At 39.6% G+C, this 57,671-nt stretch carries 54 protein-coding genes (1 of these 54 only partly in view); 38 read left to right on the top strand and 16 right to left on the bottom strand.

The features are described from left to right. A protein-coding gene (gene slmA / locus H2O73_RS10785; protein WP_182108849.1) for a nucleoid occlusion factor SlmA crosses the window boundary here: on the bottom strand, positions 1-53 show its 5' end (the start). Its footprint begins 538 nt before the window's first position; the window shows 53 of its 591 coding nt (coding positions 1-53); the start codon lies at positions 51-53; its stop codon lies beyond the left edge, outside the window. Positions 54-274: 221 nt separating this feature from the next. Next, the gene (gene coaBC, locus H2O73_RS10780) at positions 275-1,474 is read right to left on the bottom strand and encodes a bifunctional phosphopantothenoylcysteine decarboxylase/phosphopantothenate--cysteine ligase CoaBC (RefSeq protein WP_182108848.1); all 1,200 of its coding nucleotides are present in this window, start codon (positions 1,472-1,474) and stop codon (positions 275-277) included. A 340-nt stretch (positions 1,475-1,814) separates the two neighbouring features. On the opposite strand from coaBC, the gene radC reads away from it, so the two are divergent. The 6 genes from radC to H2O73_RS10750 all read left to right on the top strand — a co-directional run bounded on the left by radC (position 1,815) and on the right by H2O73_RS10750 (position 5,736). After that, positions 1,815-2,489 carry a RadC family protein gene (gene radC, locus H2O73_RS10775; RefSeq protein WP_182108847.1) on the top strand — a complete coding sequence of 225 codons (675 nt, stop codon included), beginning with the start codon at positions 1,815-1,817 and terminating at the stop codon, positions 2,487-2,489. Between the two features lie 280 nt (positions 2,490-2,769). Further along, positions 2,770-3,006: a 50S ribosomal protein L28 gene (gene rpmB / locus H2O73_RS10770; RefSeq protein WP_004728407.1), complete on the top strand. Its 237-nt coding sequence runs from the start codon at positions 2,770-2,772 to the stop codon at positions 3,004-3,006. Between the two features lie 14 nt (positions 3,007-3,020). Then, complete coding sequence (rpmG, locus tag H2O73_RS10765; protein WP_182108846.1) at positions 3,021-3,191, top strand: 50S ribosomal protein L33; 171 nt, start codon at positions 3,021-3,023, stop codon at positions 3,189-3,191. Positions 3,192-3,314: 123 nt separating this feature from the next. Further along, the gene (locus tag H2O73_RS10760) at positions 3,315-3,812 is read left to right on the top strand and encodes a hypothetical protein (protein WP_182108845.1); all 498 of its coding nucleotides are present in this window, start codon (positions 3,315-3,317) and stop codon (positions 3,810-3,812) included. 11 nt (positions 3,813-3,823) lie between these two features. Continuing rightward, positions 3,824-4,630, top strand: coding sequence for a bifunctional DNA-formamidopyrimidine glycosylase/DNA-(apurinic or apyrimidinic site) lyase (mutM, locus tag H2O73_RS10755; RefSeq protein WP_182108844.1), 807 nt, complete (start codon positions 3,824-3,826; stop codon positions 4,628-4,630). A gap of 101 nt (positions 4,631-4,731) precedes the next feature. Then, positions 4,732-5,736: an NAD-dependent epimerase gene (locus H2O73_RS10750; RefSeq protein ID WP_182108843.1), complete on the top strand. Its 1,005-nt coding sequence runs from the start codon at positions 4,732-4,734 to the stop codon at positions 5,734-5,736. 35 nt (positions 5,737-5,771) lie between these two features. On the opposite strand, the gene coaD is transcribed toward H2O73_RS10750, so the two are convergent. Then, the gene (coaD, locus tag H2O73_RS10745; RefSeq protein ID WP_182108842.1) at positions 5,772-6,266 is read right to left on the bottom strand and encodes a pantetheine-phosphate adenylyltransferase; all 495 of its coding nucleotides are present in this window, start codon (positions 6,264-6,266) and stop codon (positions 5,772-5,774) included. Positions 6,267-6,372: 106 nt separating this feature from the next. Between coaD and H2O73_RS10740 the strand changes: the two genes are divergently transcribed. Next, positions 6,373-7,407 (top strand): glycosyltransferase family 9 protein, encoded by a 1,035-nt coding sequence (locus tag H2O73_RS10740; RefSeq protein WP_182108841.1) that lies wholly within the window; start codon positions 6,373-6,375, stop codon positions 7,405-7,407. A 110-nt stretch (positions 7,408-7,517) separates the two neighbouring features. Here the strand turns inward: H2O73_RS10740 and H2O73_RS10735 are convergent, their stop codons facing one another. Then, positions 7,518-8,309: a glycosyltransferase family 2 protein gene (locus H2O73_RS10735; RefSeq protein ID WP_182108919.1), complete on the bottom strand. Its 792-nt coding sequence runs from the start codon at positions 8,307-8,309 to the stop codon at positions 7,518-7,520. Between the two features lie 65 nt (positions 8,310-8,374). Further along, positions 8,375-9,430 (bottom strand): glycosyltransferase family 9 protein, encoded by a 1,056-nt coding sequence (locus tag H2O73_RS10730; protein ID WP_182108840.1) that lies wholly within the window; start codon positions 9,428-9,430, stop codon positions 8,375-8,377. Positions 9,431-9,523: 93 nt separating this feature from the next. Here H2O73_RS10730 and H2O73_RS10725 point away from each other — a divergent pair, with 93 nt between their 5' ends. Further along, positions 9,524-10,222 (top strand): 3-deoxy-D-manno-octulosonic acid kinase, encoded by a 699-nt coding sequence (locus tag H2O73_RS10725; protein WP_182108839.1) that lies wholly within the window; start codon positions 9,524-9,526, stop codon positions 10,220-10,222. On the opposite strand, the gene waaA is transcribed toward H2O73_RS10725, so the two are convergent. The 6 genes from waaA to H2O73_RS10695 form a co-directional block, all read right to left on the bottom strand. Then, positions 10,219-11,490, bottom strand: coding sequence for a lipid IV(A) 3-deoxy-D-manno-octulosonic acid transferase (gene waaA, locus H2O73_RS10720; RefSeq protein WP_182108838.1), 1,272 nt, complete (start codon positions 11,488-11,490; stop codon positions 10,219-10,221). The two genes, H2O73_RS10725 and waaA, sit on opposite strands and share 4 nt — an antisense overlap. Positions 11,491-11,505: 15 nt before the next feature. Beyond that, positions 11,506-12,336, bottom strand: a complete 831-nt coding sequence (locus tag H2O73_RS10715) for a glycosyltransferase (RefSeq protein ID WP_182108837.1) — start codon at positions 12,334-12,336, stop codon at positions 11,506-11,508. After that, on the bottom strand, positions 12,326-13,579 hold the full coding sequence (locus H2O73_RS10710) for an O-antigen ligase family protein (protein WP_182108836.1): 1,254 nt from the start codon (positions 13,577-13,579) through the stop codon (positions 12,326-12,328). The genes H2O73_RS10715 and H2O73_RS10710 overlap by 11 nt, the downstream gene beginning before the upstream one ends. Position 13,580: 1 nt before the next feature. After that, positions 13,581-14,630, bottom strand: coding sequence for a glycosyltransferase (locus H2O73_RS10705; protein ID WP_182108835.1), 1,050 nt, complete (start codon positions 14,628-14,630; stop codon positions 13,581-13,583). A 121-nt stretch (positions 14,631-14,751) separates the two neighbouring features. Continuing rightward, a complete protein-coding gene (gene waaF / locus H2O73_RS10700; RefSeq protein ID WP_182108834.1) occupies positions 14,752-15,810 on the bottom strand; it encodes a lipopolysaccharide heptosyltransferase II in 1,059 nt (352 codons plus the stop codon). A 2-nt stretch (positions 15,811-15,812) separates the two neighbouring features. Next, positions 15,813-16,949 carry a glycosyltransferase gene (locus tag H2O73_RS10695; RefSeq protein WP_246335894.1) on the bottom strand — a complete coding sequence of 379 codons (1,137 nt, stop codon included), beginning with the start codon at positions 16,947-16,949 and terminating at the stop codon, positions 15,813-15,815. A 276-nt stretch (positions 16,950-17,225) separates the two neighbouring features. On the opposite strand from H2O73_RS10695, the gene rfbB reads away from it, so the two are divergent. The 4 genes from rfbB to rfbC all read left to right on the top strand — a co-directional run bounded on the left by rfbB (position 17,226) and on the right by rfbC (position 20,665). Next, positions 17,226-18,293 (top strand): dTDP-glucose 4,6-dehydratase, encoded by a 1,068-nt coding sequence (gene rfbB, locus H2O73_RS10690; protein ID WP_182108833.1) that lies wholly within the window; start codon positions 17,226-17,228, stop codon positions 18,291-18,293. A gap of 63 nt (positions 18,294-18,356) precedes the next feature. Continuing rightward, positions 18,357-19,220, top strand: a complete 864-nt coding sequence (gene rfbA, locus H2O73_RS10685; protein WP_182108832.1) for a glucose-1-phosphate thymidylyltransferase RfbA — start codon at positions 18,357-18,359, stop codon at positions 19,218-19,220. 12 nt (positions 19,221-19,232) lie between these two features. Then, positions 19,233-20,105 carry a dTDP-4-dehydrorhamnose reductase gene (gene rfbD / locus H2O73_RS10680; protein ID WP_182108831.1) on the top strand — a complete coding sequence of 291 codons (873 nt, stop codon included), beginning with the start codon at positions 19,233-19,235 and terminating at the stop codon, positions 20,103-20,105. Positions 20,106-20,110: 5 nt separating this feature from the next. Further along, the gene (gene rfbC / locus H2O73_RS10675) at positions 20,111-20,665 is read left to right on the top strand and encodes a dTDP-4-dehydrorhamnose 3,5-epimerase (RefSeq protein WP_182108830.1); all 555 of its coding nucleotides are present in this window, start codon (positions 20,111-20,113) and stop codon (positions 20,663-20,665) included. Between the two features lie 63 nt (positions 20,666-20,728). On the opposite strand, the gene H2O73_RS10670 is transcribed toward rfbC, so the two are convergent. Both H2O73_RS10670 and rfaD read right to left on the bottom strand, forming a co-directional pair. Continuing rightward, a complete protein-coding gene (locus H2O73_RS10670) occupies positions 20,729-21,895 on the bottom strand; it encodes a nucleotide sugar dehydrogenase (RefSeq protein WP_182108829.1) in 1,167 nt (388 codons plus the stop codon). Positions 21,896-21,945: 50 nt separating this feature from the next. After that, positions 21,946-22,887 (bottom strand): ADP-glyceromanno-heptose 6-epimerase, encoded by a 942-nt coding sequence (gene rfaD, locus H2O73_RS10665; protein WP_182108828.1) that lies wholly within the window; start codon positions 22,885-22,887, stop codon positions 21,946-21,948. Positions 22,888-23,856: 969 nt separating this feature from the next. On the opposite strand from rfaD, the gene wecB reads away from it, so the two are divergent. The 19 genes from wecB (at position 23,857) to H2O73_RS10570 (ending at position 47,151) form a co-directional block, all read left to right on the top strand. Next, the gene (wecB, locus tag H2O73_RS10660; protein ID WP_182108917.1) at positions 23,857-24,987 is read left to right on the top strand and encodes a non-hydrolyzing UDP-N-acetylglucosamine 2-epimerase; all 1,131 of its coding nucleotides are present in this window, start codon (positions 23,857-23,859) and stop codon (positions 24,985-24,987) included. Positions 24,988-25,002: 15 nt separating this feature from the next. Further along, a complete protein-coding gene (gene wecC, locus H2O73_RS10655; RefSeq protein WP_182108827.1) occupies positions 25,003-26,271 on the top strand; it encodes a UDP-N-acetyl-D-mannosamine dehydrogenase in 1,269 nt (422 codons plus the stop codon). Positions 26,272-26,545: 274 nt separating this feature from the next. Continuing rightward, positions 26,546-27,067 (top strand): class I SAM-dependent methyltransferase, encoded by a 522-nt coding sequence (locus H2O73_RS10650; protein ID WP_220457550.1) that lies wholly within the window; start codon positions 26,546-26,548, stop codon positions 27,065-27,067. Continuing rightward, the gene (locus H2O73_RS10645) at positions 27,064-28,188 is read left to right on the top strand and encodes a glycosyltransferase family protein (protein ID WP_182108825.1); all 1,125 of its coding nucleotides are present in this window, start codon (positions 27,064-27,066) and stop codon (positions 28,186-28,188) included. The genes H2O73_RS10650 and H2O73_RS10645 overlap by 4 nt, the downstream gene beginning before the upstream one ends. A 92-nt stretch (positions 28,189-28,280) precedes the next feature. Beyond that, entirely contained in the window at positions 28,281-29,681 is a 1,401-nt protein-coding gene (locus tag H2O73_RS10640) for a lipopolysaccharide biosynthesis protein (RefSeq protein ID WP_182108824.1), read from the top strand. A gap of 1 nt (position 29,682) precedes the next feature. Then, positions 29,683-30,588 (top strand): glycosyltransferase, encoded by a 906-nt coding sequence (locus tag H2O73_RS10635; RefSeq protein ID WP_182108823.1) that lies wholly within the window; start codon positions 29,683-29,685, stop codon positions 30,586-30,588. Continuing rightward, positions 30,560-32,218 (top strand): hypothetical protein, encoded by a 1,659-nt coding sequence (locus H2O73_RS10630; RefSeq protein ID WP_182108822.1) that lies wholly within the window; start codon positions 30,560-30,562, stop codon positions 32,216-32,218. Before H2O73_RS10635 ends, H2O73_RS10630 begins: the two co-directional genes overlap by 29 nt. Then, entirely contained in the window at positions 32,211-33,095 is an 885-nt protein-coding gene (locus H2O73_RS10625; RefSeq protein ID WP_182108821.1) for a nitroreductase family protein, read from the top strand. The genes H2O73_RS10630 and H2O73_RS10625 overlap by 8 nt, the downstream gene beginning before the upstream one ends. Further along, positions 33,082-33,951 (top strand): formyltransferase family protein, encoded by an 870-nt coding sequence (locus tag H2O73_RS10620; RefSeq protein ID WP_182108820.1) that lies wholly within the window; start codon positions 33,082-33,084, stop codon positions 33,949-33,951. Before H2O73_RS10625 ends, H2O73_RS10620 begins: the two co-directional genes overlap by 14 nt. A gap of 2 nt (positions 33,952-33,953) precedes the next feature. Continuing rightward, positions 33,954-34,970 carry a polysaccharide deacetylase family protein gene (locus H2O73_RS10615; RefSeq protein ID WP_182108819.1) on the top strand — a complete coding sequence of 339 codons (1,017 nt, stop codon included), beginning with the start codon at positions 33,954-33,956 and terminating at the stop codon, positions 34,968-34,970. Further along, entirely contained in the window at positions 34,970-36,139 is a 1,170-nt protein-coding gene (locus H2O73_RS10610) for a glycosyltransferase family protein (RefSeq protein WP_182108818.1), read from the top strand. Before H2O73_RS10615 ends, H2O73_RS10610 begins: the two co-directional genes overlap by 1 nt. 52 nt (positions 36,140-36,191) lie before the next feature. Further along, complete coding sequence (locus H2O73_RS10605; protein WP_182108817.1) at positions 36,192-37,322, top strand: glycosyltransferase; 1,131 nt, start codon at positions 36,192-36,194, stop codon at positions 37,320-37,322. Then, positions 37,319-38,344: a glycosyltransferase family 9 protein gene (locus H2O73_RS10600; protein WP_182108816.1), complete on the top strand. Its 1,026-nt coding sequence runs from the start codon at positions 37,319-37,321 to the stop codon at positions 38,342-38,344. The genes H2O73_RS10605 and H2O73_RS10600 overlap by 4 nt, the downstream gene beginning before the upstream one ends. Before the next feature lie 270 nt (positions 38,345-38,614). Then, positions 38,615-40,759 carry a bi-domain-containing oxidoreductase gene (locus H2O73_RS10595; RefSeq protein ID WP_182108815.1) on the top strand — a complete coding sequence of 715 codons (2,145 nt, stop codon included), beginning with the start codon at positions 38,615-38,617 and terminating at the stop codon, positions 40,757-40,759. Positions 40,760-40,842: 83 nt separating this feature from the next. Further along, positions 40,843-42,474: a heparinase II/III family protein gene (locus H2O73_RS10590; RefSeq protein WP_182108814.1), complete on the top strand. Its 1,632-nt coding sequence runs from the start codon at positions 40,843-40,845 to the stop codon at positions 42,472-42,474. A 6-nt stretch (positions 42,475-42,480) separates the two neighbouring features. After that, a complete protein-coding gene (locus H2O73_RS10585; protein WP_182108813.1) occupies positions 42,481-43,644 on the top strand; it encodes a glycosyltransferase family 4 protein in 1,164 nt (387 codons plus the stop codon). Further along, positions 43,644-44,603 (top strand): UDP-glucose 4-epimerase family protein, encoded by a 960-nt coding sequence (locus H2O73_RS10580; protein ID WP_182108812.1) that lies wholly within the window; start codon positions 43,644-43,646, stop codon positions 44,601-44,603. Before H2O73_RS10585 ends, H2O73_RS10580 begins: the two co-directional genes overlap by 1 nt. Before the next feature lie 3 nt (positions 44,604-44,606). Next, the gene (locus H2O73_RS10575; RefSeq protein ID WP_182108811.1) at positions 44,607-45,155 is read left to right on the top strand and encodes a sugar transferase; all 549 of its coding nucleotides are present in this window, start codon (positions 44,607-44,609) and stop codon (positions 45,153-45,155) included. 64 nt (positions 45,156-45,219) lie between these two features. Then, a complete protein-coding gene (locus H2O73_RS10570; RefSeq protein WP_182108810.1) occupies positions 45,220-47,151 on the top strand; it encodes a polysaccharide biosynthesis protein in 1,932 nt (643 codons plus the stop codon). Positions 47,152-47,217: 66 nt separating this feature from the next. Here the strand turns inward: H2O73_RS10570 and pssA are convergent, their stop codons facing one another. Together pssA and H2O73_RS10560 are read right to left on the bottom strand one after the other, a co-directional pair. Then, positions 47,218-48,558: a CDP-diacylglycerol--serine O-phosphatidyltransferase gene (pssA, locus tag H2O73_RS10565; RefSeq protein ID WP_182108809.1), complete on the bottom strand. Its 1,341-nt coding sequence runs from the start codon at positions 48,556-48,558 to the stop codon at positions 47,218-47,220. Positions 48,559-48,928: 370 nt separating this feature from the next. Then, complete coding sequence (locus H2O73_RS10560) at positions 48,929-49,363, bottom strand: GNAT family N-acetyltransferase (RefSeq protein WP_182108808.1); 435 nt, start codon at positions 49,361-49,363, stop codon at positions 48,929-48,931. A gap of 73 nt (positions 49,364-49,436) precedes the next feature. Between H2O73_RS10560 and murB the strand changes: the two genes are divergently transcribed. The 6 genes from murB (at position 49,437) to H2O73_RS10530 (ending at position 55,938) form a co-directional block, all read left to right on the top strand. Further along, the gene (gene murB / locus H2O73_RS10555; protein ID WP_182108807.1) at positions 49,437-50,483 is read left to right on the top strand and encodes a UDP-N-acetylmuramate dehydrogenase; all 1,047 of its coding nucleotides are present in this window, start codon (positions 49,437-49,439) and stop codon (positions 50,481-50,483) included. Next, entirely contained in the window at positions 50,480-51,448 is a 969-nt protein-coding gene (birA, locus tag H2O73_RS10550) for a bifunctional biotin--[acetyl-CoA-carboxylase] ligase/biotin operon repressor BirA (RefSeq protein ID WP_182108806.1), read from the top strand. The genes murB and birA overlap by 4 nt, the downstream gene beginning before the upstream one ends. Positions 51,449-51,523: 75 nt before the next feature. Then, positions 51,524-51,886: a DUF3135 domain-containing protein gene (locus H2O73_RS10545; protein WP_182108805.1), complete on the top strand. Its 363-nt coding sequence runs from the start codon at positions 51,524-51,526 to the stop codon at positions 51,884-51,886. Positions 51,887-52,063: 177 nt separating this feature from the next. Further along, entirely contained in the window at positions 52,064-52,354 is a 291-nt protein-coding gene (locus H2O73_RS10540) for a co-chaperone GroES (RefSeq protein WP_182108804.1), read from the top strand. Between the two features lie 192 nt (positions 52,355-52,546). Then, positions 52,547-54,193 carry a chaperonin GroEL gene (gene groL / locus H2O73_RS10535; protein WP_182108803.1) on the top strand — a complete coding sequence of 549 codons (1,647 nt, stop codon included), beginning with the start codon at positions 52,547-52,549 and terminating at the stop codon, positions 54,191-54,193. Between the two features lie 269 nt (positions 54,194-54,462). Continuing rightward, the gene (locus tag H2O73_RS10530; protein WP_182108802.1) at positions 54,463-55,938 is read left to right on the top strand and encodes a sensor domain-containing diguanylate cyclase; all 1,476 of its coding nucleotides are present in this window, start codon (positions 54,463-54,465) and stop codon (positions 55,936-55,938) included. Positions 55,939-56,001: 63 nt separating this feature from the next. Here the strand turns inward: H2O73_RS10530 and glpX are convergent, their stop codons facing one another. Beyond that, a complete protein-coding gene (gene glpX / locus H2O73_RS10525; protein WP_182108801.1) occupies positions 56,002-57,009 on the bottom strand; it encodes a class II fructose-bisphosphatase in 1,008 nt (335 codons plus the stop codon). A gap of 313 nt (positions 57,010-57,322) precedes the next feature. On the opposite strand from glpX, the gene zapB reads away from it, so the two are divergent. Continuing rightward, positions 57,323-57,565 (top strand): cell division protein ZapB, encoded by a 243-nt coding sequence (gene zapB, locus H2O73_RS10520; RefSeq protein WP_182108800.1) that lies wholly within the window; start codon positions 57,323-57,325, stop codon positions 57,563-57,565. Positions 57,566-57,671: the final 106 nt, after the last annotated feature.

Genomic DNA, 57,671 nt, shown 5'->3' with positions numbered 1-57,671 from the left:
GCCAGGGCTTGCAAGATTTCTTCTCGGCGATTGGTTTTTCGTGTTACAGCCATGAACGCTTCCTTTTGTTACCACTTTTTAGCAAAGAAATGTTTTCCCCACCTTATAAAAAAGGCAGGGTAATTATACCCAAACAACTTAGAGATGCAGGTAGGTGACAAGCGAACAAAGCCTCTGAGCATAGATGCGCTATGTGATGAGGTTTGAGAGTGCCGGTCAACACCGCTGCAACTTCAAGTAGGACGGGTATAGCTCAAAAAATAAGAACTCTAGATTACAGCTTGTCAGCAATAATCTGCAGAATTTGTTGTGCAATTTGTTGTTTTGAGGCAAGAGTGAGTGACTGCTCACCTTCTTGCCAGTATACGGTAATCGCATTATCGTTACTATTAAACCCTTGACCTTGCTGCGAGACATCATTCGCACAGATCATGTCGAGGTTTTTACGGGTTAACTTGCTCAGCGCATATTGTTTTACATTCTGTGTTTCTGCGGCAAAGCCAACGGTAAACGGTCGGTTTTCCGTCATTGCCGCGACAGATGCCACGATATCTGGGTTTTTGACCATGGTGACGGTCATCGCATCACTATCGTCGGTCTTTTTCAGTTTATTGTCGGCAACCGTCTCTGGGCGGTAGTCTGCCACTGCAGCGCAGCTGATAAAAACATCATGCTGACTGGCGTTATCCATCACCGCTTGGTGCATTTCGAGTGCGCTTTCTACATCGACTCGCTCACAACCTTGAGGCGTCGCCAGTGATACCGGACCACTGACTAACTTGACGTTAGCACCAAGTGAGTGAGCCGCTTGCGCAAGCGCGAAGCCCATTTTTCCTGAACTGTGATTGCTGATGTAGCGCACTGGATCAATCGCTTCACGAGTTGGACCTGCGCTGATTAAGATGGATTTACCTTGTAGCGGCTTTTCACCCCAAAACTGCTCACACAGCGCCACAAGCTGCATTGGTTCAAGCATGCGACCAGGACCAACATCACCACAGGCTTGCTCGCCTGCCGCGGGACCCCAAATGTGCATACCACGACGCTTAAGCGTGGCGATATTTTCTTGAGTTGCTTGGTTGCAATACATTTGCTGATTCATTGCTGGAGAAACTGCAATCGGTGCGTCGCTAGCAAGTACTAACGTAGAGAGTAAGTCATTACCCATGCCAGCTGCTACGCGTGCAATTAAATCGGCAGTCGCAGGTGCCAGTAAAACTAAATCTGCCCATTTAGCCAGTTCAATATGACCCATAGAAGCTTCTGCCGCAGGATCAAGCAAGCTATGGGAGACTGTGCGCCCGGAAACCGCTTGCATGGTGAGTGGGGTAATGAACTCTTTTGCTGCCTTGGTCATGACAACTTGAACCTGAGCGCCTCGTTCAATTAAACGACGAGTCAATTCAGCACATTTGTACGCGGCAATACCACCGCTAATGCCGAGTAAAATCTTTTTACCTGCGAGTGTTTGCATTGTTATTTCTCCAAAATATTGCGGCAGATAATATCACAACCCGTCTTTGTATTAACTTTGCTTGTCTCGCCAGATATGAATCTCAATCAAATAAGTGAAGATTAGTCGTAAAAATATTCAGGTCTTGATTGGTTGCTGCACAGGTTTGAGGCGAATTTAAGAAGCTTGGTTGCTTGAACTTGGTTTGTTCGAAATAGAGTGGTGCGATAGAAGATCCCAATCAATGATGAGTTTGACAGTTACATAGCATTGTTAAGTTGAGTGAGAAAAGTGAAAGTCGATTTCGGCTTCGCACTTTTATTTTGTCCAATAAGGGTGTCTTTTTTAACAGAGAGCTGCAATGGGGATAAAAAACTTACCAGATGCATTGATGCCAAGAGAAAAGTTACTTTCTCATGGACCTCATTCGTTGAATGATGTTGAACTGCTCGCGATATTTCTACGCACTGGCACGCAAGGGATGAATGTCTTGCAGCTAGCCGAGTTTTTAATTGCGGACTTTGGATCTCTGAGAAATCTTTTTGCGGCGTCTGAGATGGAGTTTTGTACCCATAAAGGTTTAGGCAAAGCAACTTATGTGCAATTGCAGGCATGTTTAGAGATGTCGCAGCGCTATTTAAGTGAAACTTTACAGCGTGGAGAGGCGTTAACCAGCCCACAGCAGACAAAATTATATCTCTCTAGTTTATTGCGTGATCGCCAGCGTGAAGCTTTCTATATTCTGTTTTTGGATAATCAACACCGAGTGATCAGTTCTGAAGTGATGTTTGAAGGCACGATTGATTCCGCGTCGGTCTACCCAAGAGAGGTAGTTAAGCGCGCTTTAGAGCACAATGCTGCCGCGTTAATACTGGCGCATAACCACCCTTCAGGCATTGCGGAGCCTAGCCAATCGGACCGACGCATAACACGACGATTATGTGATGCGCTGGCGTTGGTTGAGATACGAATTCTCGACCATTTTGTGGTGGGAGATGGAGAAGTAATTTCATTTGCCGAACGTGGTTGGATTTGAATCACAATTTTAGTTGTGAGTTTGGTGAATTCTGAGTACAATCCCCCGACATTTTTTAGACTAAATTCAGCTCTGCTTAAAAAAAGATCACTGAAATTTGTAAAAAGGATCTGTTCGGGTCTTGAGCAATGCTAATCAAGTTAGTATAATGCGCGACCTTTGATAGCCTTGTATAGACTTTCTATAGCGGATCTAAACCTCTATCCTTCTGTTTAGAAATAGAAGAGGTTCGGCCACCAAGGTTGATATCGAGCTGAAACGATTTTGGAGAAGACATTATATGTCACGAGTATGCCAAGTAACTGGTAAGCGTCCAGTAACGGGTAACAACCGTTCACACGCACGAAATGCTACTAAGCGTCGTTTTCTGCCGAACCTACAAACTCATCGTTTCTGGGTAGAGAGCGAAAAACGTTTTGTTAAACTACGCCTTACTGCAAAAGGTATGCGCATTATTGATAAGAAAGGCATCGATGCTGTTCTTGTTGACATTCGTGCACGTGGCGAAAACGTTTAAGAGGAAATAGGCAAATGGCAAAGAAAGGCGTTCGTGAGAAAATTCGTCTAGTATCTTCTGCAGATACTGGTCACTTCTACACAACTGACAAGAACAAACGTAACATGCCTGGCAAATTCGAGATCAAGAAATTTGATCCTGTAGTTCGTCAACACGTTATGTACAAAGAAGCTAAAATCAAGTAATTGATTTTTCTTTGTTGCTTCTTAATAGAAGTATGAATCGAAAAAACCCAACTTTTTAGTTGGGTTTTTTATTATCTAAAACTCCCATATACTTCAGCTAGATAGCTAATTTAGGATTGAAGTATGCAATCGACCTCCCGTCGCCGTCGTTGGAACAACCTCCTTATTCTTGGAGTAGTGGCTTTTATGCTGCTGCTTAACCTGCCAACGCTTATCAAAAATTATCTTATCGATGCGCCACCAGAGAGTGAACACTCTTATCTGCTCGACCCTAGTCAGCAATTAAAATCGCTCTATAGCAGTAAGTGGTCATTAACTTACCAGCAGCAAAATTGGATACTCAGTACACCTTCATCAATTGAGCCTAAAGATCTGGCACAGCGATGGATCTCGCTTGTTGGTACTGAAATTTCAGACGAGCAATACCAATCACTCAAAGCTAATTTGTCATCACCCAGTTCAATTGAGGCGTGGTATCTCGATCAGGAAGAGCCGCAAAGGATCACTTTTTATCAATTACCGCAGTTTTGGTTACTCAAAAATTGGCAAGATAAGTGGATCGCGGTGACGGTAGATAAGAGTTATCTATTCCCTGAAGTGTCTTCATCCCACAGCAATTAAAGGAGAGTCGTGTGCCTGAATTACCTGAAGTTGAAGTTAGTCGTATGGGCATTTCGCCTCATTTAGTCGGACAAACGATTCAAACGCTCACATTTCGCACCCCAAAACTGCGTTGGGACATTCCGCTTGAGTTAAAGCAGATGGAAGGGCTGGTGATTCGTAATATTCGTCGCCGCGCTAAATACTTAGTGATAGAAACGGATGTAGGGTGCGCCATTGTTCACTTAGGTATGTCGGGCTCTTTGCGAGTATTGGATGCGGAGATTGCTCCGGGCAAACATGATCACGTTGATCTAAAACTGAGTAATGGCAAGGTGTTGCGTTACAACGACCCGCGTCGATTTGGGGCTTGGCTATGGAGCGAAGATGGTACGCACGCAGTTTTAGGACGTATGGGACCAGAGCCTCTGACGGATGAGTTTAATTCGGAGTATATGCTAGAGAAAGCCGTCAATAAGCGAGTCACCATTAAGCAATTTGTTATGGATAACAAAATTGTTGTCGGCGTCGGTAATATTTACGCCAGTGAATCTTTGTTTGCTGCCAGAATTCACCCAACTCGCCCGGCAGGAAGTCTAACTCTAGATGAGTGGCGTAAGCTTGTTGCGGAAATTAAAACCGTATTGGCAACGGCGATTAAGCAAGGTGGCACCACTTTAAAAGACTTTTCTCAAGCAGATGGCAAACCGGGCTACTTTGCTCAAGAACTGCAAGTGTATGGTAAAGCTGGAGAAGCGTGCTTAAGCTGCGGTGAAGCGATTGAAGAGCAGAAAATAGCACAACGAAATACGTTTTTTTGCTCGGAGTGTCAGAAATAGCGTGTTAAAAATGAAAAGCTAGTTTTTTAGTAATAAAAAGTTCGATGGAACAAATATGTGTCCGCTACAATGGAGTGGAACAAATTTTTGAGAGTGTGACTATGAAATATTTGGTAACAGGGGCCGCTGGTTTTATTGGATCTGCAGTTTCTGAGCGTTTATGTGCTTTAGGGCATAAAGTAGTCGGTATCGATAATTTAAATGATTACTACCAAGTATCGCTTAAGCATGACCGATTAAAACGAATTGAACATGAGCACTTTACCTTTATTGAGTTGGATTTAGCTGATCGTGAAGGTATTGCAGGTCTTTTTGCAGAACAGAAATTTGATAGAGTTATCCATCTAGCAGCTCAGGCTGGTGTTCGTTATTCGATTGATAACCCAATGGCTTATGCTGATAGTAATCTTGTTGGACATTTAACCATCCTTGAAGGTTGCAGACACCATAAGATTCAACACCTAGTCTATGCATCGTCTAGCTCTGTCTATGGTTTGAATCAGAAGATGCCATTTGATACGGCTGATTCAGTTGATCACCCGATTTCATTATACGCAGCGACTAAGAAATCTAATGAGTTAATGGCACATACATACTCGCATCTTTATGGCGTTCCAACGACGGGATTACGTTTCTTTACTGTGTATGGTCCGTGGGGACGACCTGATATGGCATTGTTTAAATTCACTAATGCGATAATTAAAGGCGATTCAATCGATGTTTATAATAACGGTGATATGAGACGTGACTTTACCTACATCGACGATATTGTAGAAGGCATTGTTCGAATTCAAGATGTGATTCCTGAAAAGAATATTGATTGGACTGTCGAACAGGGTTCTCCAGCAACGAGCTCGGCACCTTATAAGGTCTATAACATTGGTAATGGTAGTCCCGTTAAGCTGATGGATTATATTGAATCTTTGGAATCCTCACTAGGTATTGAAGCCAAGAAAAACTTTATGCCAATGCAGCCTGGTGATGTTTATGCAACTTATGCAGATACGGCAGACTTATTTAAAGCAACAGGCTATAAGCCTCAAGTTAATGTTCGAGAAGGTGTGCAAGCATTCGTTGACTGGTATAAAGACTATTTTAAAGTTTAAACGTTAACGTTTTTGGCGAGCCTTTAGGCTCGCCATTACACTTTTGCCTTGTGCTTTAGTGCTTGAGCGACAACTTCTGGTACAAAACTCGTCACATCCCCACCATGAATGGCTACTTCACGAACGATGGTCGAAGAGATAAATGCGTGTTCTTCCGCTGGAGTGAGGAATACGCTTTCTAGCCCCGGCATTAAGCGGCGGTACATATTGGTCAATCCAAATTCGTACTCAAAATCGACGGTTGTTCTTAAACCACGGATTAGTACGTTCGCTTTTTCTTGTTTAGCAAAATCAACCATTAAGCCAGTGAAGCCTTTTGAACTAACGTTGTCTAGGTGGCGAGTGACTTGCTGGGCGAACTGAACTCGCTCTTCTAAGGTGAACATAGTGTTTTTGCTTGGGCTAGCAGCAACAGCAATAATCACTTCATCAAACATATCAGCGCAACGTTCGATTAAATCTAAGTGACCATTGGTGATAGGATCAAAGGTGCCTGGGTAAATGACACGAGATAAATGTTTTTTGCTCACTGCTCTACACTCAAAAAAGGTAACTCCTTATATAGTAACAAAAAGGCTGACGTTTACCCAACTAAGCCGTTATCATTGAGACAGCGCGTTAATTTAGGAAAAGGCAATGAAAAAAATATTGGTAGTTCGCAATGACAAAATTGGAGATTTTATGCTGGCTTGGCCCAGTTTCGCCATGTTGAAACAGTCGCTACCAGATTGTCATGTTACCGCCTTAGTGCCGAACTATACCGTAGCATTAGCGAAGTTTTGCCCATGGATTGATGACGTTATTCTTGATACAACCAAAAGCGCCGACAAACAAACGCAGCAAGAGTTAGTCGAAACGCTAAAACAGCAGCAGTTTGATGCCTCTATCAATTTATTCTCAACAACTTATAACGCTAAGTTGGTTTGGAAGGCAAAGATCCCTTATCGCCTTGCACCTGCCACCAAGTTTGCGCAGATTTTCTATAACCGACGCATTAAGCAAAAGCGCTCTCAATCAGCAAAACCTGAGTATCAATATAACCTCGATCTCATTCGCGCATTTTTAAATGAAACCAACGTTGAGGTGGTTGAACCCAATGCGCCTTATCTGACTTTCCCTGACAATGAGCTTATTCAGCAAAGAGAAAAACTCGCGCAGCAACTTAAGTTAGATGTTGAAAAACCATGGCTATTTGTTCATGCGGGGAGTGGTGGCTCGGCAAATAACCTCTCTTTAGCGCAATACACTGAACTTGTGAGTGGTATAGAGGGGCGCTTTGAAGTGGTACTCACCGCAGGTCCTGGCGAGGAAGAAAAAGCTGCTGAGTTAAAACAGTTACTTGCTGAAAAAGAGATTAACGCCGCGTTGTATGACAAGAATGATGGCTTAGTTGATTTCTCTCGCTCGATCGCGTGTGCGAGCTGCTTCATTGCCGGCTCAACCGGTCCTTTGCATATTGCTGCCGCAATTGATGTTCCTACTGTTGGCTTCTTCCCAAGTAAGCGCTCAGCAACACCATTGCGCTGGTTACCGATAAACTCAGAGGGTAATCATATTGCTTTTTGTCCACCTCAAGCGGATGACAAATCGAGCCAAGAAGATATGTCGAGAGTCGATATTACTTCAGTTTTATCCGAACTTCAGCCGTGGATTGCTCCATTGGTAAAGTAATGGGTTAAGTTAATAATGTCAGTGATTACTTAAGTTGCAATACAATGTAATGCATAGAGCGTGAGTGGAGCCGAAATGAAAAAGCAGCCAATTTGAGGCTGCTTTTTTGATCAGAATTTTTCTGGCATTTTTTCGGTTTCAGTTCGAATCCAAAGGTCTGCGTATTTAACAAAGGTGGAGTGCGCTGAAAGAATAGATAGCAAGAAGCCCTGTTTTCCATCTAAGAAGCCAGCTTTGACAATGTACATCTTAATAAAACAGCCTAAGGCGTGCAGGATGCCTTGAGAAATACTGCTCTTCTTACCTTTTTTCTCGCGCTGCTCTGCCCACGCTTTTGCGTAACCTGCTGATTTCACTAAGTAGTGGTTCATATCGTTATAGGTGAAATGAATCAGATCACCTTTTAAGTTCGCCACTTGCATCTCTTTGCTCACTTCCACTTTTTCATGAACTAGCGAGTCATTATATTGAGTTAGCTTAGTCGGGTATAAGCGCAGTACGCGATCTGGATACCAACCGCAGTGTTTAATGTAGCGCCCAAATACCCAGCTCAATCGCGCTGTTTGGTAAATGGTATTAGTAGAGTTGTTTGCTACAGCCTCTAAGATGCTTGCTTTTAATTCAGGAGTAACGCGTTCATCAGCATCTAGCCACAAAACATAGTCTGACTCGACATAAGATTGAGCCAATTGGCGCTGAGGACCAAAACCTGGCCATTGAGGGTTTACATAGAATTTGTCTGTGTAGCCGCGAGCAATCTCTTCGGTATTATCGCTACTGCCAGAGTCCAACACTACAATCTCATCGACCCAGTCGTGAACGGTATCTAGGCACGCTTTCAGATGTTGAGCTTCATTTTTGACAATAAGAGCAACGGCAATAGTTGGTTTACTCACTCCAATACCTCTAAGTTTAATTTGCTTGGTTATCTTGGCTCGCCACTATTTAGTTAGCGTGGTAGAGCTGCTTAGTTTAAGTGCAGTTCAGCAATCACTTTATCAAACATAGCAATGACTTGCTGCGCTTTAATACGTTGCATCGCGTTTTTATCTTTCACTCGCGCTCGCCAGTTTAGCTCGCTTGATGGCTTGCCAGTTTCAGCAACGATTGCTTCTTCATAAGCGGAGACGACGTACTGACAATATTGGTAAGGCCCCGTTCTTTGCGGGTTATGATGAGCATACAAACCAATTACAGGTGTATTAACCGCATTAGCCATGTGAGCAGGTCCGGTGTCTGGCGCGATCACCAAATCGGCTTTATCTAACAACGCTAACATCTGTTTGAGTGAGCTTTTGCCAACCAAGTTGCTTACCGGTTCGGATAAGTTATTTTCAATATCAGCCGCTAAATCAATCTCGATTTGGGCTGGGCTACCCGCTAATATCACGTTCCAATTCAAAGCGTGAGCATGGTTGATAACCTCAGTATAGCCTTCTGCTGTCCAGTTTTTGTAGGCTTTGCTTGCGGCAGGCACGATAACGATATTGCGCTTAGTGGCATCAAGTTGCTCTTGTGCCCATTGGGCATCTTGCTCGGTATAATCTATCTGCCAGCGTGGTGACATGTCTGATACGCCAAGCGTGTTACCAAAAGCAAGTAAGCCCTCAAGGACATGCATTGAATCTGGTGATGGCACTTTTACATTGGTAAATAGGGTTTGGAAATCTTGGCTACGAACGGCGTCAAAACCCAGTTTGTATTTGGCTTTAATACCCAATGTGGCAATGCTTGCTCTAAAGGCATATTGCATATGAAGTAGTGCATCAAAGCGATAGCTTTTTAATTCAGACCAAAGCGTTTTATAGCCAGCCCAACCCTGCTTTTTATCAAAAATAATCACCTTAATACCGTCAAGATCACCAATTAACTGCGCCTCCAACTTACCAGTGATCCATACAATCTCGGTTGTTGGCCACTGGCGCTGGATAGCCTGAACCGCGGCAACGGTATTACACACATCACCAATCGCAGATAAGCGCAGGATGCAGATGGACTTAGGGGGAGCAGTAAAAAGCGTCATAGTTTTTTCTTCTAGCAAGCAATAGCGAAGATTATGCAGAGAGGTTCAATAAATGTAAAATGACAACTTGCATTGATTGAGAGAAAGCCGAGCATGAAGACTTTGCCGTTAGATAACCAGACCATCTGGTATGATGAAGCATTGCTAGAAGAAGACCCTCAGCAGGTGTTTTACCCTGAATTCTGGCAAAAAACTGGTAAAGTCATTGGTAGCGCGCAAGGTCGTGGTACAACGTGGTTTGTACAGACGAAAACCATTGAAGCGGCGCTGCGCCATTATCGCCGCGGTGGATTATTTGGTAAATTGATTGAAGACAGTTACCGATTTTCTGGCTGGGAGCAGACGCGCAGTTACCAAGAATTTCAGTTACTTAATTTACTCATTCAAGCAGGGGTCAACGTCCCAAGACCTATTGCTGCGCGCGCAGTGAAGCAAGGCTTTAGCTATAAAGCCGATCTATTGAGTGAAAAAATCCCCAATGCACGTGATCTTGTCTCAATCTTAGTTGAGCAACCACTGCCTGCCGAAATGTATAAAAAAATTGGTCAAGAGATCAAGAAGATGCATGATGCGCAGGTTAACCACACTGACTTGAACATCCACAATATTTTGATTGATGAGAAAGAGAAAATTTGGATTATTGATTTTGATAAATGCTTCCAACAATCAGGTGATAGCTGGAAGCAAGGTAATCTCGATAGACTAAAGCGTTCATTTGAAAAAGAAGTAAAAAAACGTGCCATTCATTGGTCAGATGAAAGCTGGAACTTTTTGCTGAAGTGGTACTTCTAGTATCTATTTGAGTTGCCTAGGTAGCCCAGCGTTTTATCTAGCGCCCCACGATTCTTATCGACAACTCGTTTTGCTGCTAAGCCTTTCTGTTGGGATGCTTCTTTATCCAACAATAGGGTGTTTAACTCTGCAGCGAGTTCGTCTTTAGAGTTAACAATTTTACAAGCGCCAGCTGAAAGCAGTTGATTGGTAATATCAGTGAAGTTGAAAAAGCTAGCACCAGTAATGATCGGCTTAGCCAAAGCTGCAGGCTCTAGCATATTATGCCCACCTACTTTATCCCCGAGTAGGCTACCCCCCATAAAACATAAGTCAGCTGCAGCGATTAACGTCAACATCTCACCCATGGTATCAGCAAGATAAACCTGAGTATTCTCATCACACTCTGCGTTAGCTGTTCTTCTGTTAGTGTTAAACGACGAACGACACAACTGGTAGACACTTTCAAAGCGTTCTGGGTGTCGAGGAACCAAAATGAGTAGAGCGTTAGGGTACGCCTGAAGCAGACTGCTATGAGCCGCTAGCACTATTTCATCTTCGCCTTGGTGAGTGCTTGCCGCTATCCATACTGGTCTTTGGCTACCAAGCGCATGCCGTAGTTGTTCACCGTTGCTCTGCACCTCTTCATTGATGGTGATATCAAACTTAATTGAGCCAGTGACATATATTCTATCTGGTGGAATACCTAAGTTTGCAAATCTTTTTGCATCAGTATCGTATTGACATAATAGCTGCGTGAGAGAAGGAATCATCGTTTTGAAAAGTGGGAGAACTTTACAATAATTTTGGTATGACTTTTCAGACAATCTAGCATTGATTATTGTTACCGGAATCGATGCTTTGTGGACTTGTGATAAGGTATTTGGCCATAGCTCAGTCTCGATAATAAGTAGCTGAGATGGCTTAAATCGTTTGATGAAGCGTTTGACCGCAGAATTAAAATCAACCGGCATATAACGATGTTCAACTAGATCACTTAAAGCTTCAGCTTGTTTTGCGCCCGTTGCTGTCGTTGTTGTCAAAAGAACTAATAGATTAGGGTCCTGTTTCTTTAGACTACGGATTAGAGGTATTGAGGCAACAACTTCACCTACGGATACCGCATGGATCCATATTGGTTGATCACCATCCAATGGAGGAGAGAAGCCAAAATGCTCTTTCCAACGCCCTCCTACTGCTGGTTTTCCTTTTTTAGTTCTGTAGAGACCAAAAAATAAAAAAGGTGCAGCAAGTAGAAGTAGCAGAGTATATAAAAATCTAATAATCATTTTTATTCAATAAGGTCAGTCACGTTCATCTAAGCCTACACGAGCTATAAATAACCCTTCATCTCGGCGCTCTTTCATCTCAATCAAGAGTTCGGCTTCTTCAGGAATTACTCGACTGCGTTTCTCATGGTATAGGTGGAAAACGTTGGCAATATTTTTTACAGATTGTAGTTGTAGACCGTATGCACGGAAACGCCATTCAATGTCAGTATCATCCCCAATCGCTGTTTCGCCATAGGATTCATCGAATCCATTTATTGACATAATGTCTTTTTTAAAGCAGCCGAAATTACAACCGAGTAGGCTCGTTGTTCTTTTGATGTTCGTCAATAGATTACGATGTATGAATCCGTTTGGTTTGAAGGTAAAGCCACTTTCGGCATGACCCTCTTTTCCATCAGATAGGACTTTGAAAAAATAAGATAGATAGTTGTTTGCTAGTTTCTTGGAGTCAAGGAACTTTTCTCTAATTTCTGCAGATACCTTGGGTCCTAAATTAACCCTTCGACCTGAAGATACATAGCCTGCTTTTGCCATAGAGGCATGAGCCTCAAGGAATGTTGGGTAGGGTATACAATCGCCATCAATAAAAACCAGATAATCCCCTTCAGCAGCTAGAATTGCGTTATTTTGTGAACGCATTTTTCTGATGCCAAAATCATCTTGAGAGCAATGCTTTATCTTTAATTGAGCAAATTGTGTTATTAATAAAGGCACTTCTTCACTAATTGCATCTTCGGCAATTATGACTTCAAAATTTTGGTAAGTCTGATTACAGGCTTGTTCTAAGATAAGTTCTAACGCTTTAAAATCTTTGTAAACTGCAATGATAAGACTAACTTTCATTTTGACTGACCTCGATTATTTTACCTAGTATGAGAGAAAAGGAGAAGGTAATTGTGAGTGCGGAGTAATCCTGAAGAAGGCTGTAGAAGGGCATTAGAGTAAAAAGAGCGATAAAGTATGCATTTACTGATGAAATAACCGGATCGTTTTCCCGGATGTTATTTTTGAAACTAAGTGAAAATATCGTCATAACGCCAAAAAATAATAATGCTGAATATATTACCCCTGATTTTATAGTTAAATCTATAGCAGCATTATGAAAATCAGATCCTCCATTTATTTCATCTCCATTCACAAATGGCGAAGCATCTTCTTTACTTAAAGAATTTATAAAACCATGATAATTAGCGTCTGAAGATACCATTCCTGATCCGAAAAGAAATTTTGTTGTATCATGTTCTTTTTGAAATGTCAGATATTCTATGCCACCTCTCCACATTTTTATTCTTGCGGTGTTTGATGTGTTGGTGGTAGTGTTTGATATGGATAATATACGTTGATAAATTGCTTCTGATTGTATTGGGAATAATTGATTTAGACCGACTGCTATTATAAATACAGTTAAAATAAGGTGAGGGATGTATCGTCTTAAATATATTATCGATATAAAGGTGAACATTAGGGCAAATGCTAACCATCCGCCTCGAGTACCTGATAACATAAGACTAATGACGGATAAAACTAAGCTTAGTAGCAATATGTTTTTTTGTAATCTATTACCCAATCCTTGATTGAGCAAAAGAGTTATAAATGCAACGCCTAGCATCAAAGCATTAATGTGGCGAGAGAATTCAAGAAAGCCATGAACACGAATTGATGTGTTAAAATCATTGACTACGACTAGGTTATAAATGCTTGCTATAGAAGATATGGTGCAAGCGGCGATAAATAAATAGGAGGATATTTCTCGATTTGCTTTCTTTGAGAGTATAAGGCTAATGAATGGAAGGAATAGTAAAAAAATATTTTTTTGAGAAAATCGAGATAGATCAGATGAAGCATCCGTTAAGTAAGCGCCAGTTAGTCCAATTGAATATAAGCTAACACATGAAATGAAAATTATCTTAGCTATAGATGGTATCTCTTTCCAATAAATCACAAATGTAGATATCGAACATAAGGCTAAGATTGGACCCAATATGTTCATTCCAGCTTTAGATGTGACTAAGGATACAACAAAAACTAAGAAAAAATAGAGCCATGCTCTATGGTTAATTAAATTAATAGGTTTGAGTAAATTCATTTTATTTTATAATGTTCTTCCAGCGACTAATAAAGGTTTCTTCATTAAATTGCGCCTTGAATAAAGTAGTGTGCGGATTTATTTCGTTGTCTTGATCTTCGTTTATGGCAGATTCTATTTTTTTTGCTAGATCATAGGTGTTCATGTTGTCAGCAATGTAAAAGTTAGCAAAACCGATGCTTTTGAATTCAGGGAAAACAGTGTTGTTATAAGTAATACAGGTAAGCCCGTATTTTAAAGACTCTAATATTACATTTGGCAAGCCTTCTCCGTAGCTTGGGAATAGTAAAAATTTATTTTTACTATAATAGTCTTCAGTGTTTGATACAAAACCTGAAAAACTAACAGAGATGTGGTTTTTCTTGGCAATATCGACTAGTTTTGATTTGTCCTGTTCTGAAGCCCTACCTACAAATGTGATTTTTTTTAAGCTGTTAGGTATATTGGCTATAGAAAGAGCTTCTATTGCATCGTATACACCTTTTCCTCTCTCTACGCGACCTACATGTAAAAACGACATTTCTTTTGGACGTGTTTCTACAGGTGATGCAGAGCCTACGGTGTTATAGATTGTTAATACTTGTTCTTTATTACATGGGATAATATCTAAAACATTTTTCCGAAGGTGCTCACTTATAGCTACGTGCTTACTGACACAGCTATAAAAAATTTTATGTATGAAGTCTTTTTTTGATGATGATTTGGTCGTTCCGTGTCGAACAATAACCTTACAATCAATTCCTTTTACTGCAAAATATATAGATTTAATCTCTGAAGCGCCAAAGAATATAATTGTTGTAATATTATGCTCTTTAATTATATTACGGAGACCTTTGATCAATGCATAGCTAAGCTTAGATTTAAAGGCTATTGAATTTGGTTCTAAGCCCTCAAGCTGCGCTTTCTCTTCGAGGAACGTACTCTTCCGACAAATCAAAATGGTATCAATACCATTTTTTTTAAATAACTTTGTCTGCTTTATTGCATCTAGCTCCATTCCGCCCTCAAAGTGCGATAGACAAAGAATGGCTGTTTTCGCTTGTTTCACCATTGGAAGAGATACTCTAATTGAATTTACTTAACGCGTGCATAATATCAGAACAGTTAATCGGTAAACAGATTTAAAAATTGGAGTATCAATTCCGTTGTATAACTTATTGCTATCTCTATCACTATTGTTTTAGTAAGTTATTGTTTAATTTATGTAAACGATCGATGGCTGATAGCACAATCTTAGGGTTTAGTTCGGTTAAACACTTTAAATGACCAAATTGACAAGTTCTTTTGAAGCAAGGTCGGCACTCGATATTCGTAGCTACATATTCTACATGCTTTGCTAGTGGAGGCGTGTATTTAGGCGAGGTTGAGCCGTAGATAGCTACAACGTTGCAACCAACAGATGAAGCAATATGCATTAGACCTGAATCATTACTAACTACGGTTTGACAGCTTGCTAGCAGATCAACCGCTTCAACTAGAGTCGTTTTCCCTGCTAAAATAGAGATGTCTTTTTCTTTACAATGGACCAACCCTTCGATGCTTTGGCATGAATCTATGTCATTTTTTGAACCAAATAACCATACTTGAAAACCTTGTTTGTTTAAAGCTGAAGCAATATCTGCATAATATTCATTAGGCCATTTTTTTGCCGGACCAAATTCAGCTCCAGGGCATAAACCAATAATGGGTTTGTTTTGATTTAGACCTAGCTTTTCAAGAGTATGTGCCAATGCAAATTTGTCTACGGCTAATTTAGGTTTTGGTAAGGTACTTAATCCACCCAAAGAGTTTGAGTTAAGCATTTCCGTTTTAGGATAGGCTAGAGCGACATAGCGTTCGACCATGTACTGAAATGAACGTTTGTTAGCTCTCAAATCGTTAAGAAGTCCAAAGCGCATTTCTCCTTTCCACCCTATCCGTTGTGGGATACCAGCGAACCACGGAATCAATGCTGATTTGGCTGAGTTAGGTAAGATATAGGCTCGGTCATAATTTTGATTTTTAAGCTCTTTCCCTAATCGCCATCTAGCGAAAAGCTTAATATCACCGTGTCCAAGTGGCATTGGGATTGCTTTTTTAACTTCTGGCATTCTCTCTAAAATGGGTTTACACCAGTCAGGCGCCAGTACATCAATTTCTGCATGAGGGTATTTTTGCATTAATGTAATGTATAGCGACTGTGACATAACCATATCGCCGACCCATGATGGTCCAATAATGAGGATTTTCATCGTTATTTTACCTGAATTTGATTAATGTAATGCTCTAATCGTTTGATGTGGGTCTGCATTGAAAACTCACTTTGAGCCCGTTGGAATGCTTTACTAGCATTCGATTTAGATAGTTCTGGGTTTTCAATGTATTGTCTAATTGCTGTCGTGATGTCATTTGATGATAGAGGATTACAAAATAGTGCAGAGTTCCCAAGTACTTCAGGTAGTGCGCCTGTATTTGCGGCGATAATTGCCTTTTTTGCAGCCATAGCTTCGATAACGGTTAAACCAAATGCTTCATTGTGAGATGGAATACATACAATGTCCATAATGGCTAACATTCTATCGGTGTCACGTCGGAAACCAACAAAATGCACACGTTCTTTCAGGTGAAGCTCAGAGACTCTATGCTTAAGCATTGTTACAAATTCTCCGTCTGCCCCTTCGTTTGCATCTATACCTCCTACGAGCAATAAATGGGATTGAGGATAGGTAGGTGTTAGCTTTGCAAAAGCATTCAATAGCTCTAATTGACCTTTACCTAAGCAGAGTCTGCCTACATTGCCAATGATTGTCGCGGTTGGATCTAAACCTAGTTCTTCTTTGATTAAACGAATTGTTTCAATATCATCAATAGGGCTATTGGGTATATCTGTGCCTAACCAGAGTCTAGATATTTTGGAAGCAGCAACTGGTAGTGCTTTTAGGTTTCTTTGCAGGGTTTCGTTACTTATTGAGAAAACACTATTTACATGTGAATAGACCCACTTGTGATATAAGTCCTTTTTAGGCCTAGTTACCCCCATATGCTCAGTAAATAACGTTGTGCGTTTAGTTAGAATACTTAAGAGCGCTGAAACTAAGATGTCTCCGGATTTGTGACAATGAATAACGGTTACGTTTCGCTGTTTTAACCATTTGTTTAGCTGCAGAATTTGTAATATGAGTAGTTTTTTTTTGCTCGACACTTCGAAGGTTTCTATACCCGCTTCTCTCATACCTTTTGCAACTTGGGTTCCGGAAACGCAAAGACCGTATACATTATATTTTTGGTTAATAAATTCTTTGCCAATGCGGATTGGATACATCTCAAGCCCCCCCCAACCAGTAGAAAGGCAAATATGAAGGATTGCTGGAGTTTCAACGGTATGTGTCATTGCTCGTGTCATTTCAGTAAAGAGAATCAGTAGAGTTTGGGGCTGCGTTTTTTTCTACCATGTTGATAGTTTGCGCTTTCTTATTAGCTCACCGCGATTTCGGCTATGTAAGTGTATCATGCAATATTGCCGCGGGCTATGCGCACTGTGCTGGAGCGAAAATCTGCTTATCATTCGATTCATAGTGGTGTTTCTAGTAAACTTAGCCCAATAAAAAGATAAGAATTTATTATCTGTGGATAGTTTTAATTGGATTGCACCAGTTGTGGGGTGAAAATGAAGTTGTTGATTACAGGTGGAGCGGGATTTATTGGCTCAGCGGTGGTGCGTTACATTATTGATAACACTCAAGATGAAGTGATTAATGTTGATAAGTTGACATATGCTGGAAACTTAGAGTCTTTAACCGAAGTTGCAAAGAGTAAGCGCTATTTTTTTGAACAAGCAGACATTTGTGATGCCGCTGAAATGAAACGTTTTTTTGAGCACTATCAGCCAGATGCAGTAATGCACTTAGCTGCTGAGTCACATGTTGATCGTTCGATTGATGGACCGGCTGCTTTTATTGAAACCAATATTATTGGAACCTATACGTTGCTTGAAGCTGCGCGCAGCTATTGGAACCAACTGGACAATGAACGCAAATCGGCGTTTAGATTCCACCATATATCAACAGATGAAGTGTATGGAGATCTAGAAGGAACAGATGATCTTTTCACTGAAGAAACATCATATGAACCATCTAGCCCATACTCAGCATCTAAAGCATCTTCTGATCACCTTGTTAGAGCTTGGCAGCGAACTTATGGCTTGCCAACAATAGTAACCAATTGCTCTAATAATTATGGCCCGTATCACTTCCCCGAGAAGCTTATCCCTTTAATGATTTTAAATGCACTTGATGGAAAATCTTTGCCTGTCTATGGTGATGGAAAGCAGGTGCGCGATTGGCTGTATGTTGAAGACCATGCGAGAGCACTTTATAAAGTAGTAACTGAAGGTAAGGTTGGTGAAACGTATAACATTGGTGGTCATAATGAAAAAGCGAATATTGATGTCGTCCATATCATCTGTGAATTGCTAGAAGAGTTAGTACCAACTAAACCATGTGGTGTTAACAACTATCAAGATTTGATCACCTATGTAAAGGATAGACCGGGGCATGATGTGCGCTATGCAATCGATGCGACCAAAATTGAACGCGATCTAGGTTGGAAGCCAGAAGAAACGTTTGAGTCAGGCATTCGTAAAACAGTCGAATGGTACTTGAATAATCAACAGTGGTGGAAACGAGTATTAGACGGTTCTTACAATCGCGAGCGGTTAGGAAATCACTCAGGTTAGAGCGTTCATTAGTGAGCTTCTTTGTTTTGAAGAGGCTCTTAATTTGAGTACTAGGAATTTATAATGAAAGGTATTGTTTTGGCGGGAGGTTCCGGCACTCGCTTATACCCAATAACACGCGGTGTCTCAAAACAACTGCTACCAGTCTACGACAAGCCAATGATTTACTATCCGCTTTCAACATTAATGCTGGCGGGTATTCAAGATATTTTAATTATTACCACTCCCGAAGATAAAGATAGCTTTGTACGCTTGCTCGGAGACGGAAGCGATCTTGGTATTAATCTTCAGTATGCCGTTCAACCAACACCAGATGGACTCGCGCAAGCATTTATTATTGGAGAATCATTCATTGGTGATGACTCTGTCTGTTTGGTGCTTGGAGATAATATTTTTTACGGTCAATCATTTAGTCAAACTCTGCGTGATGCAGTAAAGCGTGAAAATGGTGCTACCGTATTTGGCTATCAAGTCAAAGATCCAGAGCGTTTTGGTGTGGTTGAATTTGATGAGAATATGAAAGCGATTTCCATCGAAGAAAAACCAATAAAACCAAAGTCAAATTATGCGGTAACGGGTTTGTACTTCTACGACAACCGTGTGGTTGAAATGGCAAAGCAGGTTAAACCATCTGCGCGAGGTGAATTGGAAATAACAGCTTTAAATGAAATGTATCTTCAAGCAGGAAATCTTAATGTTGAGCTGCTAGGTCGAGGCTTTGCATGGTTAGATACAGGCACGCATGAAAGCCTGCATCAAGCATCTTCATTTGTACAAACTATTGAAAATGTTCAAGGACTAAAGGTAGCGTGTTTAGAAGAAGTCGCTTGGCGCAATGGTTGGTTGAGTGATCAGCAGTTAGAGCAGCTTTCAGTACCGATGCTTAAAAATGATTATGGTCAGTACTTAATGACATTATTGAAATAGTTAGGAGCAACAGTGAGAGTATTGATTACTGGCTGTAAAGGGCAGGTTGGTTACTGTTTGACTGAAAAACTGGCAGGGCAAGTGGAGCTGCTAGCGTTAGATTCAGAACAACTAGATATTACCGATGCCGTTGCAGTTGACAAAACAGTGGCAGAGTTTAAGCCTGACTTTATTCTCAATGCTGCAGCCTATACAGCAGTAGACCGCGCAGAAGAAGAGAAAGAATTAGCCTACGCAGTGAACTGTGAAGGACCTCGTAACTTAGCGAGATCGGCTCATCTATATGATTCAGTGTTACTTCACCTTTCTACAGATTATGTGTTTGATGGTGAAGGGGGTACCGCCTACCATGAGAATCATACTCCTAACCCTCAAAGTGTCTATGGTGCAAGCAAGCTAGCTGGGGAAATCGCGGTTGCTGAAGAGTGCAATCAACACTTAATTATGCGTACAGCTTGGGTATTTGGTGAGCATGGCAATAACTTTGTTAAAACCATGCTGCGTTTAGGCTTGAGCCACAATCAATTAAGTATTGTCGGTGATCAGTACGGTTCTCCAACTTACGCTGGAGATATTGCCGATGCACTCATTGCGATGATGTTGCATGTGGCGAGTGGAAAACAAACAGCGTGGGGTGTTTTTCATTATTCAGGTGCGCCGTATGTTAGTTGGTTCCAGTTTGCGCAAAGAATATTTGATGCGGCGAAGAGTAATGTCGTTTTAGCCCAAACACCAAGTTTGAAATCTATAACAACAGCTGAGTATCCGACGCCTGCTAAGCGACCAGCTAACTCACGTTTAAATTGCGAAAAAATTCAGTCACAATTTGATATCAAACCAAGTGATTGGCAAAAAGCATTAACTAATATTTCTGCCTATAAGTGATCTGCATGAAAGTTATTGAAACTCATATCCCTGATGTGAAAATTATTGAACCAGCAGTGTTCGGAGACGAGCGTGGTTTTTTCATGGAAACTTGGCAGCAAGCTAAGTTTGAAGAGTTAGTGACTGGTAAAGTGACTCACTTTGTTCAAGATAACCACTCTAAAAGTAAAAAAGGGATTTTACGCGGGCTACATTACCAAACAGAGAATACTCAGGGTAAGTTAGTTCGTGTTGTATCTGGTGAAGTTTTTGATGTTGCCGTAGATGTTCGTAAAGGTTCATCAACATTTGGTCAGTGGGTTGGTGTATGGCTTTCATCGGAAAATAAACGCCAACTTTGGGTGCCTGAAGGTTTTGCTCACGGTTTCTATGTGACTAGCGAAGAAGCTGAATTTGTTTATAAGTGCACTGATTATTACAACCCAACCGCTGAGCATTCGATTATCTGGAATGATCCTGAGATTGGCATTGAATGGCCTTTAATTGAGGGTGAAGAAGTCTATCTATCAGACAAAGATGCGAAGGGACTTTTATTGAAACAATCTCGATGCTTTGATTGACTGCTATATAAGAGAGTAAGCAAAGTAACTGTACTTACTCTCTTGCCTCTGAAGTGAATAAACTTAGTCACAACCGAATAGATCTCGCGTGTAAACTTTTGCGGCAAAAGGCTTAAGTTCTTCGTTCATGCGGTTTGATACAATGATATCTGAGCCATAGATGAATTCATCAAAATCAGTAATCACTTTTGAATTGAAAAAGTATTCTTCTTCTAAAACTGGTTCATACACAATGACTTCAATACCTTTGGCTTTGAGGCGTTTCATTATGCCTTGAATAGAAGATGCTCTAAAGTTATCAGAGTCGGATTTCATGATTAAGCGATAGATACCAACTGTTTTCGGGTGTCGCTTTAATATGCTGTCGGCGATAAAATCTTTGCGTGTTCTATTTGCATCAACAATAGCTGCAACAATATTGTTTGGTACTGCTTGATAATTTGCTAGTAATTGCTTGGTGTCTTTTGGTAAGCAGTAACCACCATAACCAAAAGAGGGATTGTTATAATGGTTGCCAATACGCGGATCGAGTCCAACACCTTCAATGATTTGTCGAGAGTCTAGGCCGTGCGCTTCGGCGTATGAATCTAACTCATTAAAATAGGCCACGCGCATGGCTAGATAGGTGTTGGAAAACAGTTTGACTGCTTCTGCTTCCGTCGAGTTAGTAAAAAGAACAGAAATGTCTTCTTTTTGGGCACCTTCAATTAGTAAGTTGGCAAACGTTCGCGCACGTTCTCCTTGCTCACCAACAATAATACGTGATGGGTACAGGTTGTCGTACAGCGCTTTACCTTCACGAAGGAACTCTGGAGAGAAGATGATGTTTTGACTGCCAAATTCTTGCTTGATGCGTTCTGTGTAACCTACTGGTACCGTTGATTTGATGATCATTACGGCAGATGGATTGATCTGCATAACATCTTTAATTACCGTTTCAACCGACGAGGTATTAAAGTAGTTGGTTTGAGGATCGTAATCTGTTGGGGTTGCAATCACCACAAAATCGGCATTATTGTAGGCTTCTTGCTTATCAAGCGTTGCCTTGAAGTTCAGCGCTTTTGTTGATAAAAAATGATCAATTTCTGTATCAACAATGGGTGACTGCTTTTTGTTCAGTGAGGCTACTTTTTCTTCGATGATATCTAAAGCTACGACTTCGTTATTTTGAGCTAACAACATAGCGTTAGATAGACCAACATAGCCTATACCAGCAACGGCAATTTTCACGACAAGTTCCTCGAACATCTAGTGGTTATGATGTTAATCCTAAGACGATATTAACGATTGATGATCGCCATGTACTCAGCAACACCTTCTGCGATCGTCTTGAACTCATGATCACAACCAGCGCCACGTAGTTTAGTGAGATCCGCTTGAGTGTATTCTTGATAGGCGCCTTTAAGGTGTTCAGGGAATGGAATTGTTTCCACTTCCCCTTTATTGTGATGTTTAATCACCGCTTTAGCGACTTCTTCAAATGACTCTGAATTACCAGTACCCAAGTTGAAAATGCCAGATACACTGTTTTCCAAGAACCAAAGGTTAACTGCTGCAACATCACCAACATAAACAAAATCACGCTTAAACTGCTCACTACCTTCAAATAATTTAGGGTTTTCGCCAGCATTCATTTGGTTGTTAAGATGGAATGCTACCGATGCCATTGAGCCTTTATGCTGCTCACGAGGACCGTAAACGTTAAAGTAGCGGAATCCTGTGATTTGAGATAGCTTTTCACCGTGCTGCTCTGCATCTTGCCAAATGCGACGAACATAGTTGTCAAACTGTTGTTTGGAATAACCATAAACATTTAGCGCGCCTTCATATTGCTTTTCTTCAATGAAGGTATCTGTTTCACCGTAAGTCGCTGCTGATGATGCGTAAAGAAATGGAATTTCACGTTCCAAGCAGTAATGCAGAACCTCTTTAGAGTATTCGTAGTTATTGAGCATGACATACTTACCATCCCACTCAGTAGTGGCAGAGCATGCACCTTCGTGGAAGATAGCTTCAATGGGACCGAAATTCTCACCAGACATTATTTGAACAAGGAAATCATCACGATCCACGTAATCTGCGATATCTAAATCAACAAGGTTTTGAAACTTTCTACCATTCTTTAGGTTATCAACTACAAGAATGTCATTAATACCTTTCTCGTTTAATGCCTTAACAATGTTGCTGCCAATCATGCCAGCGCCACCAGTTACGATGATCATATAGAGAACCTACTTAGGGAGAGTTAAAAACGATATCAATATAGCATACAACGCTGTTGCTGGACAAAGTCAGAAGACTGCAATAACCAATAAAATTGCCCCAGTTTTTGTGTTGTATCAAAAATCGTTATTCATATTGATAAGTACCAGTTCTAAATTACCTTGAAGTGCCTGAATTGACGGTAAGATTATGTAATATATCGAGTGATTATTGTTTTTTGGCAAGTGATACTACTATCAATCAGGTTTTAAACTTCAGAAAAAACGTCTCTTTGGCTCTGTTTCTTACCCCGGGTTCAGTCTAAAAACCTCAATGCCATACTAACGAGAGTTATCATTTAGGTGTGCCTAATAGCGAGTACTAACAATGTTGTTATCATCGGGATGCATTTTTACTTTCCATCACCTAGATTTTCAGCCCAGTAACATAAATTGCTATATGAAAGGTTGCTCTATTTGCTATCTCTCAGCATTGACAGTTTTGTATGTGTAGATAGCGAAATTTGAGCTAACCTACAATCGAATGGGTTCCTCTTGAAAATGTTCATTTGACCATGAAGGCTGTCATGTTTTTAAGCAAGAGTTAGTAATCATGAAAACAGTGCACCTTACCAGCCTGTCAGGCGGAGTGCGCCTTTTGTTAAAGCGGAGTAAATCATTTGATTTCGCCGACGTAAGTAGCGAGTTTTAGTGAGTCTAGCTTCGTAGATACTTGTAGTGGTAAACAGAATCGGGTTAATAGCGTTTCATTTTTACTTCCTGTAGAATCCCACGATTGTGTGTAAAGTAAATACCAGAATTAGCCTATTCCTTAAAATTCCCTTTAGCTTACTAATGGGTTATTTTTATTGAAGTTAATTAAATAAAGAGTAAGCATTCTGTGATCGAGTTCGTGACGTTATTACACTTATAATTAATCAAGTGAAAAGCAAACGAAATATGCAATTTAAGATAGTTGTCGAGAAAGTTATGGCAAGGAAAAAAGTTCTGACCGTTTTTGGGACTCGTCCAGAAGCGATAAAAATGGCACCTTTAGTTCACATACTGGCGGTTGATGAACGGTTTGAGTCTAAATGTTGCGTTACCGCTCAGCACCGAGAGATGCTTGATCAAGTTCTTGAACTATTTGAAATTAAACCCGATTATGATCTTGATATAATGAAGGCAGGACAGTCACTTCATGACGTTACATGTCGGATTCTTCAAGATTTAAAACTCGTTTTACAAGACTTTAAACCTGACGTAATTTTAGTTCATGGAGATACAGCGACTACATTTGCTGCAAGTCTTGCTGCATACTATGAACAGATCCCTGTCGGTCATGTTGAAGCAGGATTGAGAACCGGGAATATTTATTCGCCTTGGCCAGAAGAGGCAAATAGAAAGTTAACGGGGACTCTTGCGCATTATCATTTTGCGCCGACAGAAACATCAAAAAGTAATTTACTAAAAGAAAACTATGAAGAGAATAAAATTGTAGTTACCGGAAATACCGTTATTGATGCACTGCTCATGGTAAAAAATAAGATTGATAATAATCATGAATTGAAACAGAAGTTAGCGACTCAATTTCCTTTCATTAGTACAGAAAAAAAACTAGTTCTTGTTACAGGTCATCGTCGTGAGAGTTTTGGCGGTGGATTTGAGCGTATCTGTCAAGCGTTGGCGATTACTGCTCAAAAGCATCCTGCAGTACAAATTATCTATCCTATGCATTTGAACCCGAATGTTCGCGAGCCAGTGAGTCGAATACTTGCAGGGATAGATAATGTTCACTTAATTGAACCGCAGCAATATTTACCTTTTATTTATCTTATGGATAACGCAGATATAATTCTGACGGATTCAGGTGGAATCCAAGAAGAAGCGCCTTCATTAGGCAAGCCAGTTCTAGTTATGCGAGATACAACTGAGCGTCCTGAGGCGGTAGACGCTGGAACTGTTAAATTGGTTGGTACAGACACTGACAGAATTGTTACAGAATTGACCTCTCTCTTGGAAGACGAACAAGCCTATAAAAAAATGAGTTTCGCCCATAACCCATATGGTGATGGACAAGCATGCCATCGAATTTTAGACGCTTTAGCAGATAATAATTAATTTAAAGAGAAGTATATGTCTTTTGAAACAATTTCAGTTATTGGCCTTGGTTATATCGGACTCCCAACTGCTGCAATGTTTGCATCACGTAAGAAAAAAGTTATTGGGGTGGATGTAAATCAGCATGCGATCGACACGATCAACCAAGGCAAAATCCACATTGTTGAGCCTGAGCTGGATATGATTGTGAGTGCAGCAGTTACCGAAGGTTACTTAAAAGCTGTGAGTAAGCCAGAGCCTGCTGATGCATTTCTTGTTGCTGTACCTACTCCTTTCTTGCCTTGTAGAGAAAACGAAATACCAGCCCCGGATCTTACGTATATTGAAGCCGCAAGCAAAGCTATAGCTCCAGTATTGAAAAAAGGTGATTTGGTTATTTTGGAATCGACATCTCCGGTTGGTGCAACTGAGCAAATGGCAGAGTGGCTTGCTCAGTCTCGTTCAGATTTGACATTCCCTCAAACGCATGGTGAAGAGGCTGACATTAACATCGCTCATTGTCCAGAGCGAGTTTTGCCTGGTCACGTGGTTCGTGAATTAGTTGAGAATGACCGTGTAATTGGGGGACTCACTTCTAAATGCTCGAAGCGCGCAGTTGAACTTTACAAAACGTTTGTGCAGGGCGAATGCGTGGTGACAAATGCACGAACAGCCGAGATGGCTAAATTAACCGAAAATAGTTCACGTGACGTACAAATAGCATTCGCTAATGAGCTTTCACTTATATGCGACAAGTTGGGCATCAATGTGTGGGAATTAATTGCATTAGCGAATAGACATCCTCGAGTCAATATCCTTCAGCCAGGAGCGGGTGTAGGCGGGCACTGCATAGCTGTTGATCCGTGGTTTATTGTATCTAAAACGCCTGATTTGGCGGGGTTAATTCATAAAGCCAGACAGGTAAACGACAACAAGCCATTATGGGTTTTAGAAAAGGTTAGCAGTTTGATTGGAAAATACCTTCAGGAAAACCCAACAAAGACAGCAATGGAGATATCTATAGCTTGCTACGGTCTGGCATTTAAACCTAACATTGATGATCTTCGAGAAAGCCCAGCAATGTATATTGTCCAGCAGCTTGCTAAAGCTCACCCAGGGAAAGTTATATCGGTAGAGCCGAATATTAAAGAACTGGTAGGAATGCCCAATAATGTTGAACTAGTTGAGCTTGACATCGCGCAGAATAGAGCAGATATACATTTATTATTGGTCGACCATAAAGAATTTTTAGAGTCCCCTTTACAAAAAAAAGAATGGTTAATTGATTGTAAGGGAATTTGGTAAAGAATCCTGGTAGACATGTAGTTGATTCAATGACAGTAAGTTTTAGTAAGTGAAAATTTAATTCAGGATAGTTAAAGTGACTAATATTATAGTTCCACAAAATGTCGTCAAATTCATTCTTTTTCAAAGAACAGCATACCTAAAGTTTTCAAACTCAAAATTATATAGGAGATTGAAAAAGAGAAATTTTTTACCTAAGTCACTCTATAATCACTTAGTGTCTCTTGAATCAGTACTATTCAGCAAAAGTATCAAAAATAGCTACATAGACGATATGTCACAAGAGTTCAAAATTATCAATGGCTATTTGCCTGAAAAGTGTGAAAGTATCTTAGATATCGGATGTGGTATGGCTGGTATTGATTTGTTTTTGAATCAATATTATAAAGATCGAAGCATTGATTTTTTCTTGCTTGATAAAAACGAAGTTAACAGCTCTGTATATTACGACTTTAATAATAAGGCTGCATTCTATAACTCATTAGATTTGGCAAAATCATTTTTAAACTTGAATGGAATATCTGAAAGTAAAATTAAGCTATTATTTGCCAATGATGAAAATGAAATAAATATTGAGCAAAGTGTTGATATGGTTATATCATTGATTAGTTGGGGGTTTCATTATCCAGTAGATATTTATTTGGAGAGAGTGTATGAAATTTTGAGTGACAAAGGAACTCTAATAATAGACGTCAGAAAAGGTAACAATGGCTTTGATATGGTGAAAAACAAGTTTTCGAATGTTGAAGTTATAGTAGAAACTAGTAAGTACTATAGGGTTAAAGCTATAAAATGATCGTTACAGTATCAGATGAAAGCAACTATCTATTAAATGTGACCAAATATATGATTTTGTCATTATCGAAATTTATGTCAGATGAAAAATTATTTGTAATTGTGGTAAATGGTAGTGGACGGTATGATGAAAAAATAGCAACATGGCATCCCAATTTAAGCATATTACACTATGAGGTCAAGCTAGAAAATAAAAGAGGTCTCTATTTTTCTTTCATGGCGTTACCACTATTTGATTTGATGTCTAAATATAATGAACCACTTATTTATATAGATGGTGATGTTGTTATAAGAAGTAGTCTGGCTCCTTTATTTGAACAGTTAAAAGAATATGACTTACTTGTAAGATATAGACCTTTTTGTAGTATTCAAGGTCCCATGGGTACAAAATACGGCGGAAGAGTTAATTCGGGAGTATTAGCTTTAGCTAATACTCCTCAAGTATTAGAACTTGTCTCGGAATTCAAAGAAAAGATCATGACTTTCATCGAAGAAGGTCATGATCTTATTTCATGGAATAAAGAAAAAACTGCGCTGACAGGAATAGATCAAGAGCTTCTTTGGGTTCTAATAATGGAGTATAAAGACAAATTAAACTTCTTTCCATTAAATGATAAGTATAATGATTCATACTTTAAATCAGATAGTGTAATTTGGCATGCAAAAGGTGTCGCAAGGAAAAAGTTAAAATACCTAATGGAATGTAACAGATTGGATGGGAGTTATATTAAGTACTTTTTCAGGAAAATGTTTTCCATATATGTAGATCTCAAGGCTTTTATCAAGAGCTATCTAATTGAGACAGGAGAGAGTTATCAAGTAAAAGAACTTGAAGATGTATTATTGAGAGGTTCAATTGACTCCGTTGTTATTATTAACAGTTCATTTTTTGTAGAAAATAGAGATACATTGTTAGGGAAGGGTGTTATTTGTTATGACGTTGATCCTGTTATTTACCATAATAATAAAGAATTTCTAGAAGGTATACCGCATCATTTTGTAGTCAAAGATAACGACATTCTTATTAGAGAAAGAGAAATTGATCTTCTTATATATGAAGAATCGAATGAGTATATGGTGTCGAATGCAAATGCGAAAGTTGTGGTAGTGAAACAGGTATAATAATATGTATTTTAAAAATTATTTGATTAGAAGCACATTACTAATTAGATTTTTGTTTCTTAATTATTCGCTTCTATCGAATAATAAAACTAATGTTTAAAATAATATTTAAACATGGAAGTGCTTACTTTCTAATTAGCCTAGTGACTAAATTTACAGGTTTTTTGTTACTACCTGTCATTACTAGATATCTTTCACTGGACGAGTATGGTTTGTATGCAAATATACAAATTGCTCAACAAGTTATTTACATTTTTGGGTCTTTATGTCTGGATACAGCATATGCAAGATTTGTGTATGATTATAACAGTTCAATCAAAAGGCTTAGACTACTTACAAGTACGATTGTAACGGCTTTTATCCTGTGGGCTTTTATTTATGTAAGTTTGTCTATAGGAACTATATATTTTATAACAAAGAGCTTTGGGTATGAAGCTATTATTATAGCATTATTAGTGCCATTTATCACGTTGTTTCAACAGTTTTCGGCACTTAATATATCTCTAATGCAGTCAAGGCATCACACGAAAAAGCTCTTAACTATAACTACTAGTGCCTACATTTGTACCCAAATTTTGATGTTACTGATGCTTGTATATCTAGATATGAAAATCAACGCATTTTTTATATCTCAGTTTTTAATAGGTTTTATAACCATGTGCATTCACTTAACTATTATGAATAATGAAGGCATTATCAAGTTGTTTTTGTTTAACAGGAAAACATTTATAAAAACTATTCGGTATGGGCTTGGTTATATGCCAGCATCCTTAAGTAGTTGGATATTTATGATGAGTGATAGGTATATCATTGTGTATTTTATTTCAATTGCTATGGCTGGAAAATATGCATTTATTGTCCAAATAACGATGATGATACAAGTCGTCATGCAATCACTTCAAACAGCATTAGCTCCTATTTTTATAACACAAATGGATACTGCTACGAAAGAGAGTTATCGCAAGATAGAAGATTATATTTTCGTCATGATTTTCTTTCTATTATTAATTTATGTTTTGATGGTAACATCATTACCATTCGTTATTGATTTAATCTTCCCCGAAAGCTATAGAGGAGACTATTTGTTAATACCTATACTTGCAATGGGTTCCATATTCCTAGCTATTCGAAAACTAATATCTATGTTTCTTGTTTATTATAAGAAATCTATGTGGATCAGTATTAGTGGCTATATGCCAGCATTGGTAAATGTAGGGCTTAATTTTTTGTTTGTTCCTATATACGGTATATATGCAGCAGCATGGACGACGCTATTTAGTATGTTTTTATATGCATGTGTGGTTTTTGTCATGGCGCAAAAATTACATAAGATTGACTACAATTATATGAAGATATTCTTTTTATTTATATCCGCCGTTGTACTTACAATGGTAAGTTTCTATTGTAATAATATAATTGTTAATGTGGCTATAATCATAGTATTTGCTTCCATGGGCCAAGTCCTAGGGATATATAAGTTGCTAAGGGGATAATATGATAAGAAAATTAGTTAAAAAATGGACGAAGAATAATGGTATATCTGTTCTTATTTCTGCTCAAAATGAAGAAAAAATCATACGAATGTGTGTCGAATCATTTTTAGAGTTTGGTGATGAAATAATTATTGTTACAAACGGGTCTACTGATGGAACAATAGGCATTTGCAAAGAACTAGAGAAAAAATACCCACAGATAGTAAGGCACTATGACAAACCTGCACTTCCTGACCTATATCAGAACAGGGCTTATGCTCTTAGTAAGGCAAAGTATAAATGGGTCATGAGAGGTGATGCTGACTATGTGGCATATAATGATGAAGATGGGAAACGCAGCATTCAAAGTTTACGGAAACGAATACTAAAAACAAATACTATATTCCCAACCGCTTTTTTTTTGGAGCAAGTAAATATTTATTATAGAATAAATATGACAGGGATATCTAAAAAATTTAGAGAGAAGCAACGTGACGGAAAGTTCACGGGTCACTTCGTACCTGAAACATATGCTGGATATATGTCTCGTATTTATCTCAATACACCATTACTAAAATTTATACGCCAAGGTCGAACGGAAGGGGTTAGATTTCCTAAATTATATAAACAAATATTTATTGATCAACCTTATTGGTTTCATGTCACATTAAAAGCTAAAAAAGATCTGTTTTACCGTTCAGAAAGAACAAACTGGAGAGAGCTTGGTGATTATAACACTTATCCATATTTGCAGGATTATATAGAGAAAAATACCCTAGTATACAAATATAGCACCTCAGAAAACGAAGCAATAGAGCAATACATGAAAGATGATGTTTTACCCTATTTAAAAGAGTATGACGAAAGCAAAAACTATCCATATCCACAAAGAATATTAAATGAGATTGAAAGTGGATATTTTAGCTAGGCAGTTCGAATATGTAAAATCATCTATTAACAATAAAGGTCAGATGGTTGATAATAAACTCGGTTCACCTCTCGAATTTCAATATCATTATGCGTCTTTTGTGCTCGCATCAGTGTTGCTAGGGGATAATGAGTGTTTAGGTAAAGTAATGGAACATTATATTGGAATTTCAAAGGAAAAAATGAAACCTTCAAATGATTTCAATGTGTTTTTACTTTTGTTAGCAATTTCTAATGATGACCATGGATTACTTAATAAATACAAAAATATAATTTTAAATAGCACCTATCATGTAACTGATGACGAACTGTATAAGTTAAATAACAACTTTCGAGCTTTAAGATTGGTAGGATTAGTACTAGAAGATAGAATTAAAGAATCGAGTGACAATGCTAAAAAAATAGTTGCAGAAATTGACTGGCTCCTCAATCTTCAGTTTGAGGATGGATTTTTTCCGGACTCAAATATGAATTATGGCTATGAGAAAAACAATGGGGTACCCCACCTTGTATATCACGCCAAGATAACGATGTGCTTAGGAATAGTCTATAGCTATATTCAGGAATCTAGAATTATTAAGGCATTTAACAAAGCAGTTGATGTCCTATTAGATATATCAGTAGACGAGTACTATTTTTTTTATGGAAGAAGTACAAACGCCATTTTTGGATACAGCTCTCTTTATGTAGCTTTGATCTTGTCCTACAAATTTAGTGGAAATGAAAAGTGTTTAGAGTTGTCTGAAAACATACTAAATTATTTGAAGGGATTTCAATATTCGGATGGTCACATTTCCATTAATCTGAATCGAGATGACAGGAAAAGGCTTGGCTTCGATTCATACATGTATGAATTAGTTTATAATTCATATTCTAATGCTATGTTCCTGTACGCTAATAGGATTAGTAAGAAATCGGGGAATTTATATTCAATAGAAAGTAACGGAATTAATCCTAGAGTTACTATATACAACAATAGCGGCTTTGTGACTTATAGAGATGAAAACGTTCAATATTGCTTTAATTATAAAGGGCATCAAAACAGTATAAAGCATAGGTTTGATAGCAGAGTCTCTCCTTTTTCACTGTTGTATTTTAAAAGAGGTGAGGAAAATATCTTACCAGCCTTAGCTTATAAACCTAGAGGAATATCTCATTTAGTTGAAGGTAGGTTCTATTTTAAAAATTTGCGAGCGAAACTCTATCAATTATTTCATTACGATTGGTTGCCAATTTTTGGCGGTAATAGTTTTTTCTATATAAAAGATGGAGTAAGATTTTATCCATTCAGATGTATTAAAACTTTAAGATTAAGAGATACTTTAATTATGAAATTTGAATCGAAGGCTCGAGGACTTTTTTATAAGAAGGAGCTTAAGGACCAATTTGTAATAAGCATAGATATTTCAAGTGAGCCGAAATATAAAGTTATATTTTATAGTCAGGTTGACTCTATTTTTTACTCATATAGAGAGATATATGGCAAAAAATCCTTTGAATATACTTTTTCAAAGGAACGGGAAAAATTATCATCTCTAAGAGTTGAAACTAGTTGTCAAATGGGGCTACTACATCGATGTAAATTCACAGGACTCAAGACTCTAGAAATAAAGGTGAAAGTAAGTGATTAATAAGCTAATAATTTATCTTAAAGCATTAAAAGTTTGTTTAATAACAAAATCAATTAAAAGAGCTGAATTCTACATCTATGAGCAAGGTATGGACGTATCAAAGTACGATGACGATATGCTTATTGCTCAATTGGGCTACTTTGGACACCATACAGAAAAAGCGCTTAAACATCATGATCGTGGTAATAGAGGCAAGCATAAAAGAGATAAGTTGGAGTTATTAATTAAGGAGTTTAAGAATAGGGAGATCAACGAATCAAGAGTAATTGAGTGGGCGCAGAATTTGGTGGACTATTATGATGAAAACCAGAAAATATACATCAAGCACACCGATAAAATCAGTATTCATCCTCAGAAAGAACAAATACTTCAATTCATTAAAGCTAGAACAACAACAAGGTTTTGGCAACCACGAGAAATTGATGATAACACTGTCAGAGATATATTAGAGACTGCTATTAGTTCGGCTTTATCATGCAATAGACAAACGATACGATTTTCAGTGGTTAAAAATGAAATCGAAAATATGGTTATTGGTGATAGTAATAATAAGAGTATGTTTAATAAAGCACCATTGACAATATACGTTTCTGACGATAGTAGATTTTTTGCAGAAAAATATGGGAACTCTTTAAATGTTGGTGGTGTGTGTAGTTTGATTCAGTTGGCTGCAAGTGCATATGGAATTTCAAGCACATGGATGTATTACGCTGATTTCTATGATCAGGATGAAATTAGGAAAAAACTGGGTTTAAATGACTATATGTTCGTGTACTCTGTAATTTCTCTAGGATACCCACTTGATGACCAAACAAAACCACCTCGCTGTGATGTTGATAGATTTATAATAAAGAGAAAAAATAATGAAAATAGATAGAATACTGATTAGTTGCAACATGGAGATACAGCACTTTTATTTCGTTAAATGCTTTATTGAAAAGTACAAAGATAATTTTGAAATAAAGGTTATATTTCAATCTCATTTAAAAAAGCGCGGTAAAGTAAACAATTTGATAAACCTCTTGAAAAAACAAAGTGTTGATAGATTAATTAAAAATATTATGTTGGAAAATAAGTATGGTAAGCTTTTGAAGGCTGAACAAACAACAACATACAATGACTTTTATGGAAATATAGAACTAGACTATTTCGTAAGGACGATTGGTGAAGAAAATATTCACATCACTTCTAATGTAAACTCAAATGAAATTGTTGATTTGGTTAATCAGTACGCCCCCGATATTTTTTTGTTGCAAGGGGGTAAACTATTAAATAATGCATTTATTAATGCTTTAGGTGATGCCTATATTTTGCATTTACATTTGGGGAATGTTCCTTTTTATCGCGGTGGTAATTCACAGTTTTGGGCAATATATAATAACGCTGTTAATGAAAATGGATTTACTATTCAATCAGTTGATTTAGGTATTGATACGGGGGCAATTTACATTAGAAGGTCAGTCGTAAACTTTGATCATAAAGATGGTCACCATTCTATGTATTGTAAAACACAACTAGCAGGGATTGAGGCTATTGAAAGTCTAATTGATTTTTATGTAAATAATGGCAAGTTACCCTCGCCTATTACTGTTTCAGAAAAAGGCTTCAACTATACGGGGAAGATGGTTACAGAATCGGCAAATGAATATGTTTTTTTAAATCGAGAGCGGGTGATGAGTAGACATTTAGAGTCAGATAAGCAACCAGCATTTGAGGATATAAGTGTCATTTGAAAATGAAAACTCTACTTACCTTTGATTATGAGGTTTTTTTTGGGGAAAATCATTCTAACGAGAATGATGTTTTATTTGAACCTACAAAAAAATTATTAACCATAGCCAATAAACATGATGTTAAATTGGTTTTCTTTATTGATATTTGCTCATTATTTGCCTACGAAAAATATCATCAATATGAATATGTAGAGCGTTTTATTCGACAAGTTGAAGAAATTAGAAATTTTGGTCATGATATCCAAATGCATTTTCATCCTCATTGGTTAGATAGTATATACGATGGTGTCGAAAACATGTGGCTACATGATTATAAGAATTGGTCTTATTCAGATTTAGTAGATAATTGTGATCAAGTTAAGGCAGATGCTATATTTGATTTGGCTCAGAATAAATTTATTGAAATAGTAAGGAAAGAACCAGTAGCATTTAGATCTGGTGGTTATACTATACAGCCAAATGAAAAGGAATTGATCAATACTCTTCAGTCCCATGGTTATAAATGTGATTCCAGTGTGTTTCCATTAAGGCGTTTTGTTTCAAACGCTCAATACTTCGATTACATCAACTGTCCAAATCTAAATTATTGGAGAACGGACACTACTAGCTTTTTAAATGTTGGTGAAAGTGGTTTGGTCGAAGTTCCTATATTTGCATTAGAAAGAAATATCTTACTATCTTTTAAATATTATTCTCTTAAAATAATTAATAAGTTTTGTAAAAGTAAATCTTTTTCAAAGCGCGGTAAAGGAGCTACATTACAACCAGAATCATATCAAAGTGATTCATTTTCATTTTCATTTGATATGGCAGAAATGAAAGATAAAAAGCTTATTAAGTTACTTGTCTCTGATTATATAAATAAATATAGAAATGATGACCAACTCATATTGAATGTTCTTAGCCACCCCAAAGCTATGTTTGATGAATCGTTAGATGTATTCGAATGGTTTATCCTATATATGAAGAAAAAGTACAATTGTCATTTTGTAGGCTTCGACGATTTAGAGGTGTATTAATGGCAATTAAACTATACTACGTTACACGTTCATTCTACCCCTACCAAAAAGGTGGGGGGCCTATCATGCGAACTGGAGCAGTTAGATACCTAAAAGAACTCGGTTGGGATATAACAGTTGTAATGCCTAACTATAATGGTGATGAATTGATTTGTGAAAATGGTATATGGAAAATACCTTTTAGTGATAAATATCATCCAAGATTAGCAGCTTTTTTTCAGCGTATAGGTTTCTATGAAGATTATTTGGATAAGTGGGTTGATTCAGCATTTGACTATCTGAAAGAAGTAGTTAACCCCAGAGATTTTGTTTTTTCGACTTGTGGTGGTGAGCTTGGGCCAATAAAACTAGGGTCTTTACTAAAGGCTGAGTTAGGCTGTAGATACGTAGTCAATTTTAGAGACCCTTTAGAATTTGGATACATGAATGGGTTAAGGAAGAATAAAGTCATTCATGTTAGTAGGGAAAAGTCTCAGAGAAAATACATAAGTAATGCTGACTTGGTGATAACTTCATCGGATTATTATTCTTCTGCGTTAAAATCAAGATTTCCTGAAATAGCGAGCAGAGTTCATAGTAACTATTTTGGCTATATAAATACTGTGGAATTATATAAGCTAAAGAAGAAAACGTCAGTTAAGCTAAGGATTGCATACTCCGGGACAATGAGTGAGGCGCAAAGACCAGAAATACTATATGAAGCAGTTAAGCAATTAGGTAGTGATAATATTGAGATATATTTCATTGGAAATAGAGATAACTACCCGCCACTACGAGGAATTGTGGATGAAAACATTCATTTTTTGAAGTTTATGCCACATGATGAGTTTTTAAAGTTTATGTGCAAAAATATAGATGTTGGTTTTGTTAGTTTAACTAATGACTATTATGGGGCTTGTGTGCCATCTAAGATATATGAATATATAAATTTAGGTTTGCCAATATTAGGCGTATTGCCTGAAGGTGATGGAAAGGATATTATTAATACCTTTAATTATGGTCAAGTGGTCGGATGTGATGATGTGGATAAATTGGTCGAAATATTATCCCAGTGGTCAGATAAAAGAAAAATAGAAAGAATTCGAGATAGCATCTTAAAAGATAGAAATTCTTGGGCAATGAAAACGAAAATAGACGAAGTTGATATGCTATTACGTCTAATTTGCTGAGTGGTAGTGTTTTTATGTATTTCGTGTTAGTTACTAGAGTTGAGTGGTTAAAATGAATTTGTTGTACATTTTTAATTTCGGTGAATCTGACGTAGGTCCTAAAAAACATGCTTCGGAAGTAGTGCGAAATACTCGGCATAATATTAAGTATATTTCTAATATACAACTTGATTTGACCGAAAACTGTTTAGCTGTTGTTGATCCTAAATCCAGCAGCAATGTTTTTGTCAATATTCAACTTTTCCAAATTTTGTGCTTTTGGCACATCATCAAAAAAAGAAGCGATTTTGATGTTGTAATCGTGCGTCAAAGTGTAGGGTTCTTTGTCTTGAATTTTCTGTTAAAAATGTTCCAATTTAAAGTAGTCACAGAAGCAAATGGCCTACTCTATCAAGATGTTATTGATAGAGGTCGTGGAAAATGGACGCAGAGATTTATACGCACTTTGGAGCGATGGAACTTATTATTCAGCGACGTCATCGTCGCTGTTCATGATAATATTAAACAGTCTTTAAGCAGTTTCTATGGTGAAGTAGTAGCAAAAAAAATAGTGGTAGTTGAAAATGGAGTCGATCTGGAGCTGCCATCTTTTCCACATGAGAGTAGTAAGTTAACTATCGGTTACTTAGGCTCTTTCGCTCACCGAGAGGGTGTTGACTTTTTACCTCAAGTCTCATCCAGTCTTGCAGCGAGAAATATTGATCATGAATTTTTATTAGTTGGTGGAACTTCTGAAGAGATTGAGTGTGTTCGTAGTACATTAAGCGAACAGCAGAAGGCTACTTTCCGATTTGTTGGGTATGTAGAATACAAGCGAGCGAAGGAGCTGCTTAAATCTTGCCATCTCTTTATCCATCTACGAAGACCAATCCAAGGGGTGACTGATTCTCAAGGTTGTCCGCTGAAGACTTTAGATTACTTAAGTGTTGGCCGGTGTGTTGTCGCTACAAGAATACAATCCTACACGTTTTTAGAGCAAGAAAATCTTGGCGTATTAGTGCCTTTCACTGAAGAAGATTTTGGGTCACATGTAGCTGACTGTATAGCATCTAGAACTCAAGAAGACTTTTCATTGTTTTACAATAGAGGTCAAGTCCATTTACAAAATAAGACTTGGAAGAAGCAGATAGCTATTCTTGATGAACTGTGTGATGACCTATTGCCGGAGAATGTGAAAAAATGAAGCTAGAGAATAAGCTTGTACATATTTTTAACAGCCACGGCATAGGCGATGTCATAATGACATTGCCTATGATTGAGAGTGTACTAAACGAAGGTGGAAGACTTCTAATCTCTGTAAAAGGAAAGGCTGAAAGTGACATCATTGGTGCGGCTCTGGGGGGGGGGGGGAGTGATAATATAGAGTTTATCCACCTGTCTCGATATCCAGGTTTTTTTGGGGCATTAAGTTATATAGCTCAGCTACAATCCAAAAAAATCGACATATCAATACCTGTTACTGGGATCCATCCAGATAAGTATAACTTTATGGCATTTTTATCACGTGCAAAGTATCGTGTGGGATGTGGAGGTCACCTTTCTTTTCTCAATGATAATAATTTTTGTACACACCGATTTTTTCATAAGGTGGAAAAAAATTTAGAGATTTTGAGTTGCGTGATACCTCTTTCTACTGATATTGAATTAACTTGTTTATCTGCTTACCAAACAGATAGTGATTTTTTTGGAAGTCGAAATCTTAAACCGGAAGGCAAGGTGATCGCTTTGGCTCCCTCTTCTGGTGAAGCCGAATCACACAAAAGATGGTCGTTAGAGAATTTTCACGAGTTGGCAAAATACCTAATAAGTCGTGGTAATACGGTGGTAATTCTTGGTAGCCCAGGGGAAGAGGGGTTAGCGGGTCGTATTCTAAAGAATTTAAATTCAGAAGCGGTGCATAATTTTGTAGGAGCATTGTCCATTAAAGAATCGCTTGATTGTCTTGAACAATGTGATTTTTTAATCGCAAACTGCAATGGTTTATCGCATATGGGAAGTCTTGTTCCTAGTCTCAAAATTATAGGGTTGTATGGACCTACAAATCCGATGTTAACCGGGCCGTTTCGGCGGGACTTGGTAGCAGTTAACACAAACTTGGATTGTTCACCATGCTATAAAAGAGGCTATATAACAGGTTGTGGAGATCCAGTATGTATGCGCTCCATCGATGTTAGTTTGGTTATAAAAGAAATAATAATCGATTAGTTACTTGCATATTTGGCACTGTTTACATGTATAAAAAAACTGATATAGAGGCTCTAACGATCCGCCAATTAAACTTTGTGTATAGATTAATTGTTTTGAACCAGAGTTTTTCACATCTAACGAAATTTGATGAAACATTGAGATAGGCTCGCATTTATCAACTTACAATCTTTGCTTAAGTTTTATTTTTTCAAAATCATTTGTCCGCAAGTTTTTTATATTGACGCGGAGTGGTAATGTTCCAGTAACAGGCTTACAAGAAGATATAATATGAAACAAGTTTTACAGGATATGTCAAGCGGAGTAACTTGCTGTGTGACGTCTCCAACTCCAAACCCTAGCGCCGGTAAGATTGTACTAAACTCAACTATCTCACTAATTTCTGCAGGAACTGAGCGGATGCTGGTCGATTTTGGAAAGGCAAACCTTTTAGACAAGGCAAGAAGTCAACCTGATAAGGTCAAAATGGTACTTGAGAAAGTAAAAACTGATGGCTTGATGACCACGCTAGAAGCTGTTCAGTCTAAGTTAGCGCAACCTTTACCACTTGGTTATTGTAATGTGGGTATTGTTCATTCAATTGGTAAAGGGGTTGATGGGTTTAAAGAAGGTGATCGCGTTGTCTCAAATGGTCCACATGCCGATGTAGTCCGAGTGCCTAAAAACCTATGCTCGCTTATTCCCGACAATGTATCAGATGAAGAAGCTTCCTTTACCGTCATCGCAAGTATTGGTTTGCAAGGTATTCGCCTTGCCGAACCTACTTTGGGTGAAGCATTTGTTGTCACAGGGGTTGGTTTGATCGGTTTATTGACCGTTCAATTACTTCGAGCGCAAGGTTGCCGAGTACTTGCAATTGACTTTGATGAAGCCAAACTTGCTCTAGCTCGACAATTTGGTGCTGAAACCTGTAATCCAGGAAAAGGTGAGGACCCTGTAGCTGTAGGTATGACATTCAGTCGAGGGAAGGGGGTTGATGGTGTGATTATTACCGCATCAACTAAATCTAACGAGCCTGTCACACAAGCTGCACGTATGAGCCGTAAGCGAGGACGCATTATTTTAGTCGGCGTTACGGGGTTAGAGCTAAATCGATCGGATTTTTATGAAAAAGAGCTTACGTTCCAAGTTTCTTGTTCATATGGTCCGGGGCGATATGACAAAGAGTACGAAGAAGTAGGCAAAGATTATCCTTACGCATTCGTTCGTTGGACTCAGCAGAGAAACTTTGAAGCCATTCTTGACATGATGTCGATGGGGCAATTAGATGTGAAATCACTCATTACTCATCGCTTTGACTTTGACGATGCTCCGAAAGCCTATGAGTTGCTCACATCAGATAAGGCAGCATTGGGAATCTTACTTGAGTACAACTCAGATGTGTCGGTGCGTCATGATAAAACCATTGATTTAGTTTCAGACGTCAACAACTACAATCCTATTAAACCAGTTATGGGATTTGTTGGTGCGGGTAACTATGCTTCTCGCGTGCTAATTCCTGCTTTTAAATCAGAAGGTGCGCAATTGCATACAATTGCGACTTCTGGTGGTGTTAATGGTGTGACGCATGGTGGCAAAGCTGGTTTTGCTAAAGCAACCACTGATACTAGTATGATGATTGCCAACCCTGAAATTAATACAATTGCTATTGTTACCCAGCATAACACTCATGCGAAGTTTGTGTGTGAAGCATTAGCTGCAGGTAAAAACGTTTTTGTAGAAAAGCCACTAGCCATTACTCTGGGGGAATTAGAGGAAGTCGAACTCACTTATCGCTCAAAAGCATCAGTATCCTCTGCACCAAAACTTATGGTCGGTTTTAATCGCCGTTTTTCTCCACAAATACAGAAAATGAAAGAGCTACTTTCATTTGTCAAAGAGCCTAAAACTTTTTTGATGACGATGAACGCTGGGGCGATTCCAGCTAGTCATTGGACGCAAGACAATGAAGTTGGTGGTGGTCGTATTATTGGTGAAGCTTGCCACTTCATTGATCTCATGCGTTTTTTGGCTGGTTCCGAGATTGTGTCAGTACAGTGTCGTCGCATGGGGAATGCAGATGGTATCGATATTACGGAAGACAAAGCAGTGATTACTCTCAGTTTTGCAGATGGTTCTTTTGGAACGATTCACTATTTGGCAAATGGCGCAGCAAGTTTTCCAAAAGAGCGTGTAGAGGTATTTACTGCTGGTCGCGTTCTCCAACTCGATAATTTTAGAAAGCTTAAAGCATTCGGCTGGCCTGGTTTTAGTAAGATGAATCTATGGAAACAAGACAAAGGTCAGCGAGAATGCGCTAAATGTTTTCTCAATTCGATTGAGCAGGGAATTGAACCCCCTATCCCTGTAGAGGAAATTTTTGAAGTTGCTAGAGTCTCTATTGAAATTGCGACAATGTTAAGAGCGCAAAAATAGATTTTCTGAAGTTAAAAGAGTGATGTGTCGAAAGAGTGTCACTCTTTAGCTTTATGGATGATGTTTGTGGTAGTAAGAGACGGATGCTTGAAAAAATAAAAACACTATTTAATACGGTTAAATACTTGAGATTTGAGCAAGTTTTTTTTCGTTTTTTATACAAGTTCAAGAAACCAAACATTACAACAGTTAACGGCATAAATATTGACAGTTGTAACTGGCACTGGAGTTATCCCGCAAGTAATGAGCAGTCTTTTTTTTCTAATAGGCACGTTTGCTTTTTGTCTTTAGATGGCGATGTAGGAGCCGTTAATTCTTGGAACGATCCAAGTATGGAAAAACTTTGGCTGTATAACTTGCATTATTTTGATGACTTGAATGCAATTGATTTTGACAAGCGTCAAGATATCCATATTGAGTTAATGACCCGCTGGATTCATGAAAATCCACCTTGTATTGGTAATGGCTGGGAGCCATACCCTCTATCTCTTAGAATCGTAAACTGGGTTAAGTGGTTAAGTAAACGTGAATGTATAGACCAAATATTCTTGTCGAGTTTGATTCAGCAGGCGGATGCTTTGTCGCAGCAGTTGGAGTACCACATACTTGGGAATCATTTGTTTGCTAATGGTAAGGCACTAACCTTTATTGGGTGTTTCTTATATGGAGAGGAGAGCCGGAAATTCTTAGATATAGGACTTAAAATCTTAGATCGAGAAATTCCTGAGCAATTTTTGTCTGATGGTGCACACTTTGAATTGTCGCCAATGTACCACGAAATTGTTCTGTGGGATCTTCTTGAGCTTATTGATTTAGCAGAGACTAGTCAGAACACCACGTTGCTTAAACGTCTTCCTTATTTCAAACAAATCGCTTCTCGTGCTTTAAATTGGCTTCAGAATATGGTTCACCCTGATGGGGAAATAGCTTTCTTTAACGATAGTGCTATTGGTATTGCGACATCACCGACGAAAATCTTCGAGTATGCTAAATCGTTAGGGTTTGAATGTGAATCAGAGATGTCATCACTAGTGACTAACAAAGATAGTGGCTATAGCCGCTTGAAATCGGGTGACAACGTTTTGCTTTTTGATCATGGAAATATTGGACCTGATTATCTTCCCGGACATGCTCATGCCGACTCTCTGAGTTTTGAGCTGTCTATTGGTAATCAGCGACTATTCGTCAATTCAGGTACGTCACTATATGGTGTTGGTTCTGAAAGGCTGCGACAACGTAGTACACCAGCGCACAATACTGTTGTTATTGATGACGAAAACTCTTCCGAGGTTTGGAGTGGTTTTCGCGTGGCTCGCCGAGCTCGGAGTAAATTGCTCAATAACGGAAAATTTTGTGGTGGTTGTTTTGTTGAGGCAAGTCATGATGGATATCTTCGCCTTCGCGGACGTGTTGTACATACTCGGCGAATAGATGTTGCTGCAGACAGAATTGTTATTGCTGATAAACTAGAAGGTTCATGGGTATCAGCGCGAGCTCATTATCATATTCACCCAGATGTCGAAGTTAACGCGGATGGAGGCTATTTAAATTTGGTTCTTCCTAATGGGGAGTGCTTTAGTGTAATTAGTAGTGATAAGTTTATTATTGATGCCAGTACATGGCACCCTAAGTTTGGCGAAAGTATCCCAAATAAGAAATTGATTTATACATTTTCCGATGCTGCCCATTCTTTGGTTTTAAAGCGAATTAAATGAGTTAACATGAAGATTTTATTCCTGTCCTTCTATTTTGCACCAGATTTGTGTGCAGGATCTTTTCGTTCTAATGCTTTGATAGACAAACTAAAAGAGTATGATGTCGAAATTGTTATAGTTACGACTAAACCTAACCGCTACTCAGATTTCTCAGTGGAAGCCGAAGATTTTGAGCAACAAGATAATGTAACTATTCATAGAGTTCAATTACCTAATCATAATAGCGGTATGTTTGACCAAGTAAGGGCATTCTTGAAGTACTATAAAAAGACTATAGATATAACTAAAAATCAAGATTATGACATGGTTTTTGCTACATCATCGCGTTTATTTACTGCATTTCTTGGTTCTAGAGTCTCACGTAAAAAAAACATTCCGCTCTATCTTGATATAAGAGATATATTTGTCGATACCATTAAAGATGTACTACCTCGAAAACTGGCTTGGTTTTTTAAACCGATTTTTTCTTTTGTCGAAGGTTACTCATTTAAGAGAGCCAGGCATATTAACTTGGTTTCGAAAGGTTTTCGTGACTACTTTGAGTATAGGTACCCTGATGTGAATTATAGTTGGTTCACTAATGGGATTGATGATAGTTTTCTTGAAGCTTCTTGGGATTATAAAAAGGTCAAGAAAGATATTTTGAATATTGTCTACGCAGGTAATATTGGAGAGGGGCAAGGTCTTCATCGCATTATTCCTGAATTGGCGATAAAGCTAGCTGGTAAAGCGAAAATTAAGATCATCGGATCTGGGGGGCGATTAGCTCAACTAGAAGAGGTCACAAAGTCGTTAACTAATGTAAAAATTTGTAAGCCAGTTGAAAGAAGTAAGCTGATTGAAGAGTATCAACAAGCTGATGTTCTTTTTTTACATCTTAATGCTTATCCAGCATTCGAAAAGGTTTTACCGTCCAAAGTTTTCGAATACGCAGCTACAGGAAAGCCTATATTGGCAGGCGTCGCAGGATATTCGGCTGGTTATATTAAAAATAGAATTTCAAATGCTAGAGTTTTTTACCCAACAGATGCGTCAATGGCTTGTGAGGAACTGGAAAAGCTTTCACTTATGCCTATAGATCGCTCTGCTTTTAATACTAAATACAGCAGAGCAGTGATTATGCAAAGTATGGCTAGAGATATCCATGAATTTTCCCTGAGGGAGTGTTAATGAATCCAGAAAGGAAAGTTTTGGTAACTGGAGCGACTGGCTTTGTTGGTCAAGTTTTGTTACGCATGTTGCCTCCATCGACACATACTATTGGGCGTAGCAAGCCTATTCACCCCTGTACTTTCTTTGAATTAGATTTCAACGACTCTCTTGATTACGCAACAGCGTTTGATGGCGTTGAGGTGGTTGTGCATTGTGCTGCAAGAGTACATATAATGAATGAAGAGTCTAAAAATCCATTGGAAGAATATAGAAGGCTCAACACATATGCTACCTTGCATCTTGCAAAGCAGGCAGCAATTAAAGGTGTAAAGCGTTTTATTTTTATTAGTTCAGTGAAAGTAAATGGCGAGTCAACGTCTGGGCGCTCCCCTTTTACTGCAGATGATAACCGTGCTGCGGACGATTTTTATGGGCAATCTAAATCTGAGGCTGAAGAACAATTGTTACAGTTAGCGAAAGACACGGGTTTAGAAGTGGTGATCATTCGTCCTCCGTTGGTTTATGGGCCTGGCGTTAAAGCTAATTTTTCAGCATTGATGAATGTAGTATCAAAAGGTATCCCTCTTCCATTTGGTTGCATAAATACTAACAAACGTAGCCTGGTTTCAGTCGACAATTTAGTCGACTTAATCGTAACCTGTATTGAACACCCTAAAGCCGCCAATCAAGTGTTTTTGGTCTCTGATGACCATGATGTATCAACATCAGAAATGGTTCGAGAAATGGCGAAAGCGTTAGGAAAAAGAGATTGGCAAATTCCGGTTCCACTCTGGTGTTTTAAGTTGCTAGGTCAGATATTGAATAAGGAACCTATTGTGGGCAGGTTAATCGGTTCTCTTCAAGTAGACATATCGCACACCAAAGAGACGCTAAATTGGCATCCACCACAAACATTGGAAGAAGGCTTTAGAAAAACAGCCAATGCGTTTCTTCAATCTAAAAATAAAGAGCAATAACAAATGATTCGCACTTTAGATATTTTAGCTGCCTTTTTTGGCTTGATGTTTCTATGGCCTGTGTTAGTCATAGTTACACTTGTTGGTTTTTTTGATACGGGTGCCCCTATTTTTGTTCAAGAACGAGTAGGTCGGAATAAGAAACCATTTAAGCTCATTAAGTTTCGTACTATGACGGTGGAAACGGAATCGGTGGCTAGCCACTTAGCGAGTTCTGCGTCCATTACTAAGCTTGGTGCTTTTTTGCGTAAAACAAAAATTGATGAGCTGCCACAACTAATCAATGTGCTGAAAGGTGAAATGAGCTTGGTAGGACCCCGTCCTAACTTATTTAACCAAGAAGAGCTTATATCTGAGCGGCAAGCCTTGGGTGTGTATGATGTTTTGCCTGGTATTACTGGATTAGCTCAGGTACAAAATATCGATATGTCAACGCCAAGCTTATTAGCTAAAACAGATAAAGAAATGATAGATACGTTAACAGTGCAACGTTATTTTCAGTATATAATCATGACAGTTACGGGTAGCGGAAGCGGAGATGCTGTAAAGTAATTTCAACCCACGAAGTTTCATAAACGCCAGTAAAATACTGGCGTTTTCGTTTCAAGAGAATGTAATGACTAGACTAAATATCATATGGAATCTATCACGTTTTAACAAACGTTTAGTAAGTATCGCTATAGACACTATTTTTGTCATTGCTTCTTTTTATATCGCTTACTGGGCTCGAGTTGGTACTATTGTGCCGCTATCAGATCCGTTAGTTCAGTATGTGATTGCGGGTACTTTAGTTACGACTATTCTCGCATTTGTTCGGCTTGGGCTTTACCGTGCGGTTTTGCGTTACCTTACCTTTCATGCCCTTGCAGTGGTAAGTTTAGGGACATTGATTTCTGCCACCTCTGTAGCAGTACTCGCCTTCTATTTTGATGCTTATGTTCCTCGCTCGGTTCCAATCATCTATGCTGCTTTCCTCTGTCTATTATGTGGTGGCTCTAGGTTGATTGTGCGTGTTTTGGTGACTAGAGCAAATACAAAAGGCAGTAAGCCGGTGTTGATTTATGGGGCTGGCTCTGCTGGTCGCCAGTTAGCAATCGCACTACGAAACTCGAACACCCATAAAGTAGTTGGTTTTATTGATGATGATAAGGTATTAAAAAATACTGTTTTGATGGGGATCGCTGTAAGTAGTTCTAGCAGAGCTGAATATTTAGTCCAACGTTATGATGTAGAACAAATATTATTGGCTGTTCCAAGTGCATCTCGTTCTCGTCGTAAAGAAATTTTAAACTCGCTAGTTCATCTTCCTGCTGAAGTATTAACAGTCCCGGATATGAAAGATATCGTGGATGGTAAAGCCAAGATTGATGAGCTTAAAGATGTTGCAATTGAAGATTTATTAGGGCGTGATGCAGTCGTTCCGCAACAAACTTTGATGGAAGCGAATATAAAAAACAAAGTTGTGATGGTGACAGGTGCTGGCGGCTCTATTGGTTCTGAGCTTTGTCGGCAAATTGCTCGTAATAAACCATCGAAACTGATTTTGTTTGAGTTGTCAGAATTCGCACTTTACCAAATTGATCGTGAGTTGAACGCGTTGGTTGATGCAGAGCTGCTCTCAGTTGAGATAATCCCATTATTAGGGTCGGTACAGCGAATTAATCGCTTGGCTACGGTAATGAAAAGCTTCGGTGTTCAGACGGTTTACCATGCGGCTGCATATAAACATGTACCTTTAGTTGAGTACAATGTCGTGGAAGGAGTTAGAAACAACGTCTTTGGTACATTCTATTCAGCGACGGCAGCTGTAGAGGCTGGTGTTGAGTCGTTTGTTCTTATTTCTACCGATAAAGCAGTGCGCCCAACCAATGTAATGGGTACGACCAAACGTATGGCAGAACTGGGTTTGCAAGCGTTAGCAGAACAAGAAAAGGCTAAAGCTAAAGGTACTCGTTTCTGTATGGTGCGTTTTGGCAATGTATTAGGCTCATCTGGCTCAGTGATACCTGTATTTAAAAAGCAGATTGCTTTAGGTGGGCCTGTAACTGTAACTCACCCTGATATTATTCGTTATTTCATGACCATTCCCGAAGCGGCGCAACTTGTGATTCAAGCTGGTGCAATGGGCAAAGGTGGTGATGTATTTGTCTTAGATATGGGTGAGCCGGTTAAAATTGCTGATCTGGCGACCAATCTAATCCACCTTTCAGGGTTAGAAGTTAAAAATGAAGACAATCCTCATGGTGATATTGAAATCAAGTTCTCTGGTCTTCGACCTGGTGAGAAGCTGTTTGAAGAGTTGTTGATTGGCGATAATGTTGAAGGAACGGCACATGAGCGCATAATGACAGCCAAAGAAAGGTTCTTACTACTAGACGAGTACCAAGCGTTACTTTCAGCGCTTGATGAGGCATGTCATAATTTTGAACATGAAAAGATTAGGCAGTTACTACTAGATGCGCCGACTGACTTCTCTCCAACCGATGGTATTGGTGACTTAGTTTGGCAACAAAGCCAACAAGATGTAGATAAACATAAATTGCATTAAAAAAGCGCCTTAGGCGCTTTTTTCTTTCTTTTTCATCAAATTGATAATGCCGAGTTTAAACGAGCACTACAATATCTGCTTCAATACTCGGTCCGCTCTTACACGAGTAACCTTACGCATCAATCTTTGCACAACTTCTGGGTAATCTTCTAACTTCTCTAATTGCTTGTAGGTACAAACCAATTGAGTGTGCTGGAGGATATTGTCTACTTCATGCTCAAACTTTTCTGTTAGATGATTGTAATCATCCTGAATTAACAGAGCGTTCTCTAGATCTAGCTTCCATGCGCGTGGGTTTAAGTTATTACCCGTGATCAGCATGTAGCGCTTATCGACCCAAATACCTTTAAGGTGGAAGCTGTTAGCGTCGTGTTTCCATAAATGAATAGAAAGCTGACGGCTGGCAATGTTCGCTTCATTGGCTTTGGCAAACTGGCGCAGGTTACGCTCATACAGATAAGGTAAACCACCAATTGTCTTAAAATCTTGCTCGGGAGAGATAAAGAAGTCATTGGCTGTCTTATCGCCCACCACTATCGTAACTTTTACCCCACGCTTGATTGCACGCTTAATTTGCTTAGCAACACTGCGTGGGAAGTTGAAGTATGGTGTGCAGATGAAAATTTCATCTTTTGCCAGCGCCAACAAATTATTGATGCTTTGATTTAGCTTATTACGTTTTTTACCCACGCCAACCAAAGGCGTAACAGCAACTTGCTCGTTTGTTGGGGCTTGATGAGTAAACTTGTAAGACGCTTTCGCTAATGTAGCACGAAGTTGGCGAATACTGGCTTTAATCTCTTTGGTTTCTGGCTTCGCTGGGCAAGCTAAGTTATTGACTGCTGGGTGAGCAAGCATCTCTTGTTGGATAAACTCAACCATTGAGTTAGCTAACTCAGGGTTAGTCAGTACATGATAGCGGTCGAAACGGTACTTATCTTGGTAGTTAAGATAGATATTATTCAGGCTAGCACCACTGTAAATCACAGTATCATCGATGATGAAACCTTTAAGGTGTAGAACACCGAAGACTTCTCTGCCGCGCACAGGCACACCATAGACAGGCACTTTATGTTCGTACTGGTCAGAGAATGATTTGTACATGTTGGCATTGGTTTTAGATGCTTCTGCGCCAATCAAACCACGCTGTGCTCGGTGCCAGTCAACGCATACGTTGATGTCTAAACCTGGATTTCTTTGTTTTGCTTGATAAAGCTCACTTAAGATTTCGCGACCAGCCTCATCATCTTCTAAATACAGTGCGACAAGGTAGATGCGTTTGCTCGCTTCGCGAATCGCTTTGATCAAGCGAGTGCGAAAATCTTGTGCAGAATATAAAACATCAAAATGAGCGGGATCTTGTGCAAGTGTTGGAAGATGCTGCAAAGAATACCTGTTAGCGATCATATCGAAAGATTAACCTCAAAAATGGCGACAAAAAAGTGTCTGCCAAAAAAGCAGAAGAATATATACCCAAGTGACTTCAAGATGCAGGATTCAGAGTTTGGTCACTCATTTCAGTTCAAGGAAAGCGACGAAGCGTTATAGCAATCTATTACCAAGTCGTTTGACGCAAAAATGATGTGAGTGACAAACTCCCAAGGGGCGAGTTTGTTAGGTTAATAGACGGTGTTCCTGATTCTCAATTTAGAACCACTAGATCTTTGAATCAGCGCCTTGTCTATTAACCTAACAATTCTCGCTGAACTAAGCATCTTGAGGTTACTTGGGTATATTACCAAATCTCAATCACGGTTTACCAGAAATGACGCCGAGTTCATAACAAATCAGGCCGATAATGCATCGGAATGAGACATTTCCCACTTCCAGTGTAGCGTGTAAACAGCTGATTTAGGCTATTTGGCAATTGTTCAGGCACCACAGTCACAAAACTATGCTGTTGATAGAAAGCTTCTAAGTGTGGGTAGGCAAAGCAGTACGTATTGCTGTTGCATACCGAACTTTGGCAATGTACGAGCAACTGATGCCCCAGTCCCAAACCGCGCTGCTCTGGAATAACTAACATGCCAGTTAGCAGTTGGCATTGCTCAATTGGGCGAAAACGTACCACTGCAGAGAGTTGATTTTCTATGTAACCAACAATGGTGAGTTCATTGCTCTTCGCTTTCCCTGAAGGATAGTGCGCTTTGTATAACCGAGAGACTAATGGCAGTTTTACTGGGTCAAGCGTTTCTATTCTGAGCTCGCGCATTCTCTATCCACTCATATCTATGTAGAATGGCGGCAGTGTAAATGACTTAACTTGCTTGATGCAATCAAATCCCATGCAAATACAAACCAATGCCAGCTTACGTAGCTACCATACATTTTCTATCGAGCAATCTTGTGATGTGCTTACTCACGTCTCCAGTGTTGATGATATCCGTCAGGTTTATCAAAACGCAGCGTGGCAAGCTTTGCCCAAGTTAATGTTAGGTAAGGGTAGCAATATGCTGTTTACCGAGCATTTTTGTGGCGTGGTGGTGATCAACCAACTGCAAGGCATTGAGGTGGAAGAAAGTGAGTCTGCTTGGCACTTGCATGTTGCGGGTGGTGAAGATTGGCCGAGCTTTGTTAAGTGGTCGATTGAGCAAGGTTATTTAGGCTTAGAGAACCTGGCTCTAATTCCGGGTTGTGTGGGATCCTCACCAATCCAAAATATTGGTGCGTATGGCAAAGAGCTGCAAGATGTATGTGAGTACGTCGACGTGCTTGATTTAGAAAGCTTTAACGTTCAGCGTATCACTGCGCAAGAGTGTCAGTTTGGTTATCGTGATTCGATTTTCAAGCGCCAGCTATTTGGTAAAGTGCTTATTGTTGCGGTGGGAATCAAGCTAGATAAAGCATGGCAGCCTCATATTGAGTACGGACCACTAAAATCATTCAATGCTGATTCCGTTACAGCAAAAGAAATTTTCGATCAAGTCTGCGCAGTGCGCATGGAAAAACTGCCTAACCCACAAGTAACGGGTAACGCAGGTAGCTTCTTTAAAAACCCTGTGATTTCTCAGCAGCAGTATCAAGCATTATTACAGCAGCATCCCGATTTGGTCGCTTACCCAGTGGAAGATAGCTTTAAAGTCGCGGCAGGTTGGTTAATTGATCACTGCGGTTTGAAAGGTTTCCAACAAGGCGGCGCGCAAGTGCACCCTAATCAAGCTTTAGTTCTGGTTAACAAAGATAATGCGAGTGCAGAAGATGTGGTGTCACTGGCTGATCATGTTCGCCAAACAGTATGGAATAAATACGGTATAGAGTTAGAGCATGAAGTCCGCTTTATGGGGAAACACCATGAGACCAATTTATTGGAATTACGAGGTGCATTGAAATGAAAGAACATGCCATTAAGCTATCGATTCTAAATACCCTGTGTGATGGTCACTTTCATTCTGGAGAAGGGCTGGGTGAGCAACTGGGCATTTCACGCGCAGCAGTGAGCAAGCACGTGAAAGGCATTCAATCATGGGGTGTTGATGTGTTTAGCGTGCAAGGTAAAGGCTATAAGCTTGCCGAGCCAATGCAGCTATTGAATCAAGAATTATTGCAATCTTTAGTGACCGCACCGCTCGAACTGATCCCTGTAATTGATTCAACTAACCAGCACTTGCTTGATCGTATCAATGTGTTGGAATCAGGTTCGGTCTGCTTAGCTGAGTATCAAAGTAAAGGGCGTGGACGCCGTGGTCGAGAGTGGGTTTCACCATTTGGATGTAATCTCTATCTTTCAATGTACTGGCGTCTAGAAGCCGGTATGGCAGGCGCAATGGGGTTAAGCCTTGTGGTTGGTGTGGCTATTGTGGAAGCGTTAGAAAAGCTGGGTATTGCTGGTATTAAATTAAAGTGGCCGAACGATCTCTATCATCATGATAAAAAACTGGCAGGCATATTAGTTGAAATGTCAGGGCAAGCGGGCTCGGCTGCGCACTTGGTGATTGGTATGGGAATGAACCTTGCCATGCCAAGTAACACGCAAGGCATTACCCAGCCTTGGGCGTGTTTATCGGATGTTGCAGAGCAAACAGTTGATCGCAATCAGCTCGCTGCTACGCTGATTAATACCCTGCAAGATGCATTGACCGATTATGAAATGACTGGTATGCAGGGGTTTGTTGAACGTTGGAACCGAGTGGACAACTATTTAGGTCGTGAAATTCGTCTGATCATGGGCAATCGAGAAGTTGTCGGTGTCTCTCGCGGTATCAATGAACAAGGCGCTGTTTTGATAGAAACCAGCAATGGATTAGAGACTTATATTGGCGGTGAGATTTCACTAAGAGGAATGCAGTCTCATTTTTAAGACTTCTTTTGCCGCAATATCCCCTCACATGAACTAGGCTCAATATTAAATAGGGACAGATTATGTGAGGGTATGATGAATCAACCAGCCCAACAATTGCCCTCATTTGATGAGCTAGTAAAGCTTGCGCAAGAAGATGAGGCAGCATTTGAACAGCTTAAGCGAGAAAAGTGTCAAGAGTTGATCCAGTCAGCATCACCAGAGATGCAACCAAGGCTTTGGGCACAACAAAGCCACATCGACCGACTCGTAGGACACTGTAAAAACCCTCATCATGTTAATGTCGTGCTGATGCAAGAGCTGCGTAAGCAAGTACAGAAGTTTCAAAGTAGCTTACAGGGCAGTTTGCAAGATGGTGGTATTTCTAGTGAAAACGCTGCAAACAGCGATAAGTTAAATGTGGTTCATCTCTCAGATCGTTTCTCTGATTGGCGCTAGTCAACGACTAAAATTGAATTCGGGCTCTCAGGAGCCCTTTTTGTTGCCCTTCTCACAAAAAAATCCGTTGTATCCCCTTGGTATTGCTTCTCATGCCCATATATCGTAATCACAAGGCTTTAATCTATCTTTTAAAGCATTATCAAATCTTATAGACATTTTCAGGAGAGACGACCGATGAACATTCGTCCATTACATGACCGAGTTATCGTAGAGCGCCAAGAAGTTGAATCTAAGTCAGCTGGCGGTATTGTACTTACTGGTTCTGCTGCGGAAAAATCAACTCGCGGTGTTGTGCTAGCTGTAGGTAAAGGCCGCATCCTAGAAAACGGTACAGTTCAACCTTTGGACGTTAAGGTCGGTGATAGCGTAATCTTCGCAGAAGGCTACGGTACTAAGACTGAAAAAATTGACGGTAAAGAAGTTCTAATCATGTCTGAAAACGACATCATGGCAATCGTTGAGTAATTTAACTCTGATTCAGAATAATAGATATATACCCCAAACGATTTGGAGTTTCAGGTAGGCGACCAGAGAGACAGGTCTCTGAGCATAGATAGCTATACCTAAATAGCTATGTGATGAGATTGTCGAATGCCAGTCAACACCGCTGAAACTTTAAATGGGACGGGGAACAGAATTTAGAAAAGGAAACTAAAGATGGCTGCTAAAGACGTTAAATTTGGTAATGATGCTCGCGTAAAAATGCTAGAGGGTGTAAACATCCTAGCTGACGCAGTAAAAGTAACACTGGGTCCTAAAGGTCGTAACGTCGTTCTAGACAAATCTTTCGGTGCACCAACCATCACTAAAGATGGTGTATCAGTCGCGCGTGAAATCGAACTAGAAGACAAGTTCCAAAATATGGGCGCACAAATGGTTAAAGAAGTGGCGTCTCAAGCTAATGACGCTGCGGGTGACGGTACGACTACTGCAACAGTTCTTGCGCAATCTATCATTGCTGAAGGTCTTAAAGCGGTTGCTGCGGGTATGAACCCAATGGATCTTAAGCGCGGTATCGACAAAGCGGTAATCGCAGCGGTAGAAGAGCTAAAAGCGCTTTCTGTACCATGTGAAGATACTAAAGCTATCGCACAAGTAGGTACTATCTCAGCTAACTCTGATTCAACAGTGGGTAACATCATTGCAGAAGCAATGGAAAAAGTAGGCCGTGACGGCGTTATCACAGTTGAAGAAGGTCAAGCACTTCACGATGAGCTAGATGTTGTAGAAGGTATGCAGTTTGACCGTGGTTACCTATCTCCTTACTTCATCAACAACCAAGAAGCGGGTTCTGTTGATCTAGAAAGCCCATTCATCCTGCTAGTTGATAAGAAAGTATCAAACATCCGTGAGCTTCTTCCTACTCTAGAAGCAGTAGCAAAAGCATCTCGTCCACTACTTATCATTGCTGAAGATGTAGAAGGCGAAGCGCTAGCAACACTTGTTGTGAATAACATGCGTGGCATCGTGAAAGTGGCAGCAGTTAAAGCGCCTGGTTTTGGTGACCGTCGTAAAGCAATGCTACAAGATATCGCTATTCTAACCGGTGGTACGGTTATCTCTGAAGAGATTGGTCTAGAGCTTGAGAAAGTAACGCTAGAAGACCTAGGTCAAGCGAAGCGTGTAACCATCACCAAAGAAAACTCGACCATTATCGATGGTGCGGGTGAAGAAACAATGATTCAAGGTCGCGTTGCTCAAATTCGTCAGCAAGTTGAAGATGCAACTTCAGACTACGACAAAGAGAAACTACAAGAGCGTGTTGCTAAACTAGCAGGCGGTGTTGCAGTAATCAAAGTTGGCGCAGCAACTGAAGTTGAAATGAAAGAGAAGAAAGACCGCGTAGAAGACGCACTACATGCAACTCGCGCAGCAGTTGAAGAAGGTGTGGTTGCTGGTGGTGGTGTGGCTCTTATCCGCGCAGCTTCTAAAGTGGCAAACCTTGAAGGTGACAACGAAGAACAAAATGTGGGTATCCGCGTTCTACTTCGTGCAATGGAATCACCAATTCGTCAAATCACTAAGAATGCGGGTGATGAAGAATCAGTGGTTGCTAATAATGTTCGTGCTGGTGAAGGTAACTACGGTTACAACGCGGCAACGGGCGAATACGGCGACATGATTGCTATGGGTATCCTAGACCCAACTAAAGTAACACGCTCTGCACTTCAGTTTGCAGCCTCTGTTGCTGGTCTAATGATCACTACAGAAGCGATGGTTACTGATATGCCACAGAAAGAGGGTGCTGGTATGCCTGATATGGGTGGCATGGGCGGTATGGGTGGCATGGGCGGTATGATGTAAGTCAGCCTCTCTCATCCAGTGAGGGTCATTTTTATTAAATTATTGAATGGATTGGTGAGTAAGTATACACTCCGCCCATTGAGTAGAAAGTGACTCATACTGTGCTGAATAAAAAAAGCCGAAGCATTGCTTCGGCTTTTTTGGTGCCTAAACACAAAACGAAGTACAACCTAGAAGTGATCAATAAAAGCTTATGCTAAACAAGTGATTACGAATTGGTGTATGAAATGAGTCGATATTAATGAGTGTTTATTATTGAGTATTGCTAAGTGATTGCCGATGATGAGATAGGATATAAACGACTGTTTGTAGGGATCACAACAATCTTTTTACTGCTGCTAGTTTTTCTAGTTCTTGATTCAGCGGAAGACTCTAAGCAGAAGTATGATAAACAAAAAGAGCGGGTTGAGCGTCTGCTTGAAGATACAAGCCAAGTGATAAATGCACTGGAGTACAGTATTACTTCGTTGTACCCGCTGCAAAATGACCGCTATGTTTTACCCCATACAGTTTCCCTCGATGGCATTACCTGTAATTTTGGTGGTAAGTCTTACAAGGGGAAAGATTACGATTTTATGTTTGCAGGGCCAAAAGAGATGTGTGATACAGGTTCACCTCTTTACCAAGAAGCCTACCGACGTCTTTTCGTTGCACCTTCAATGGCATACTTTTCTCAAAGCATTAATCAAATATCATCAATCTACTTTATTTCTAAGAGTAAATTCATCATTTCATCACCGAAAGCATTTGCTCAATCTATTGAAGGTGATGCATTTGATAAAGTGATCTCGACTAGACCATATTGGGTCAAGACGGTAGAGCGTACGGCTGAACACGATGATGTGATTTATACTGGTAATTATCAAGATTACATGACGGGCAAGCAAGTGGTGACTATGACCCGTGGTATCTATGTTGATGATGAGTTTAAAGGTGTTCTCGCCATTGATAATGACTTTAACGACTTAATTAATGACTTTGTTGCTGGCTACCAATTAACAGAAACGCGAGGCGAGAATAGTGCCGACGTTTTTTCATTCTCATACTCACAGCCAGTTATGGTTGCTGGTGAAGAGACGGGACTCTACCTCACGGTATGTGAACCAAAAAGACTTCATATTAAACATATATTTGAAGCCGAAAGGCAGCGAATTATCGCCCTTATTTCATTCTATATACTGTCGATATGTATTCTTTGGTTTCGGTATACGCAAGTCACCCATTTACGGCTCAAGCAATTAGCAATGCTGGATCCTATGACCAGTTTGCTGAACCGACGTGGCTTTGAAGCCAAATTGAAAGAGTTTGAGCCTGCAACGTACATTGCGTTGGTTGTGTTTGATATTGATAACTTTAAATCGGTTAATGATAATTTTGGACACCAAGTTGGCGATGACATTATTTGCCAGGTCGCCAAGCTGCTGAGTAATAGCTTGCGGCAGACGGATTTGATAGCAAGATTTGGTGGGGAAGAGTTTGTTATTGCCCTTAGCAGTGATTCGGTTGAGTCGATTCATCTAATTTTAGAGCGAGTACAAAGAGATATTCGATTACCAGAGATCACGCTTTTCAATGGGGAGATGATGCCAATAACAACCTCTGGTGGTGCAATGATTTATAGATTAAGTCGCTTTAATAGTATCAATCAACTATGGCAAGAAAAAGGAATTGGAGAGGCTGATGCTCTGCTCTATCAGGCGAAAAGCATGGGTAAAAATCGCATCTTGATTCAATCAGTGCTGTAACGTGTATCAATAGCAAAAAGGATGGCTTTTGCCATCCTTTTGAGTTTCGATGTTGGAGTGTAATTACAGAATGAAATCACGTACTTCAGGGTCTTTACGCTCTAGGTAGTGCGTTGACTTGATGCGACGAATGGTGCGGCAGCGTCCACGAATAAGTAACGTTTCTGTAGTCGCGATATTACCTTGGCGAGTAATACCTTCAAGCAAGTCACCTTTGGTGATGCCCGTTGCCGAAAATACAACGTTATCACTACGCGCCATGTCTTCCATCTTCAGAACAACACCAGCTTCAACTCCCATTTCTTTGCAGCGAGCAAGTTCAGCTGCGCCGTAGATGCGGTTCTCTTCACTGTCGCCTTTTACTTCATGGCGTGGTAGCAAACGTGCATGCATGTCACCATCTAATGCGCGAATAACTGCTGCAGACACAACGCCTTCTGGTGCACCACCGATACAGTACATTACGTCTACTTCGCTATCAGGCATACATGTTAGAATTGAAGCCGCAACATCACCATCAGGCACCGCAAATACACGTACGCCCATAGCTTGCATTTCTGCGATAGTTTGCTCATGGCGAGGTTTTGCCAGCGTGATGACCACAAGAGTATCAAGCGTTTTATTGAGCGCTTTAGCGATATTCTCTAAGTTCTCTTTCAGTGGTTTGTGTAAGTCGATGCAGCCTTTAGCGCCCGGACCAACAACCAATTTTTCCATGTACATATCAGGGGCTTTTAAAAAGCTACCTTTTTCACCAGCAGCAAGTACAGCTAGCGCGTTTGACTGACCCATCGCTGTCATGCGAGTGCCTTCAATTGGGTCGACAGCAATATCTACTTCATCGCCACCAGTACCGACATGCTCACCAATGTACAGCATTGGTGCGTCATCAATTTCGCCTTCACCAATAACAATTTCACCACTGATCTCAGTTTTATTAAGAAGGGTACGCATAACTTCAACAGCTGCACCGTCTGCTGCGTTTTTATCGCCGCGGCCAAGCCATTTATAGCCGGCAAGAGCTGCGCCTTCAGTGACTCGAGAAAATGCCATTGCTAAATCGCGTTTCATGATGACTCCAAATAGGTTTTATACAAGGAAGTAAATTTGGCGCGATTCTATCATATCAAAAAGGAAACGTTTGCTTTTTTGCCGGTTCGGGATTGAATTTGATCAATAAAGCGCAGTAAAGTGATTGCTGGTGGGGTTATCAAGCCGTTAACGTTAGGTAAATGTCAGCAGTTGATGGTTTTTTGCGCGAATGGTGCACGATATCAAATATAGGGCGTGTGTCTCTGGGCTGTGCTAAGTAGAATGAAGGCAATACGTGAAGCTAACTTCACTTCAACCGAATAGAATACGAATCGAATAAGGGTAGGCTAAGATGTCTTTTGAAGTATTAGAAAAACTAGAAGCAAAAATTCAAACTGCAGTAGATACAATTGCACTTCTTCAAATGGAAGTGGAAGAGCTAAAAGAAGACAAAGAAAAGCTAACTGCGGAAGCGAATGAGCTACGCGCGAGCCGTCAAGAGCTTGAGCAGAAGTCAGAGCAAATGAACCAAGAACACGCGGCATGGCAAGATCGTATCCGTAACCTTCTAGGTAAAATGGACGAAGTAGAATAATCAATTCTACACCCAGAATTTAAGAGGCTGACCGTAAGGTCGGTCTTTTTTTTGTATCGCCTTCTGCCCATTAAAAAAGGTTGGCAATCAACCAACCTTTCTATCC

The organism is Vibrio marinisediminis (assembly GCF_014050145.1).
Taxonomy (GTDB): domain Bacteria; phylum Pseudomonadota; class Gammaproteobacteria; order Enterobacterales; family Vibrionaceae; genus Vibrio; species Vibrio marinisediminis.
This window is presented reverse-complemented; position numbering and strand designations above follow the sequence as displayed.

Excerpts from the sequence above, each read along its gene's own strand:
- coaBC (WP_182108848.1), bottom strand. The coding sequence starts at position 1,474 with ATGCAAACACTCGCAGGTAAAAAGATTTTACTCGGCATTAGCGGTGGT.
- radC (WP_182108847.1), top strand. The coding sequence starts at position 1,815 with ATGGGGATAAAAAACTTACCAGATGCATTGATGCCAAGAGAAAAGTTA.
- rpmB (WP_004728407.1), top strand. The coding sequence starts at position 2,770 with ATGTCACGAGTATGCCAAGTAACTGGTAAGCGTCCAGTAACGGGTAAC.
- rpmG (WP_182108846.1), top strand. The coding sequence starts at position 3,021 with ATGGCAAAGAAAGGCGTTCGTGAGAAAATTCGTCTAGTATCTTCTGCA.
- H2O73_RS10760 (WP_182108845.1), top strand. The coding sequence starts at position 3,315 with ATGCAATCGACCTCCCGTCGCCGTCGTTGGAACAACCTCCTTATTCTT.
- H2O73_RS10750 (WP_182108843.1), top strand. The coding sequence starts at position 4,732 with ATGAAATATTTGGTAACAGGGGCCGCTGGTTTTATTGGATCTGCAGTT.
- H2O73_RS10740 (WP_182108841.1), top strand. The coding sequence starts at position 6,373 with ATGAAAAAAATATTGGTAGTTCGCAATGACAAAATTGGAGATTTTATG.
- H2O73_RS10730 (WP_182108840.1), bottom strand. The coding sequence starts at position 9,430 with ATGACGCTTTTTACTGCTCCCCCTAAGTCCATCTGCATCCTGCGCTTA.
- H2O73_RS10725 (WP_182108839.1), top strand. The coding sequence starts at position 9,524 with ATGAAGACTTTGCCGTTAGATAACCAGACCATCTGGTATGATGAAGCA.
- waaA (WP_182108838.1), bottom strand. The coding sequence starts at position 11,490 with ATGATTATTAGATTTTTATATACTCTGCTACTTCTACTTGCTGCACCT.
- H2O73_RS10715 (WP_182108837.1), bottom strand. The coding sequence starts at position 12,336 with ATGAAAGTTAGTCTTATCATTGCAGTTTACAAAGATTTTAAAGCGTTA.
- H2O73_RS10710 (WP_182108836.1), bottom strand. The coding sequence starts at position 13,579 with ATGAATTTACTCAAACCTATTAATTTAATTAACCATAGAGCATGGCTC.
- H2O73_RS10705 (WP_182108835.1), bottom strand. The coding sequence starts at position 14,630 with ATGGTGAAACAAGCGAAAACAGCCATTCTTTGTCTATCGCACTTTGAG.
- waaF (WP_182108834.1), bottom strand. The coding sequence starts at position 15,810 with ATGAAAATCCTCATTATTGGACCATCATGGGTCGGCGATATGGTTATG.
- H2O73_RS10695 (WP_246335894.1), bottom strand. The coding sequence starts at position 16,949 with ATGACACATACCGTTGAAACTCCAGCAATCCTTCATATTTGCCTTTCT.
- rfbB (WP_182108833.1), top strand. The coding sequence starts at position 17,226 with ATGAAGTTGTTGATTACAGGTGGAGCGGGATTTATTGGCTCAGCGGTG.
- rfbA (WP_182108832.1), top strand. The coding sequence starts at position 18,357 with ATGAAAGGTATTGTTTTGGCGGGAGGTTCCGGCACTCGCTTATACCCA.
- rfbC (WP_182108830.1), top strand. The coding sequence starts at position 20,111 with ATGAAAGTTATTGAAACTCATATCCCTGATGTGAAAATTATTGAACCA.
- rfaD (WP_182108828.1), bottom strand. The coding sequence starts at position 22,887 with ATGATCATCGTAACTGGTGGCGCTGGCATGATTGGCAGCAACATTGTT.
- wecB (WP_182108917.1), top strand. The coding sequence starts at position 23,857 with ATGGCAAGGAAAAAAGTTCTGACCGTTTTTGGGACTCGTCCAGAAGCG.
- wecC (WP_182108827.1), top strand. The coding sequence starts at position 25,003 with ATGTCTTTTGAAACAATTTCAGTTATTGGCCTTGGTTATATCGGACTC.
- H2O73_RS10650 (WP_220457550.1), top strand. The coding sequence starts at position 26,546 with ATGTCACAAGAGTTCAAAATTATCAATGGCTATTTGCCTGAAAAGTGT.
- H2O73_RS10645 (WP_182108825.1), top strand. The coding sequence starts at position 27,064 with ATGATCGTTACAGTATCAGATGAAAGCAACTATCTATTAAATGTGACC.
- H2O73_RS10640 (WP_182108824.1), top strand. The coding sequence starts at position 28,281 with ATGTTTAAAATAATATTTAAACATGGAAGTGCTTACTTTCTAATTAGC.
- H2O73_RS10635 (WP_182108823.1), top strand. The coding sequence starts at position 29,683 with ATGATAAGAAAATTAGTTAAAAAATGGACGAAGAATAATGGTATATCT.
- H2O73_RS10630 (WP_182108822.1), top strand. The coding sequence starts at position 30,560 with ATGAGATTGAAAGTGGATATTTTAGCTAGGCAGTTCGAATATGTAAAA.
- H2O73_RS10620 (WP_182108820.1), top strand. The coding sequence starts at position 33,082 with ATGAAAATAGATAGAATACTGATTAGTTGCAACATGGAGATACAGCAC.
- H2O73_RS10615 (WP_182108819.1), top strand. The coding sequence starts at position 33,954 with ATGAAAACTCTACTTACCTTTGATTATGAGGTTTTTTTTGGGGAAAAT.
- H2O73_RS10610 (WP_182108818.1), top strand. The coding sequence starts at position 34,970 with ATGGCAATTAAACTATACTACGTTACACGTTCATTCTACCCCTACCAA.
- H2O73_RS10605 (WP_182108817.1), top strand. The coding sequence starts at position 36,192 with ATGAATTTGTTGTACATTTTTAATTTCGGTGAATCTGACGTAGGTCCT.
- H2O73_RS10600 (WP_182108816.1), top strand. The coding sequence starts at position 37,319 with ATGAAGCTAGAGAATAAGCTTGTACATATTTTTAACAGCCACGGCATA.
- H2O73_RS10595 (WP_182108815.1), top strand. The coding sequence starts at position 38,615 with ATGAAACAAGTTTTACAGGATATGTCAAGCGGAGTAACTTGCTGTGTG.
- H2O73_RS10590 (WP_182108814.1), top strand. The coding sequence starts at position 40,843 with ATGCTTGAAAAAATAAAAACACTATTTAATACGGTTAAATACTTGAGA.
- H2O73_RS10585 (WP_182108813.1), top strand. The coding sequence starts at position 42,481 with ATGAAGATTTTATTCCTGTCCTTCTATTTTGCACCAGATTTGTGTGCA.
- H2O73_RS10580 (WP_182108812.1), top strand. The coding sequence starts at position 43,644 with ATGAATCCAGAAAGGAAAGTTTTGGTAACTGGAGCGACTGGCTTTGTT.
- H2O73_RS10575 (WP_182108811.1), top strand. The coding sequence starts at position 44,607 with ATGATTCGCACTTTAGATATTTTAGCTGCCTTTTTTGGCTTGATGTTT.
- H2O73_RS10570 (WP_182108810.1), top strand. The coding sequence starts at position 45,220 with ATGACTAGACTAAATATCATATGGAATCTATCACGTTTTAACAAACGT.
- pssA (WP_182108809.1), bottom strand. The coding sequence starts at position 48,558 with ATGATCGCTAACAGGTATTCTTTGCAGCATCTTCCAACACTTGCACAA.
- H2O73_RS10560 (WP_182108808.1), bottom strand. The coding sequence starts at position 49,363 with ATGCGCGAGCTCAGAATAGAAACGCTTGACCCAGTAAAACTGCCATTA.
- murB (WP_182108807.1), top strand. The coding sequence starts at position 49,437 with ATGCAAATACAAACCAATGCCAGCTTACGTAGCTACCATACATTTTCT.
- birA (WP_182108806.1), top strand. The coding sequence starts at position 50,480 with ATGAAAGAACATGCCATTAAGCTATCGATTCTAAATACCCTGTGTGAT.
- H2O73_RS10545 (WP_182108805.1), top strand. The coding sequence starts at position 51,524 with ATGAATCAACCAGCCCAACAATTGCCCTCATTTGATGAGCTAGTAAAG.
- H2O73_RS10540 (WP_182108804.1), top strand. The coding sequence starts at position 52,064 with ATGAACATTCGTCCATTACATGACCGAGTTATCGTAGAGCGCCAAGAA.
- groL (WP_182108803.1), top strand. The coding sequence starts at position 52,547 with ATGGCTGCTAAAGACGTTAAATTTGGTAATGATGCTCGCGTAAAAATG.
- glpX (WP_182108801.1), bottom strand. The coding sequence starts at position 57,009 with ATGAAACGCGATTTAGCAATGGCATTTTCTCGAGTCACTGAAGGCGCA.
- zapB (WP_182108800.1), top strand. The coding sequence starts at position 57,323 with ATGTCTTTTGAAGTATTAGAAAAACTAGAAGCAAAAATTCAAACTGCA.